52 protein-coding genes and 1 riboswitch (1 of these 53 only partly in view) are annotated in these 56,503 nt (G+C 64.7%); of the genes, 31 read left to right on the top strand and 21 right to left on the bottom strand.

Annotation, left to right across the window (positions count from 1 at the left end):
- Positions 1 to 266: 266 nt before the first annotated feature.
- From UN84_RS06370 to UN84_RS06430, 13 genes are all read left to right on the top strand, one after another.
- Positions 267 to 1,091 (top strand): TIM barrel protein, encoded by an 825-nt coding sequence (locus UN84_RS06370; RefSeq protein ID WP_046077733.1) that lies wholly within the window; start codon positions 267 to 269, stop codon positions 1,089 to 1,091.
- Between the two features lie 39 nt (positions 1,092 to 1,130).
- Complete coding sequence (locus UN84_RS06375) at positions 1,131 to 2,030, top strand: sugar phosphate isomerase/epimerase family protein (RefSeq protein ID WP_046077734.1); 900 nt, start codon at positions 1,131 to 1,133, stop codon at positions 2,028 to 2,030.
- Positions 2,031 to 2,107: 77 nt separating this feature from the next.
- Positions 2,108 to 3,118 (top strand): Gfo/Idh/MocA family protein, encoded by a 1,011-nt coding sequence (locus UN84_RS06380; RefSeq protein WP_046077735.1) that lies wholly within the window; start codon positions 2,108 to 2,110, stop codon positions 3,116 to 3,118.
- A gap of 374 nt (positions 3,119 to 3,492) precedes the next feature.
- A complete protein-coding gene (locus UN84_RS06385; RefSeq protein ID WP_046077736.1) occupies positions 3,493 to 5,433 on the top strand; it encodes a bifunctional 5-dehydro-2-deoxygluconokinase/5-dehydro-2-deoxyphosphogluconate aldolase in 1,941 nt (646 codons plus the stop codon).
- A complete protein-coding gene (iolD, locus tag UN84_RS06390) occupies positions 5,430 to 7,280 on the top strand; it encodes a 3D-(3,5/4)-trihydroxycyclohexane-1,2-dione acylhydrolase (decyclizing) (RefSeq protein ID WP_046077737.1) in 1,851 nt (616 codons plus the stop codon). The genes UN84_RS06385 and iolD overlap by 4 nt, the downstream gene beginning before the upstream one ends.
- A 55-nt stretch (positions 7,281 to 7,335) precedes the next feature.
- Positions 7,336 to 8,235: a myo-inosose-2 dehydratase gene (gene iolE, locus UN84_RS06395; protein ID WP_046077738.1), complete on the top strand. Its 900-nt coding sequence runs from the start codon at positions 7,336 to 7,338 to the stop codon at positions 8,233 to 8,235.
- A gap of 18 nt (positions 8,236 to 8,253) precedes the next feature.
- On the top strand, positions 8,254 to 9,756 hold the full coding sequence (locus UN84_RS06400; RefSeq protein ID WP_046077739.1) for a CoA-acylating methylmalonate-semialdehyde dehydrogenase: 1,503 nt from the start codon (positions 8,254 to 8,256) through the stop codon (positions 9,754 to 9,756).
- A gap of 73 nt (positions 9,757 to 9,829) precedes the next feature.
- Positions 9,830 to 10,255, top strand: a complete 426-nt coding sequence (locus UN84_RS06405) for a tautomerase family protein (protein WP_046077740.1) — start codon at positions 9,830 to 9,832, stop codon at positions 10,253 to 10,255.
- A 257-nt stretch (positions 10,256 to 10,512) separates the two neighbouring features.
- Entirely contained in the window at positions 10,513 to 12,234 is a 1,722-nt protein-coding gene (locus UN84_RS06410; RefSeq protein WP_046077741.1) for a purine-cytosine permease family protein, read from the top strand.
- 1,045 nt (positions 12,235 to 13,279) lie between these two features.
- Positions 13,280 to 14,161 (top strand): LysR family transcriptional regulator, encoded by an 882-nt coding sequence (locus UN84_RS06415; protein ID WP_082090783.1) that lies wholly within the window; start codon positions 13,280 to 13,282, stop codon positions 14,159 to 14,161.
- 26 nt (positions 14,162 to 14,187) lie between these two features.
- Positions 14,188 to 15,759 carry a BCCT family transporter gene (locus UN84_RS06420; RefSeq protein WP_082090784.1) on the top strand — a complete coding sequence of 524 codons (1,572 nt, stop codon included), beginning with the start codon at positions 14,188 to 14,190 and terminating at the stop codon, positions 15,757 to 15,759.
- A 213-nt stretch (positions 15,760 to 15,972) separates the two neighbouring features.
- Positions 15,973 to 16,854: a HalD/BesD family halogenase gene (locus UN84_RS06425; RefSeq protein ID WP_237022369.1), complete on the top strand. Its 882-nt coding sequence runs from the start codon at positions 15,973 to 15,975 to the stop codon at positions 16,852 to 16,854.
- A 3-nt stretch (positions 16,855 to 16,857) separates the two neighbouring features.
- Positions 16,858 to 18,123, top strand: a complete 1,266-nt coding sequence (locus UN84_RS06430) for a M24 family metallopeptidase (protein WP_082090786.1) — start codon at positions 16,858 to 16,860, stop codon at positions 18,121 to 18,123.
- A 201-nt stretch (positions 18,124 to 18,324) separates the two neighbouring features.
- On the opposite strand, the gene UN84_RS06435 is transcribed toward UN84_RS06430, so the two are convergent.
- Genes UN84_RS06435 through iolE (UN84_RS06450) form a run of 4 tightly spaced genes read right to left on the bottom strand, consistent with a single transcriptional unit; the run spans position 18,325 to position 22,652 of the window.
- Positions 18,325 to 19,317 (bottom strand): Gfo/Idh/MocA family protein, encoded by a 993-nt coding sequence (locus UN84_RS06435; RefSeq protein ID WP_046077745.1) that lies wholly within the window; start codon positions 19,315 to 19,317, stop codon positions 18,325 to 18,327.
- Positions 19,318 to 19,352: 35 nt separating this feature from the next.
- On the bottom strand, positions 19,353 to 20,504 hold the full coding sequence (locus UN84_RS06440) for a Gfo/Idh/MocA family protein (protein ID WP_046077746.1): 1,152 nt from the start codon (positions 20,502 to 20,504) through the stop codon (positions 19,353 to 19,355).
- A gap of 41 nt (positions 20,505 to 20,545) precedes the next feature.
- A complete protein-coding gene (locus UN84_RS06445; RefSeq protein ID WP_046077747.1) occupies positions 20,546 to 21,709 on the bottom strand; it encodes a Gfo/Idh/MocA family protein in 1,164 nt (387 codons plus the stop codon).
- Between the two features lie 25 nt (positions 21,710 to 21,734).
- Entirely contained in the window at positions 21,735 to 22,652 is a 918-nt protein-coding gene (iolE, locus tag UN84_RS06450) for a myo-inosose-2 dehydratase (RefSeq protein WP_173834973.1), read from the bottom strand.
- A gap of 74 nt (positions 22,653 to 22,726) precedes the next feature.
- On the opposite strand from iolE (UN84_RS06450), the gene UN84_RS06455 reads away from it, so the two are divergent.
- Together UN84_RS06455 and tpiA are read left to right on the top strand one after the other, a co-directional pair.
- Positions 22,727 to 23,776 (top strand): LacI family DNA-binding transcriptional regulator, encoded by a 1,050-nt coding sequence (locus tag UN84_RS06455; RefSeq protein WP_046077748.1) that lies wholly within the window; start codon positions 22,727 to 22,729, stop codon positions 23,774 to 23,776.
- Positions 23,777 to 24,637, top strand: coding sequence for a triose-phosphate isomerase (gene tpiA / locus UN84_RS06460; protein ID WP_336885267.1), 861 nt, complete (start codon positions 23,777 to 23,779; stop codon positions 24,635 to 24,637). It abuts the gene before it with no gap.
- A 15-nt stretch (positions 24,638 to 24,652) separates the two neighbouring features.
- On the opposite strand, the gene UN84_RS06465 is transcribed toward tpiA, so the two are convergent.
- Complete coding sequence (locus UN84_RS06465) at positions 24,653 to 24,958, bottom strand: hypothetical protein (RefSeq protein ID WP_046077749.1); 306 nt, start codon at positions 24,956 to 24,958, stop codon at positions 24,653 to 24,655.
- A 126-nt stretch (positions 24,959 to 25,084) separates the two neighbouring features.
- Positions 25,085 to 26,110: an NAD(P)-dependent oxidoreductase gene (locus UN84_RS06470; RefSeq protein ID WP_336885268.1), complete on the bottom strand. Its 1,026-nt coding sequence runs from the start codon at positions 26,108 to 26,110 to the stop codon at positions 25,085 to 25,087.
- A 305-nt stretch (positions 26,111 to 26,415) separates the two neighbouring features.
- Here UN84_RS06470 and UN84_RS06475 point away from each other — a divergent pair, with 305 nt between their 5' ends.
- Positions 26,416 to 28,800 carry a DNA polymerase II gene (locus UN84_RS06475; protein ID WP_046079627.1) on the top strand — a complete coding sequence of 795 codons (2,385 nt, stop codon included), beginning with the start codon at positions 26,416 to 26,418 and terminating at the stop codon, positions 28,798 to 28,800.
- 100 nt (positions 28,801 to 28,900) lie between these two features.
- Positions 28,901 to 29,338 carry a thioredoxin TrxC gene (gene trxC / locus UN84_RS06480; protein WP_046079626.1) on the top strand — a complete coding sequence of 146 codons (438 nt, stop codon included), beginning with the start codon at positions 28,901 to 28,903 and terminating at the stop codon, positions 29,336 to 29,338.
- A gap of 28 nt (positions 29,339 to 29,366) precedes the next feature.
- Here the strand turns inward: trxC and UN84_RS06485 are convergent, their stop codons facing one another.
- The 3 genes from UN84_RS06485 to UN84_RS06495 form a co-directional block, all read right to left on the bottom strand.
- Positions 29,367 to 30,368, bottom strand: a complete 1,002-nt coding sequence (locus UN84_RS06485; RefSeq protein WP_046079625.1) for a nucleoid-associated protein — start codon at positions 30,366 to 30,368, stop codon at positions 29,367 to 29,369.
- Between the two features lie 91 nt (positions 30,369 to 30,459).
- Complete coding sequence (locus tag UN84_RS06490; protein ID WP_046079624.1) at positions 30,460 to 31,221, bottom strand: ABC transporter permease; 762 nt, start codon at positions 31,219 to 31,221, stop codon at positions 30,460 to 30,462.
- Positions 31,218 to 32,159, bottom strand: coding sequence for an ABC transporter ATP-binding protein (locus UN84_RS06495; protein WP_046079623.1), 942 nt, complete (start codon positions 32,157 to 32,159; stop codon positions 31,218 to 31,220). The genes UN84_RS06490 and UN84_RS06495 overlap by 4 nt, the downstream gene beginning before the upstream one ends.
- A gap of 380 nt (positions 32,160 to 32,539) precedes the next feature.
- Between UN84_RS06495 and UN84_RS06500 the strand changes: the two genes are divergently transcribed.
- Together UN84_RS06500 and UN84_RS06505 are read left to right on the top strand one after the other, a co-directional pair.
- Positions 32,540 to 33,211 (top strand): response regulator transcription factor, encoded by a 672-nt coding sequence (locus UN84_RS06500; RefSeq protein WP_046079622.1) that lies wholly within the window; start codon positions 32,540 to 32,542, stop codon positions 33,209 to 33,211.
- Positions 33,208 to 34,536 (top strand): sensor histidine kinase, encoded by a 1,329-nt coding sequence (locus UN84_RS06505; protein WP_046079621.1) that lies wholly within the window; start codon positions 33,208 to 33,210, stop codon positions 34,534 to 34,536. The genes UN84_RS06500 and UN84_RS06505 overlap by 4 nt, the downstream gene beginning before the upstream one ends.
- Positions 34,537 to 34,586: 50 nt before the next feature.
- Here the strand turns inward: UN84_RS06505 and UN84_RS06510 are convergent, their stop codons facing one another.
- On the bottom strand, positions 34,587 to 34,865 hold the full coding sequence (locus UN84_RS06510; RefSeq protein WP_016855385.1) for a peptidylprolyl isomerase: 279 nt from the start codon (positions 34,863 to 34,865) through the stop codon (positions 34,587 to 34,589).
- Between the two features lie 124 nt (positions 34,866 to 34,989).
- On the opposite strand from UN84_RS06510, the gene UN84_RS06515 reads away from it, so the two are divergent.
- On the top strand, positions 34,990 to 35,448 hold the full coding sequence (locus UN84_RS06515; protein WP_046079620.1) for an HIT family protein: 459 nt from the start codon (positions 34,990 to 34,992) through the stop codon (positions 35,446 to 35,448).
- A gap of 16 nt (positions 35,449 to 35,464) precedes the next feature.
- On the opposite strand, the gene UN84_RS06520 is transcribed toward UN84_RS06515, so the two are convergent.
- Entirely contained in the window at positions 35,465 to 36,415 is a 951-nt protein-coding gene (locus tag UN84_RS06520) for a LysR substrate-binding domain-containing protein (protein ID WP_046079619.1), read from the bottom strand.
- A 120-nt stretch (positions 36,416 to 36,535) separates the two neighbouring features.
- Here UN84_RS06520 and UN84_RS06525 point away from each other — a divergent pair, with 120 nt between their 5' ends.
- The 4 genes from UN84_RS06525 to UN84_RS06540 all read left to right on the top strand — a co-directional run bounded on the left by UN84_RS06525 (position 36,536) and on the right by UN84_RS06540 (position 39,704).
- Positions 36,536 to 37,405: a pirin family protein gene (locus tag UN84_RS06525; protein WP_046079618.1), complete on the top strand. Its 870-nt coding sequence runs from the start codon at positions 36,536 to 36,538 to the stop codon at positions 37,403 to 37,405.
- 77 nt (positions 37,406 to 37,482) lie between these two features.
- Complete coding sequence (gene ycaC / locus UN84_RS06530; RefSeq protein WP_046079617.1) at positions 37,483 to 38,106, top strand: isochorismate family cysteine hydrolase YcaC; 624 nt, start codon at positions 37,483 to 37,485, stop codon at positions 38,104 to 38,106.
- A 59-nt stretch (positions 38,107 to 38,165) separates the two neighbouring features.
- Positions 38,166 to 39,107, top strand: a complete 942-nt coding sequence (locus UN84_RS06535; RefSeq protein WP_046079616.1) for a pirin family protein — start codon at positions 38,166 to 38,168, stop codon at positions 39,105 to 39,107.
- Between the two features lie 36 nt (positions 39,108 to 39,143).
- Positions 39,144 to 39,704, top strand: a complete 561-nt coding sequence (locus UN84_RS06540) for an antibiotic biosynthesis monooxygenase (RefSeq protein WP_046079615.1) — start codon at positions 39,144 to 39,146, stop codon at positions 39,702 to 39,704.
- 15 nt (positions 39,705 to 39,719) lie between these two features.
- Here UN84_RS06540 and UN84_RS06545 read toward each other — a convergent pair whose 3' ends face one another.
- On the bottom strand, positions 39,720 to 40,400 hold the full coding sequence (locus UN84_RS06545; protein ID WP_237022370.1) for a DUF1826 domain-containing protein: 681 nt from the start codon (positions 40,398 to 40,400) through the stop codon (positions 39,720 to 39,722).
- 142 nt (positions 40,401 to 40,542) lie between these two features.
- Between UN84_RS06545 and zigA the strand changes: the two genes are divergently transcribed.
- Positions 40,543 to 41,796 carry a zinc metallochaperone GTPase ZigA gene (gene zigA / locus UN84_RS06550; RefSeq protein ID WP_046079614.1) on the top strand — a complete coding sequence of 418 codons (1,254 nt, stop codon included), beginning with the start codon at positions 40,543 to 40,545 and terminating at the stop codon, positions 41,794 to 41,796.
- Positions 41,796 to 42,698, top strand: coding sequence for a GTP cyclohydrolase FolE2 (gene folE2, locus UN84_RS06555; RefSeq protein ID WP_046079613.1), 903 nt, complete (start codon positions 41,796 to 41,798; stop codon positions 42,696 to 42,698). The genes zigA and folE2 overlap by 1 nt, the downstream gene beginning before the upstream one ends.
- A 21-nt stretch (positions 42,699 to 42,719) precedes the next feature.
- Here the strand turns inward: folE2 and UN84_RS06560 are convergent, their stop codons facing one another.
- Positions 42,720 to 43,535, bottom strand: a complete 816-nt coding sequence (locus UN84_RS06560) for a metal ABC transporter permease (protein WP_046079612.1) — start codon at positions 43,533 to 43,535, stop codon at positions 42,720 to 42,722.
- Positions 43,535 to 44,251 carry a metal ABC transporter ATP-binding protein gene (locus UN84_RS06565; protein ID WP_046079611.1) on the bottom strand — a complete coding sequence of 239 codons (717 nt, stop codon included), beginning with the start codon at positions 44,249 to 44,251 and terminating at the stop codon, positions 43,535 to 43,537. The genes UN84_RS06560 and UN84_RS06565 overlap by 1 nt, the downstream gene beginning before the upstream one ends.
- A 118-nt stretch (positions 44,252 to 44,369) precedes the next feature.
- Between UN84_RS06565 and UN84_RS06570 the strand changes: the two genes are divergently transcribed.
- Both UN84_RS06570 and UN84_RS06575 read left to right on the top strand, forming a co-directional pair.
- Positions 44,370 to 45,365, top strand: a complete 996-nt coding sequence (locus UN84_RS06570) for a zinc ABC transporter substrate-binding protein (protein WP_046079610.1) — start codon at positions 44,370 to 44,372, stop codon at positions 45,363 to 45,365.
- Between the two features lie 217 nt (positions 45,366 to 45,582).
- Positions 45,583 to 46,053: a GFA family protein gene (locus UN84_RS06575; protein WP_046079609.1), complete on the top strand. Its 471-nt coding sequence runs from the start codon at positions 45,583 to 45,585 to the stop codon at positions 46,051 to 46,053.
- A gap of 95 nt (positions 46,054 to 46,148) precedes the next feature.
- On the opposite strand, the gene nhaD is transcribed toward UN84_RS06575, so the two are convergent.
- On the bottom strand, positions 46,149 to 47,633 hold the full coding sequence (nhaD, locus tag UN84_RS06580) for a sodium:proton antiporter NhaD (protein WP_046079608.1): 1,485 nt from the start codon (positions 47,631 to 47,633) through the stop codon (positions 46,149 to 46,151).
- Positions 47,634 to 47,938: 305 nt separating this feature from the next.
- On the opposite strand from nhaD, the gene UN84_RS06585 reads away from it, so the two are divergent.
- From UN84_RS06585 to UN84_RS06595, 3 genes are all read left to right on the top strand, one after another.
- Entirely contained in the window at positions 47,939 to 48,901 is a 963-nt protein-coding gene (locus UN84_RS06585) for a YbgA family protein (RefSeq protein WP_046079607.1), read from the top strand.
- Entirely contained in the window at positions 48,891 to 50,090 is a 1,200-nt protein-coding gene (locus tag UN84_RS06590) for a methyltransferase (RefSeq protein WP_046079606.1), read from the top strand. The genes UN84_RS06585 and UN84_RS06590 overlap by 11 nt, the downstream gene beginning before the upstream one ends.
- Before the next feature lie 97 nt (positions 50,091 to 50,187).
- A complete protein-coding gene (locus tag UN84_RS06595; protein ID WP_035599963.1) occupies positions 50,188 to 50,664 on the top strand; it encodes a GNAT family N-acetyltransferase in 477 nt (158 codons plus the stop codon).
- A 78-nt stretch (positions 50,665 to 50,742) separates the two neighbouring features.
- On the opposite strand, the gene UN84_RS06600 is transcribed toward UN84_RS06595, so the two are convergent.
- From UN84_RS06600 to UN84_RS06625, 6 genes are all read right to left on the bottom strand, one after another.
- Positions 50,743 to 51,213 (bottom strand): aminoacyl-tRNA deacylase, encoded by a 471-nt coding sequence (locus tag UN84_RS06600; protein WP_046079605.1) that lies wholly within the window; start codon positions 51,211 to 51,213, stop codon positions 50,743 to 50,745.
- Between the two features lie 121 nt (positions 51,214 to 51,334).
- Complete coding sequence (locus tag UN84_RS06605; RefSeq protein WP_046080443.1) at positions 51,335 to 51,760, bottom strand: secondary thiamine-phosphate synthase enzyme YjbQ; 426 nt, start codon at positions 51,758 to 51,760, stop codon at positions 51,335 to 51,337.
- Between the two features lie 121 nt (positions 51,761 to 51,881).
- On the bottom strand, positions 51,882 to 53,516 hold the full coding sequence (locus tag UN84_RS06610; RefSeq protein WP_082090916.1) for a methyl-accepting chemotaxis protein: 1,635 nt from the start codon (positions 53,514 to 53,516) through the stop codon (positions 51,882 to 51,884).
- Between the two features lie 235 nt (positions 53,517 to 53,751).
- On the bottom strand, positions 53,752 to 54,183 hold the full coding sequence (locus tag UN84_RS06615) for a pseudoazurin (RefSeq protein ID WP_046079604.1): 432 nt from the start codon (positions 54,181 to 54,183) through the stop codon (positions 53,752 to 53,754).
- Positions 54,184 to 54,227: 44 nt separating this feature from the next.
- Positions 54,228 to 55,229, bottom strand: coding sequence for an ABC transporter substrate-binding protein (locus UN84_RS06620; protein WP_237022371.1), 1,002 nt, complete (start codon positions 55,227 to 55,229; stop codon positions 54,228 to 54,230).
- A gap of 103 nt (positions 55,230 to 55,332) precedes the next feature.
- A riboswitch (cobalamin riboswitch) is annotated at positions 55,333 to 55,525 on the bottom strand.
- A gap of 84 nt (positions 55,526 to 55,609) precedes the next feature.
- Positions 55,610 to 56,503, bottom strand: partial view of an ABC transporter substrate-binding protein gene (locus UN84_RS06625; RefSeq protein WP_237022372.1) — the 3' portion only. Its footprint extends 240 nt past the window's final position; the window shows 894 of its 1,134 coding nt (coding positions 241-1,134); its start codon lies off the right edge, out of view — the gene reads right to left on this strand; the stop codon is at positions 55,610 to 55,612.

Raw genomic sequence — 56,503 nt, forward strand, 5'->3', positions numbered from 1 at the left:
TTTTTCCACCTGATATGAGCGGAGTGGAATGCTGCTTTGGTCGTAATTTACGCGGATTGCGACACCGCGATGAACAGTTTAACTATCTGATACTCATGGATTTATTGTTTTTCTCTCGAGGCTTTGTCTCAAGGATGGAATGTTCTGTTTGTTGATGGAGTGGAATATGTGTTCTAGCCTTCCGGAAAATGCGTCATCCCGTCCACCGGGCGTTGCCCGAACGGCGCGATGGCCGGTCAACAATGACGTCATCACTGGAGCCCGTCATGGCAAAGCAAGCCCTGAAGTTTTCGCTGAATCACATGGTGTGCCCCCGCTGGACACCCGCGCAACTGATCGAGGTCGCCGCCGAGATGGGCGTCGGTGCCGTGGAGCTGCGCAACGACGTTGGCGAGAACAGCCTGGTTGATGTAGAGCAGGCGCGTGCCGTTGGCGAACGCGCCCGGGCGCTGGGCGTCGAGATCCTGAGCCTCAATGCCCTCTATCCGTTCAACGACTGGAGCGACGAGCGAGCCGCTCAGGCTGACAAGCTGGCTCAGCTGGTTGCGGCTTGCGGTGGACGTGGCCTGGTACTGTGCCCGCTGGTCGATGGCGACTACTGTGGCTCGGAGGCCGACAAGGCGGCCGCATTCAAGCAGGCACTTACCGCGCTGGACGGCATCCTCGGCCAGTATGGTCTCAGGGGCTTCGTCGAGCCGCTGGGGTTCCCGATCTCCACCCTGCGCACCAAGCGTGCGGCGGTGACGGTGATTCGTGAGTTGGGTCTCGAGCAGCGCTTTGGCCTGGTCCACGACACCTTCCATCATCAGGGAGCCGGCGAGACAGAGTTGTTCGCCGACATGACCGGCCTGGTGCATATCTCCGGTGTCGAGGATCCGGCCATCGGCTTCGAGGAGATGCTCGACGGCGATCGCTTCCTGGTCGGCGAGGCGGATCGACTGGACAACGTCGGCCAGCTGCGCCGGCTGCTGGATGAGGGCTACGACGGCTACGTCTCGTTCGAGCCCTTCGCCGAGGCGGTGCATGCCGCGGCAGATCCGGTGGCCGAGCTGCGCCAGAGCATGGCCTTCGTGCAGGCCGGTCTGCGCTGATCCCCATTTGGAACACTCATTCATCACTCGGAGTTCGTCATGAAGATCGCCCTCGACCCTCATATGCATCGGCACCTGTCGCTGGAGGAAACCTGCCGGCTGACCGCCGAACTCGGCTACGACTACATCGAGCTGTCGCCGCGCCCCGATTTCCTGAACTGGTGGACGCGCCCCCGCGTCTATCCCGAGCGCGTGCGTTCCTTCAAGAAGGCCATGAAAGATCATGGCGTCGCCCTTGCGACCATGCAGCCGATGTACCGCTGGTCCAGTCCCTATAAGGACGAGTGGGAAATGGCCATCGATAACTGGAAGCGGGTCATCGAGATCGCCGTGGAAATGGAATGCGACACGCTGGTGTCAGAGTTCGGCCGCGGCGGCTCTGACGAGCGCTCCTTCGCCGATCGCGAAGGGCGGCATACCCCGGAGGCCTGTGAGAACGCTTTCTGGCGTTCCATGGACGTGTTGGTGCCGCTTCTCGAACGCGAGGGCCTGACCCTGAGCATCGAGCCTCACCCCGAGGACTGGGTTGAGACCATGGAGCCGGCGGTCAATATCATCAAGACGATCGATTCCCCGGCGGTCAAGGCGTCCTACATCGCGCCGCATTCCTTCTACTATGGCGACGATCTGGCCGAGACGATGCGCTCCACACAGGGTGTGCTGGCCCATGCTCGGGTAGCCGACACCTTCAATCACAAGGGCTCTTCGAGGCTTCGGTACATCGTCAATCCGCCGACCTCCAACGCTCGCGTGCACCAGCACCTGGACATCGGTGAGGGTGAAGTTGACTGGGATGTCTTCTTCAAGACCCTGCACGAGATCGGTTTCGACGGTGTGCTGTCGAGCTGCGTGTTTGCCTGGGAAGAGCGCGCCGTGGAGTCCTCGCGCTTTATGCGAGAAGAGATCCAGCGCTACGTCGACAAGTACTGGAAGCAGTGATGCCGAGTGGGCCCGGCATCATCGCCAGGCCCACTGTCCTCTCTACGAACAAGCTCAACACACTAAAGGACATCACCATGACCGTCAGAATCGGTGTCATCGGAACCGGCATGATCGGCGAGGAGCATTCCCGCCGCATTTCCCAACGCCTCACCGGCGGTGAAATCGTCGCCGTCAGCGACGTCAATGCCGACCAGGCGCGCGGCGTCGTCGATCGTCTGCGTCTCGATGCGCGGGTCTACGAGAGCGGCCTCGAGCTGATCCAGTCCGACAACGTGGATGCGGTGCTGGTCACCTCATGGGGCCCGACTCATGAAGAATACGTGCTCGCCGCCATCTCGGCCGGCAAGGCCGTGTTCTGCGAGAAGCCACTGGCCACTACCGCCGAGGGCTGTCGCCATATCATCGATGCCGAGATCGAGGCCGGAAGGCGCCTCGTCCAGGTCGGCTTCATGCGTCGCTACGACAGCGGCTACAACCTGATGAAGGATGCCATCGACGCCAACCGCCTGGGCGAGCCGCTGCTGGTGCACGCCGCCCACCGTAACCCCGACGTGCCGGAGCGCTACGTCACACCGATGGCGATCCACGACACTCTGATCCATGAGCTGGACACCTTCCGCTGGTTGCTCGACGACGACTACGCCAGCGCCCAGGTGATCTTCCCGCGCAAGACGCGCCATGCTCACAGCAAGGTGGAAGATCCGCAGATGGTCCTGCTGGAGACCGCGAAGGGCGTACGCATCGATGTCGAGGTGTTCGTCAACTGCCAGTACGGTTACGACATCCAGTGTGACGTGGTAGGCGAGGAGGGCATCGCCCACCTGCCCGAGCCGCAGAGCCTGACCTTCCGCCAGGGCGGCCAGCGCTCCAACGAGATCCTGCAGGACTGGAAGCAGCGTTTCGGTGACGCCTTCGACGTCGAACTGCAAGCGTTCATCGACGGCGTTGCCGTCGGCGAGATCGGCGGGCCGTCATCCTGGGACGGCTATGCCGCCGCCATTGCCAGCGATGCCTGCGTCAAGGCGCAGGAGAGCGGGCAGATCGAAGCGATCAACATGCCTGAGCGTCCGGCATTCTATGGCTGAGGCGGGTCCGTAACTGAGCGTCGTGAAGGTTGGCCCTGGATGTCGTCGTGACACGGTATCCAGGGCTTTTTTATGCCGTGACCGGTCCTCGTTGTGTGACTCGGGAATGAAACGTTCATTCCGAATGTGTCGGAACGCAATACCCGCTTGCGCGACCCTTCTCGTTCTTGAAAACCGCGCCAGGCCTTTGATGGCCGATGTTTCATGTTTACGGGTTACCAGGAACTATTGTTCCAACTTTGGTATTACTGGAATCTTTGTTCTATTTTGTCTAGTATCGATATGACAGCCGACGTATTACGCAACCACGGCCGCTAGAGCCCACCGACCGGTCCCATGCAGTCGGGCGCCGGCCTCAAGCAGGAATCGACTCTATGAACAATGCCAACTCCCTGGATCTGATCTGTCTCGGCCGCGTCGCCGTTGATCTCTACGCCGAGCAGATCGGCAGTCGACTGGAGGATGTCACCAGCTTCGCCAAGTACCTGGGCGGCAGCTCCGGCAACATGGCCTATGGCACCGCTCGGCTCGGCCTCAAGTCGGCGATGCTGTCGCGGGTCGGCAACGAGCAGATGGGCGGCTTCGTGCGCGAGGAACTCGAGCGTGCGGGCGTCGACGTCAGTGCCCTGCAGACCGATCCCGACCGTCACACCGGCCTGGTGCTGCTGGCGCTCAAGGATCGCGACAGCTTCCCGCTGCTGTTCTATCGCCATGACTGTGCCGATATGGCCATCGATGCCGAGGTCATCGATCCGGCCTTCATCGCCCGTGCCAAGGCGCTCGCCATCACCGGCACCCACCTGTCCACCGAGACCACCGGACGGGCCTGTCGCAAGGCGCTGGACGCCGCCGCCGAGCATGGCGTCAAGCGGGTGCTGGATATCGATTACCGCCCGGTACTGTGGGGCCTGACCACCCCCGGCGACGGCGAGACCCGTTTTATCGCCGATGAGTCGGTCACCACCGATCTGCAGCAATGGCTTGGCGACTTCGACCTGATCGTCGGCACCGAGGAGGAGTTCCACATCGCCGGCGGCAGCACCGATACCCTGGCCTCGCTGCGTGCGGTGCGCCGGGTCAGCGATGCCACTCTGGTGTGCAAGCTCGGCGCCCTGGGCTGCGTGGTCTTCGAGGGCGAGATTCCCGAGCGCATCGAGGACGGCATCCTGGTGGAGGGCGTCAAGGTCGAGGTGCTCAACGTGCTGGGCGCCGGCGATGCCTTCATGAGCGGCCTGCTCAGGGGTTGGCTGCGCGGGGAAAGCTGGGAGACCTGCGCCACTTATGCCAACGCCTGCGGCGCCCTGGTGGTGTCGCGCCACGGTTGCGCTCCGGCCATGCCCACTGAAGAAGAGCTGTTCGACTACCTGAGCCGTCGCGCTACAGTCCCACGCCCCGATCAGGATGAACGCCTCAACCACCTGCATCGGGTCACCACTCGCACGCCTGCCGACTGGCCCCAGGTCTGCGGTCTGGCCTTCGACCATCGGCGCCAGCTCACCGACATGGCGCGTGACGTCGAGGCCGACCCGGCGCGCATCCCGGTGCTCAAGCAGTTGCTGGTGCGTGCCGCCGAGGAAGGCGCCCGTCGCACCGGGCTCGACAAGCCGGCGATCCTGGTCGACGACGTCTTCGGCCAGGACGCGCTGAACGACGCCACCGGCAAGGGGTGGTGGATCGGCCGTCCGGTGGAGCTGCCGAGCTCCCGCCCGCTGCACTTCCAGCATGGCGACGACCTGGGCAGCGAACTGCGCCACTGGCCGGCGGAGCACATCATCAAGTGTCTGGTGTTCTATCACCCAGACGATCCGGTCGAGCTGCGCCTGGAGCAGGAAGCTCGCCTGCGTCAGCTCTACCAGTCGGCCTGCGCCAATCATCTGGAACTGCTGGTCGAGGTGATCCCGCCCGCTGGCAGTGAGGTCGATGACCGCACCCTGGCGCGTGCCGTGCAGCGACTCTACCACCTGGGCATCCGCCCCGACTGGTGGAAGCTGCCGGCCATGTCCGACGCGGCCTGGATAGCGGTCAGCCAGGCGATCGAGGAGCAGGATCCGCACTGCCGCGGCGTCGTGCTGCTGGGCCTGGACGCGCCGATGGACGACATGAAACGCGGCTTCGCCGCCGCCGCTCGCAACGCCCGCTGCAAGGGCTTCACCGTCGGCCGCACCCTGTTCGCCGGGCCCGGCCGCGAGTGGCTGGCCGGCACCATCGACGATGCCCAGCTGGTCGACAAGGTCGCCGGCAACTACGCCGAACTGATTGAAGAATGGCAACGGCTGCGCGCCGCCCAGCCCACTGCAGAGGAAGTCCTGTCATGAGCACCATTCGACTCACCATGGCCCAGGCCGTCATTCGCTACATGATGGCCCAGAAGGTCGAACTCGACGGCGAGATACAGCCGATGTTCGCCGGGGTATGGGGCATCTTTGGCCACGGCAACGTGGCCGGCCTGGGGGAAGCGCTCTACCACGTCCGTGAGGAACTGCCGACCTATCGCGCCCACAACGAGCAGGGCATGGCGCACGCCGCCATCGCCTACGCCAAGACGCTCAATCGCCGGCAGATGATGGCCTGCACGGCCTCGGCCGGCCCGGGCTCGACCAACATGGTCACCGCCGCCGCAGTGGCCCATGTCAACCGGCTGCCGGTGCTGTTCCTGCCAGGCGACACCTTCGCCACTCGCATGCCGGACCCGGTCCTGCAGCAGGTCGAGAACTTTCACGATCACACCCTGACCTCCAACGACTGCTTCCGGCCGGTGAGCCGCTTCTTCGATCGCATCACCCGCCCCGAGCAGCTGCTGACCTCGCTGCCCCAGGCCATGCGGGTGCTCACCGACCCGGTGGAATGCGGGCCGGTGACCCTGGCGCTGCCCCAGGACGTGCAGACGATGGCCTTCGATTTCCCGGAACACTTCTTCGACGAGACCCTCCATCGTCAGCGTCGCCAGGCCGCGGATCGCGACGAGCTGGCCGATGCCATCGCGCTGATCCGCCAGGCGAAGCAGCCGATGGTGGTCGCCGGGGGGGGGGTGCACTACTCGGGCGCGCTGGCCGAGCTCGATGCCCTGGTTTCCACCTATCACCTGCCGGTGGGCGAGACCCAGGCCGGCAAGGGCGCCCTGCCGTGGGACCACGAGCAGAACATGGGGACCATCGGCGTCACCGGTGCGGCCTCCACCAATGCCCTGGCCGCCGAGACCGATCTGATCATCGCCGTGGGCACCCGGCTGGGCGACTTCGCCTCTGGCTCGCGGGCCATGTTCAACCCACACGCCCGGTTGCTGTGCCTCAACGTGGCTTCCTTCGATGCGGTCAAGCACAAGGGCCAGGCGCTGGTCGGCGACGCCCGCCTGACGCTGCCCGAGCTCAGGGAGGGGCTGGCCGGCTGGCAGCCCGAGGGTGGCTGGATCGAGCGTGCCGCCCGGCTGCGCAGCGAATGGAACGCCCAGGTCGACATCGCCACCACCGATCGTGGCAGCGACCTGCCCAGCGACGCCGAGGTGGTCGGCGCGGTCAACCGTGCCGCCGGCGAGCGCGACATCGTCGTCTGCGCCGCCGGCGGGCTGCCGGGCGAGCTGCAGAAGCTGTGGCGCACCCGCTTCGATCGTGGCTACCACATGGAGTACGGCTACTCCTGCATGGGCTACGAGCTGGCCGGCGGGCTGGGGGCCAAGATGGCCAAGCCCGACTCCGAGGTGTTCGTGATGGTCGGTGACGGCTCCTACCTGATGCTGAACTCCGAGATCGCCACCTCGGTGATGCTGGGCCACAAGATCGTCGCGGTGGTGCTCGATAACCGCGGCTACGGCTGCATCCATCGTCTGCAGCAGTTCTGCGGCGGCCCGGGCTTCAACAACCTGCTCGACGACTGCCTGACGGCGGAGGGTGGGGCGCCCAAGACCGATTTTGCCGCTCATGCCCGGGCGCTGGGGGCACAGGCCGAGAAGGTGGGCAACATCGCCGAGCTGGAGCAGGCCCTGGCGCGCGCCAAGACCGCCGAGACCAGCTATGTGATCACCCTCGATACCGATCCATTGCTCGACACCGGCGACAGCGGCTCCTGGTGGGACGTGGCAGTGCCGGAGGTCTCCGAACGCAGCCAGGTCGAGGAGGCTCGCCGGCGCTACGAGTCTTACAAGGCCCGACAGTGGCAGAACCTTTGACACGGCGACAAGCGATATACCGACGAACCACGGGGTTCACGATTAGGAGCACATCATGAGCGTTAGACTGGGCATCAACCCCCTGACCTGGACCAACGACGACCTGCCGAGCCTGGGCGGCGACACCCCGCTCGAGGTGTGTCTCTCGGAGGGTCGAGAGGCCGGCTTCACCGGCTTCGAGCTGGGCCACAAGTTCCCGCGCACCCCGGATGCCCTGTCCCGGGTGCTGGGCGAGCACGACCTGTCGCTGGTCTCCGGCTGGTATTCCAGTCAGCTGCTGGAGCGCAGCCCGGAGGAAGAGATCGAGGCGGTCAAGGAGCATCTCGAACTGCTCAAACAGTGCGGGGCCACCGCGATGGTGTTCTGCGAGGTCTCGCGCTGCGTCCACGGCGACCAGGGCACACCGCTGACCCGCCGGCCACACCTCAGCGAGGCCGACTGGCAGCGCCTCACCGAGGGCCTGAACGTGGTCGGCGATTACCTGAAGGAGCAGGGCGTTCACCTGGCCTATCACCATCATCTGGGCACAGTGGTGGAGAGCCAGGCCGACGTGGAGCGGCTGATGGACAGCACCCGCGACTCGGTGGGCCTGCTGCTCGACTTCGGCCACCTGGTGGGTGCCGGCGGCGATCCGCTGGCGATCGCTCAGCGCTATGCGTCGCGCATCAAGCACGTGCACTGCAAGGACATGCGTTTCCCGGTGCGCGAGGCGGTGCGCAACCGCGACAAGAGCTTCCTGGACGGGGTGCTCGACGGCATGTTCACCGTGCCCGGCGACGGCGACATCGACTTCCTGCCGGCCCTCGAGCATCTGCACCAGACCGGCTATCAGGGCTGGCTGGTGGTGGAGGCCGAACAGGATCCGCAGATCGCCAATCCGCTGACCTATGCCCGCCTGGGGTGCAACAACCTGCGCTCGCTGGCCGAAGGGGCCGGTTTCACCATCGAGAAATAAGCACCAAGAGGTAACGTCATGAACCAGATTCACCACTATCTCAACGGCCGCCACGTCGACGGACGCAGCGAGCGCTTCGCACCGGTCTACAACCCCGCCACCGGCGAGCAGAGCGCCCAGGTCGCCCTGGCCTCCGCCGACGAGACCCGCGAGGCGATCGCCTCCTCCGAGGCGGCCTTCGCCGGCTGGTCGAAGCTGTCGCCGCTCAAGCGCTCGCGCATCCTGTTCAGGTTCAAGGCGCTGGTCGAGCAACACGCCGACGAGCTAGCCGCCATGATCTCCCGCGAGCACGGCAAGGTATTCTCCGACGCCAAGGGCGAGGTGACCCGCGGCCTGGAAGTGGTCGAGTTCGCCTGCGGCATCCCGCACCTGCAGAAGGGCGAGCACTCGATGAACGTCGGCACCGGCGTCGACAGCTACTCGATGATGCAGCCGCTGGGCGTATGCGCCGGCATCTCGCCGTTCAACTTCCCGGCCATGGTGCCGATGTGGATGTTCCCCATCGCTCTGGCTTGCGGCAACACCTTCGTCATGAAGCCGTCCGAGAAGGACCCGTCCACGCCGATGCGCCTGGCCGAGCTGCTCAGCGAGGCTGGCCTGCCCGACGGCGTGTTCAACGTGGTCAACGGTGACAAGGCATCGGTCGACGTGCTGCTCACCGACGAGCGCGTCCAGGCGGTGAGCTTCGTCGGCTCCACGCCGATCGCCGAATACATCTATGCCACCGCCTCGGCCCACGGCAAGCGCGTTCAGGCACTGGGCGGGGCGAAGAACCACATGGTGGTGATGCCCGACGCCGACCTCGACCAGGCGGTGAGCGCGCTGATGGGCGCGGCCTACGGCTCCGCCGGCGAGCGCTGCATGGCGATCTCGGTGGCCGTGCCGGTGGGCGAGGAGACCGCCGAGCGGCTGCGTGCCAAGCTCGTCGAGCAGCTCGAGCAGCTGCGCGTCGGCCCGGGGATCGTCGAGGGGCCCGACAACGACATGGGCCCGCTGGTCACCCGCGAGCACCTGGAGAAGGTCAAGGGCTATATCCAGACCGGGGTGGACGAGGGCGCCGAGCTGGTGGTCGACGGCCGTGAAACCGTGATCGAGGGCGCCGGCGACGGCTACTTCGTCGGTGGCACCCTGTTCGACCGCGTCACCCCGGGCATGCGCATTCACGCCGAGGAGATCTTTGGGCCGGTGCTGGCCATCGCCCGGGCGGCGAGCTTCGACGACGCCGTGGCGATGATCAACGACCACGAGTACGGCAATGGGACCGCCATCTTCACCCGCGATGGTGATGCCGCACGCCAGTACTGTGAGCAGATCCAGGTGGGCATGGTCGGCGTCAACGTGCCGATCCCGGTGCCGATGGCCTTCCACAGCTTTGGCGGCTGGAAGCGTTCGCTGTTCGGCCCGCTGCACATGCACGGCCCCGACGGCGTGCGCTTCTACACTCGCATGAAGACCATCACCCAGCGCTGGCCGAGCGGCATTCGTGAAGAGACCAACCATTTCACCATGCCGACCCTCTGACCGACGCCCGACCTCGCGTTTCACCTTCGCGCCGGGCCTCGTGCCCGGCGTTTCTTCGACAGGAGACCTTTTCATGCCCCTCGTGACCATCAGTGTGCCCGACCATCGCTCTTTTCCTTGGCGCAAGAAAGTCGCCGACCTGGTCAACGCCGCGGTGATCGAAACCCTCGACTTCCCGGCAGACGATCGCTATCAGCTCCTCCAGCCCTTGCCGGCCGAGGACATGGAGCTGCAGCAGCGCAACGGCGACGCCGTGTTTCTGCAGCTGACCATGCGCGCCGGTCGCCCGATCGAAGCCAAGCAGGCCTTCTATCGACGAGTCGTGGACGACCTGTCGAGGCTGGCCGGCATCAAGCCAGCCAATGTGATGATCGTGATTACCGAGAATAGCGACGCCGACTGGTCGTTCGGCAACGGCGTGGCGCAGTTCCTTGAGCAAGGTGATGTGCAGCAGGGATGCTTCTTCCAGCCGGTTCGGGAGGCTGGCGAGATGTCATGAGCCTCTTGCGGGGCCGTTTACGAACCGTAAATCGCGCGCCATGGAGGGCCCAGCCGGACGGCGGTGCTTCCATGGCGCGTTTTTGTGCGTGAGGGTAGCGACGTTCAAGGTCTTCGGCCCGCGGAGTAGACCAAAGTATGGAATACATGCATTGAACATTCCTTCCGTGAAATCTATATTCTGGAATCAGCGTTCCATTTTATTTCACCGGTAGCGTCCATCCGGTGGATTTTCTCCATAACAAAGGAGCGACGCACATGAGCACGCCAGCCCATTCCACGGCCGCCCAAGAGATGCCTCGATCCGACACGAGCAGTGACGGTGAATTCGAGCGACAGCGGATTCCTCCCAGTCATCAGCTCAGTGGCAAGTATTTCCTGGGCTCCTACGCCGGTGAGCACGTGGCCGGCACCGAGTTCGTCATCGGCGCCTCTCTGGTCTCGCTCGGGGTCAGCACCGGCGACCTGCTGTGGGGGCTGCTGATCGGCAACCTGCTGGCGGTGCTCTCCTGGGCCTGGGTCTGCAGCCCGGTAGCCACGCGCTCGCGCATGACCATCTACTGGTACCTGGAGCGTCTCGCAGGCAAGCACTTCTCGCTGGTCTACAACCTCCTGAACGGCCTGATCTTTGCCGTGGTTTCCGGCGCCATGATCACGGTATCGGCCTCGGCTTTCCGCGTGGTCACCAGCATTCCGCCCCAGACTGCCTGGTATCCCCAGAGCCTGAGCTTCGTGGCCCTGGTGCTGTTCGTCGGCGCCATCACGGTGTGGATGACCGTCAAGGGCTTCAAGCTGATCGCCAACTTCTCCACCGTCTGCTCGCCGTGGATGGCGACTATGTTCCTCGCTAGCGGCGTGCTCACGGTGCCGGTGCTGATGCACATGGGCGAACTGGATGGCCTCTTCACGCTGGCCGGCGTGGTCGATACCTTCGTCTGGACAGGTACCTCTCCTGACGGCACGCCCGGCATCTCCATGTGGGTGATCGCGGCCTGGGCCTGGGGGGCCAACCTGCCGATGCACCTGGGCATGAGCGACATGAGCATCCTGCGCTTCGCTCGCAAGTCCTCCTACAGCTACTTCTCCGCCGCCGGCATGTACATCGGTCACTATATGGCCTGGGTCTGTGCCGGTCTGATGGGGGCCACTGCGGCACTGCTCGCCAAGTCTCAGCTGATCGACATGGATCCGGGCGGCGTCGCCTTCAGCGTCCTCGGCGCCATGGGGCTGATTGCCGTGGTGGTGGCTGGCTGGACCACCTCGATCCCCAGCCTCTATCGTGCCGGCCTGGCCTTCCAGTCGGTCTTCCCAAAATACTCCCGCGTGCGGGTAACCGTGGCCACCGGTGTGGTCACCACCCTGATCGCCTGCTTCCCCTTCGTGTTCACCCAGTGGTTGAACGTGCTGTCCTACTTCATCATGCTGATCGCCCCGGTGGGTGCCATCATCGCCGCCGAGCACTTCCTGCTGCCGCGTCAGGGAATGCGTCCCTTCTGGCGTGAACGCCAGCGGCTGGGCAGCAACCTGCCTGCCTTCGGGGCCTGGGGCCTCGGGATTGCCGTTGGCGTCGCTCTGCTGATTGACGGCTCGCTGCATCTGTTTGCGCTGTTCATTCCCGTGTGGCTGGTGAGCTTCCTGGCCTACCCGCTGCTGTGCCGGCTGGCTGGCGTCGAGCGGGGGAGTGCGTGCGGCGCCGATCTGCACCACGCGGCCTATGGCCCCGTGCAGCCGGCCGAGGATTCCGGCACTGCGGTGGCGGAGCATGCGCCGGTCAGCATCCGCGATCCCTGGTACTTCACCGCTGTGGCCTGCCTGCTGGTCATCCTGGGGGTCGCCGGCTGGGCCTGGATCGGCGACGAGAGTGCCGTCGCACACCTTGACACCTTCCAGACCCTGATTGTGGTGCCGACGGCGCTGTATTTCGCCTCCGCGACACTGTGGATGCGCAACCGTCGCAAGCCCCGACATCACACGGCCTGATCCGCGAGACGCACGCGAAGGTCCCCGCCGTCATGGGATGGTGGGGGCCTTCTGGTCTTTAGACTGCGGATACAGTGAGAAGGGGCCTCCTGCTCGTTCGAGCCCTGCCTCTCTCACATAGAAACTCGATAGGGTAGAAACCAGTGTTCTGGTCGGCCATGGAGATGTCCCTGCTGTTACCAATGGCATAGCCCAGTGCTTGCAGAGTAATGAGGCCGAGCCGAATGCCTGCCTTCATGAGCATGCGCATACACTGAGGCTCCACGGGCGGCACCGGTAGCCGTCAATCCCCGGCTGGGTGATGAGAAGGAGTCGGTGTGCTCTTACGCTTCCTCCTCCGGATAGCACCACCTCCCCGACGATCAGGTCAGCGCGAGGGTGACGTACCGGTGATTTCCTCGCCAACTGCCGTACCAATGATCACGGCCACCACCAGGGCAATGTAGCTGGCATCGGATGCCTGCACGGAACCTGGCTTTCCGATGATGGAGTAATTGCTGAAGCAGGCTCGCTCGGTGCCCAGCACTCCCAGGCCACGGCCCCCACCAGTGTTCGCGAATTCGACGTGAGGCTAGCCATGCTGACGAAGTTAGTCAGTATTAGCAGAGTCAGAACCGCGAGTCCCGACTGCCAGGTCACCAATGCCAGCGGCGCAGTTTCAGCGGCGACAGGAGCCGTTGGGCATTGACGAATGACACTCCTTGGCTCAGCGTCACGGCCAGCATGCACAAGCCCCGGCCAACGCCATGTCATCGGAGCCTTCCCAGGGACGAGCACTCAGTGCGATACCGATGAAGCCCAGTACAACACCAACCGCTATCTGTGCGGCCGGGCGGTCCTGACGCAGGAACAGGAAGGAACAGAGGGCCTTCCATGCCACGGGCAGTTTGCGAATAATTCTTAGCATTCTGCTGCCGCCTCATGCTCATAGGATAGCGCACCTCTATCATCCATAAAAAAATCATGCGTGTTTTACAGAAAATCTAATTTGATAGTTCTGCATAACATCCATAAAGTTATTCCATCATCGTAACCAAGAGTTTTTATGCTTGATATAAAATATTACATTCTCATAGAAGCCATATATAAGCATGGAACGCTACAATCTGCTGCTGCTGCATTAGGGTTAACACAACCAGCAGTAACGCACCGCATACGGGAAATGGAACGCCGGCTAGCAATATCAATTTTTGAGAAAAGAGGTCGAAAAATCCAATTGACCCCGGCGGGGGTTAGGCTTCTGGAAACAGCACAAGATATTATTCCAAAGATTAGAGAAGCCGAAGGTGAAGCGGCACTATTGGCCCGTTCCGGCACAACATCACTTAAATGGGGCGTAGATGCGTACGATACAGTTAGTGATATTCTGTGCGAACAACACCGCTCTGGAGTGATACCGCTAGAACTTTATCGATTTTCAAGTGCTGCATTGACGACAGCGTTGCTAGATAAACAGATTGATCTGGCTTTGCTGACAGCCCCCCCGGAGCAGCAAGGGATCAATAGCATCTTCTTGTTTGAAGATGAATTGATGGCAGTTCTCCCTGCAACTCACCATCTGGCAGAAAAAGACTTCATTACTGCAGCAGAAATTGCTGCTGAGACATATCTCACATATAGCGCCACTCGTGAACCTGGTTTTGAGTTTGATCTGTTTTTGCAGCCTAACAACCAGTCTCCAAATAATATACATATAATTGAGTCCGTTCAAACGATACTAAGTGTAATCGCTGATACTCAAAATGGTGTTAGCATCCTGTCTTCCTGGGCTATAAAGTCAGGTAAGAATCAGGAGGGGCTAAAAATTCTACCTCTTGACGGGGATCCTATAAATATAAGGTGGTACTTGACATGCCGCGACAATGATCTCGTCAATGAAAGATTTGGTGAAGTCAAGAAAATATTTGGCATTATATCCAATAAATAATAGCTGTGTAATATAAAGGAGAAACAGTGAAAGCTTCCCTGCGCTCATACACCTTCTACCCTTCTCTTCTAGTTCTTGGGTCATTCACAGTTCTGGCGCTTATAAGTGACGACTTGCTGTTAAGCGTTACGCAGAATATTCATGAGTGGCTTATGTCTAACTTTGGATGGCTTTATGCTTTGTCGGCATTCGTGCTTGTCATCCTGGCATTCTTGTTGTTTTTTTCGCCACTGGCAAAACTACGTATCGGCGGCGATTCAGCCACGCCACTACTGACGCGCTGGAAATGGTGTTCAATAACACTATGTAGTTCCATTGCCATCGGTTTGCTGTTCTTTGCTGCAGCAGAGCCTATATTTTTTATACTAACACCGCCGTCATCAACTAGCATCGAAGCCATGTCGAAAGATAGCGCGTTATTCGGCCTTTCATCTCTATTCATGCACTGGTCTTTCACTACTTATGCTATATATGCAATTCCGGCTCTGATTTTTGCTATTGCTCACTACAACCTGAAGATGCCTTTCAGTATTTCATCAGCAATGAATGCCGCACTTCCGATAAAGATGACGTCTACCGTGCGTCAGGCTATCGATTCGATTGCATTGATTGCATTGGTGGCGGGGATGGTAGCCTCTTTGGGAACAGGAGCCATGATGCTCGGTGGCGGCATCCAACGCCTGTTTAGTGTTGAGGTTTCACCGACTATGGTTGGGATGCTCTGCGTACTGGTCATGGCTGCATCTGCCATCTCGGCTGCCTCCGGGTTATTGAAAGGTATCACGTTCCTTTCCAGCTGGAATGCTCGCGCGTTGATGTGTCTAGCATTTTTTATATTGGCTATTGGGCCGAGCTCCTATATTGCCAATTCTGGCGTAGATGCGCTTGGCCACTATTTATCCAACTTTGTTTCAGAAAGTCTGAACACTGGAACAGTAGTAGAAGATAGTTGGGCACGCGACTGGACGCTATTCTTTTGGGCTAACTGGTTCGCCTGGGCACCGATCACTGCAATGTTCTTAGGGAAAATTTCACGTGGCTATACAGTTCGTGAGTTTCTGATTTTTAACTTTGTTGTTCCATCCGTTTTTGTCATAGCTTGGTGCTCAGTATTTGGTGGGTTCTCAATCAATGTCGAAATGGCGACTCAATTGCTTAGTCAGACATTGACCCAGGATGGCCCCGGGGATGTCATTTGGGTAATGTTGGAGCAGCTTCCCGGTAGTACTGTTGTAATGGCTGTGTTTATGGTCATTGCAGTTATCTCCTATATAACTGCTGCTGACTCCGCTATTGATGCAATTTCGGGGATCTGTGCTACTAGCAGCTTGAAAAGTGAAGTCAACTCGTCTCCTTATTACATTAAGTTGCTATGGGGCGGCGTGATCGCAGTCATCGCACTTACTTTGACGAGTACAGGTGGTCTTGATGGCCTCAAGATGATTTCTACGATCGGCGGTTTCTTAGGAATGGTCATAGTATGTTTTTGTGCCTCTTCGCTCATCAGGATGGCTCTTGCTTACAATGGGCGAGATGGGAGTTTAAAGTTCTCAGGGGATAAAAATTCCATCGGCGCACAGGAAGTCGCCAATCACTAAAATCAAACAATGTAGTGTGGGGCTGGCACTCATAATAAGTGATGTGATGTGCCAGCCTGATAAAGCGTGATTATTGAATATGGTGCACAAAGCTGATGGAATTTTGATGGTATAAAAGCTCCATTTTCTTTTCGACGAATTTTTCATTTTTTTAACGCCTCAGCTGGCTATATGCTGGTCATTCCTTGAATTTGACAGGATGGAGAAAGCATCGTGAGTCATAAAGACGTTGTCGTTGATCAAGCACGAGATGTCGACACCTTGAGCGAACTCATTAATTTAGACTCTTACCCGCTTCATGAACCGGATTCGACTGCATATCGAGAATGTGTAGCACGCATCCGTACCCAGCTCGCTGAGGATGGTTGTGCACATTTTGCTAAATTTATTCGAAGCGACAAGGTAGAGCAATTAAGAATAGAGAGTGAAGCATTAGCACCTCAGGCTCACTACCATAGTAACCAAGTCAATCCTTACGCTACGGAAGATGATGCATCTTATCCTGAAGATCATCCTGTGCGACGTTTTCAGTCCTTCAGTAATGGCTTCGTAGCAAAGGATCTGATCGGTGAAGACTCGTTGGTGCAACGGCTTTACAGGAACAAGATCTTTCAGACGTTCATCGCTGATTGTTTGGAAGAAAATAAAATCTACGAATATGCGGATCCAATAGCAGGCCTGGTCATCAATGTGATGCCAGAAAATACAACGCTGCCTTGGCATTTCGATACCAATGAGTTCATCGTAAGCCTGATGACTCGTCGCCCCGAGCAGGGAGGTGACTTCGAGTATTGCCCTAACATTCGCACCCCTGGAAACGAAAACTTCGAGGAGGTGAAGGAAGTTCTGGATGGTGACCATAGGAAAGTCAAGTCGCTAACGTTGAACACTGGTGATCTTCAGCTCTTCAAAGGTCGCTACTCTATGCATCGAGTCGCTCCTGCAAAAGGACAGCGCCTGTGCACCCTGCTTGGTTACGCCAAGGAACCTGGCATGATTGGCCGTGTGAAGCGTACCAAGGATGTTTATGGGCGTGTCACGCAAGCTCATGTTGACGCCGAAAAAGATCGTCGCAACGATGAATTGGTGGGGTGAATAATGACCAGTGTTGATAAGAAAGTAGCACACCGATCTGATGAGTTTCGCTATGGAACTTACGATTTTAAAAAAAATGTGATTAATAAGGAGCTGGAAAATCGGGTGGCTTTGTATCGACTCCACCGATTGCGCGAACAGTTGCACTTGCATGAGCTGAATGCAGTGGTTTTATTCGACCCGATTAATATTCGCTATGCTTGTGGTGTTCGTAACATGCAGGTTTATTCACAGCGTAATCCGGCTAGATACCTTATCGTGCCCGCTGATGGCCCGGTTGCGCTGTTTGAGTACCGGTCTTGCCGCCACTTGGCCGAGGGTATGCCCACGCTTGATGAAATCTATGGCGCGAGTCCCATCATGCCACTTCATAGTGGTCATCACTCGGGCAGGCATGTCGAGTCTTTTCTAGGCGAGCTATCCGACATCCTAGAGCGTTCTGCTTCAAAGGGAAAACGCATTGGCATCGAAGGCGCGCCCACCGAAGTAATCAGTGCCCTTATTGAACAAGGGTATGAGCTTTCGGATGCTTCTCGGCCGATTGAAATCGCCAAGTCTATAAAGAGTATCGATGAACTAACCTTGATCGCCAAGTCTGTCGAGCTTACCGAGCAAGCGATGGCCACTATGGAGGAGGCGATCGTTCCCGGGATTACGGAAAATGCTTTATGGTCAATATTCCAGCAAAAGGTTATTGAAACCGGTGGGGAGTACTTGGAAACGCGTTTGCTTAGCTCCGGTGATAGAACCAATCCGTGGTTTCAAGAGACTTCAAGTAAAAAGCTGGCTCCTGGCGAACTGATTGCTTTTGATACTGATGCCGTCGGAGTATATGGATACTACACTGACTTTTCCCGAACCTTTTTTTCAGGAGGAGGCCTAGAGCCGACAGATAAACAAAAAGAGCTATATAAACTTTCTCAAGATGAGATTGAGACGAATATCGAGCTCATGAAGCCAGGGATGTCGTTCCGCGAGTATTCAGAAAATGCTTGGAAAATTCCTGATGGATATCAGGAGAATCGTTATTTGGCGGTGGTGCACGGCTGTGGTATGACAGGTGAATGGCCAATCATTTCTCATAATATGGATTGGGAAGCGGTTGGCTATGACGGTGTCATTCAGCCTGGCATGACGCTGTGTGTGGAATCCTACGTTGGTCATCGTGACGGAAAAGAAGGCGTCAAGCTCGAAGAGCAGGTGCTTGTAACTGAAACGGGCATACGTCGGTTGTCAACTTATGGCTATAGCAACGTGCTTCTCGCATAGGCTGTAAAGTAATGGTTACCACCTGACGCATGCTGCTTGGGATTTCTAAAATCACACAGTGCTTACGCCGTTTTCTAGGCTCCTTCTTCGCTGACTTGGGGAACCCTTTCTTGAACGCGGCATAGGACGTCATCCACTTCATGTTGCGCCCTTGGTGGGGGCGTTCTACGCCCCCGACTGTGTTCATCAGGCCAGTGTTGGTTAGCGCCAGTCGAGCCTCACCGGCGCCCGGGTCTCCAGCGAGCGGGTCGCGGCATCGGCGATGCGCTGGGCGCGCAGTGCGGCCTCGTGGTCGGGATAGTCACTCGTTTCGTCGTGCAGGACTCGAACGAAGGTGTCCAGCGCGGTCTGGAAGGTTGGTGCGATGCGCTCGAACCAGCCGGCATGTAGGCCGTCGTCCTGCTGGCGGTCGCCCTTGAACAGCGACAGATGGCGATGGGGCTGGCGCCGGGATTCGGCCATGCCCTCGGCGCCGAATACCTCGAGGCGCTCGTCGTAGCCATAGCCGGTTCGACGGGTGCAGTCGAGCTGGGCGAGGGCGCCGGAGCCCATGCGCAGCGTGACCACCGAGGTATCCACGTCGCCGATCTTGGCGATGCGAGGATCGCTCAAGGCGGCCCCCATGGCCTGGACCTCCACCGGTACGTCGTCGGTCAGCCAGCACAGGAGGTCGAAGAAGTGGATGGCCTGGTCGCGCATCTGGCCGCCGGAGACCTCGAGGTAGGACAGTGGCGGCGTGTCCTGGGAGCGACAGGTCATCTGCACCAGCTCGGTACTGCCCAGCTCGCCGGCGGCGACGGCCTGGCGCAAGGCGTCATGGCTGGCATCGAAGCGTCGGGTGAAGCTCATCATCATGGGTACCCCGGCGCGGCGAACGGCGTCCACCGCCGCCTCGGCGCATCGGGTGTCGAGGTGGATGGGCTTCTCGCAGAAGATGGCCTTGCCGGCCGCGGCGGCGCGTTCGACGTAGTCGGCATGGGTATCCGTGGAGGAAGCGATCACCACGGCGTCGACGTCCGAGGCGAACACCTCATCGACGCTGGCGGAGCGGGCGCCGAAGCGCTCGGCCACCTCGACGGCGCGCGCCGGGTCGGCGTCGGCCACCAGGGCGAAGTCGATGCGGGGATGATCGGCCAGGTGGCGGGCGTGGACGGTGCCGATGAAGCCGGCACCGATCAGGGCAAAGCGTTTCATGGGCTAGGCCTTTCCTGGAATGGGATGATGAGGCATCAGACGTGGGTCCAGCGACCCTGCTGTCGATGGGAGTCGCCGACGGCCTGGACGAAGCGAATGCCCAGCAGGCCGTCGTGGCTGGTCGGTAGCGGCAGGTCGTCGAAGCGTGTCTGGCCGGACTCGCGATGGCGGTCGATGGCCTCGGCCACGTCGCCGTAGAGGTTGGCGAAGGACTCGATGAAGCCCTCAGGATGGCCGAGCCCGACCCGGGTCAGACGCGCCTGGGCCTCGCTCTGTCCGTCGTGGCCCTGGACCAGCATCTCGCGGCGGCCGCCGGGGTGATTGATCGTCAGGTAGTGCGGGTCCATCTGTTGCCACTCCAGCGAGGCCTTGCTCCCGAATACGCGAATGCGCAGGCCATGCTCATGGCCGGTGGCGGCCATGCTGGCCCAGAGGGTGCCGCGGGCGCCGTTGGACAGGCGGACCTGGACCTGGGCGTCGTCGAAGACGCGGCGTTCCGGTACGCAGGTCTGCATCTCCGCCGAGACCTCGGTGACCTCGAGGCCGCTGACGAAGCGCAGCAGCTGATGGGCATGGGTGCCCAGGTCGAACACCAGGCTGGCTTCCCCCGACTGCGCCGGGTCGAGGCGCCAGGCGGCCTGCTTGTTGTCGGGGGCGAGCTCCACTGCGTCGGCCGCCCAGCCCGAGGCATGCTCGACCATCACGATACGCGGCTCGCCGAGGACGCCGTCGCGGATCAGCCGGGCGGCCTCACGCACCATGGCGTAGGCGCTGTAGTTGTGGGTCAGGGTGAATACCCGCCCGCTGGCGGTGGCCAGCTCGTGCAGTGCCCGAGCCTGATCCAGGTCACCGGTCATCGGCTTGTCGCAGACCACGTGGATGCCGGCCTCGAGGAAGGCCCTGGCCACCGGATAATGGCTGTCGTTGGGGGTGACGATGGCCACCACCTCGATGCCGCCCTCGCGGGCGGCCTCCTCGCGCGCCATCTGCGCGTAGTCCTGGTAGACCCGGTCCTCGGCGACGCCGAGCTCGGTGGCGGCCTGCCGAGACTTCTCCGGCGATCGCGAGAAGGCGCCGGCCACCAGCGCGTAGCGGTTGTCCAGGCGCATGCCCATGCGGTGGGCCTTGGCGATGCCGGCGCCGGGCCCGCCGCCCACCATGCCGATACGAATCCTGTCGTTGCTCATGCTTGGCTCCTTTACATGGCGCCGGTGGCGCCTGGTCGATATCAGACGCGCACCCACTGGCCGCTATAGGCGGACTCGTCCATGGCGGTGATGATGCGCTGGTTGGCGCGGCCGAAGGCGAAGTTGGGATAGCAGTCGTCCCGCTCGGCGATGCCCCGGATCAGGTCGTGGATCTCGATGACCTTGATGTCGAAGAAGCCCAGACCGCCGCCGCCGAAGTCGAAGCCGAAGAAGCCGCCGTACTGCGGCACCTGAGAGCCGGCCAGCAGCGTCTTGAAGCCACGGTCGCGCTTGTCATCGTTGAAGCGGAATACCTGCAGCTCGTTGAAGCGTTCACCGTCCATGTACAGGGTTCCCTCGGTGCCCGAGACCTCCCAATAGACGCCGAATACCCGGCCGGCGGCGACGCGCGAGCTCTCGATCACCCCGGCGGCCCCGGAGGCGAACTTGACCAGCGACTGGGTCTGATCGTCGTTCTCCACTCGGCGCCGTTCGGCGTCGGCCTCGACCCGGCTGGCATAGCCGGCATCGCTGGAGGGCACCGGGCGCTCGGTGATCTGGGTCTGGGCCTGACAGTTCACCTCGTCGATATCGCCCATCAGGAACTGGGCCACGCTGATCACGTGGGCGCCGAGGTCGCCCAGCGCCCCGGTGCCGGCGCCTTCCCGGGAGCAGCGCCAGGACCAGGGCAGCTCGGGGTCGTTGAAGAAGCCCTGGTCGAAGGTGCCGCGAAAGCGGATCGGGCGGCCGATCTCGCCGGCCTCGATCAGCTGCTTGGCCAGCAGCGCCGCCGGCGTCTTGATGTTGTTAAAGGCCACCATGGTCTTCACCCCGGCGCGCTCGGCCGCTTCCTGCATCTCGCGGGCCTGGTCGTCGTCCATGGCCAGCGGTTTCTCGCAGTAGACGTGCTTGCCGTGCTCGATGGCGGTCATGGCCATCTCGTGGTGCAGGGCGTTGGGGGAAGTGATGTCGACGACATCCACCTCGGGATCGGCCACCAGGGTCCGCCAGTCGCCGTAGGCCTTCTCGAAGCCCAGGCGTGAGCGGGCGGCCCCGGCCACCTCGTCGCCCTGGTCGGCGATGGCGTAGAGCCGCGGCGCCAGCGGCAGGTCGCGGTAGAGCATCCGGGCGCGATGGTAGGCATCGGCATGGGCCTGGCCCATGAAACCGCTGCCGATCAGCCCGATATTGAGGGTGCGGGGCATGTCGTTGTCTCCTGGTGGCTCGGTGTTAACGGGACAGTAGGGTGGCGAGGTGGTCGTGGGCCCGGGTCGCCATCTCGCGGGGCGGCGCCAGGGTCGGGTCCTGCTCGGCCTCGACGACCAGCCAGCCCCGATAGTCGGTCGAGGTGGCGAAGTCGAGCAGCGGGGCGAAGTCCAGATAGCCGTCGCCGGGGACGGTGAACATGCCGTCGCGTACGCCGCGGTTGAAACTGCGGTCGTCCCGGCGAACCTCGGTCATGACGTCGTGGCGGATGTCCTTGAGGTGCAGGTGATTGATGCGCGAGCCGTGGCGCTGGAGCAGGGCCGCCGGTTTGCCGCCGCCGGCGACGATATGGCCGCTGTCGAACAGCAGGCCCACCGCCTCGCCGGTATGGGCCATCAGGGCATCGATCTCGCGCTCGTTCTCGACGAGCATCATCAGGTGGGCGTGATAGGCGAGCTCGAGGCCGTGACGCTGACGCAGCCCCTCGGCGAAGCGCGTCAGGCGTTCGCCGTAGGCCGGCCAGTCGGCCTCGCCCAGGGCCGGGGTGCGGGACAGCGGTGCGTCCAGCGGTGCCGAGCCTGGCATGCGACCGCACTCGCCGTAGACCATCACTTGGGCGCCGCAGGCGGCGAGCAGTTCGGCGTGGTCGGCGACGGCGTCGAGCTCGGCCTCGGCGTCGCGTTCGGCGACGAAACCGGAGTACCAGCCGCTGGCAAGGGCCAGGTCATACTCCGCGAGCAGCGGCTTCAGTACGGCGGCCTCGCGGGGAAACTTGCGCCCCATCTCGACCCCTTGATAGCCACACTCGGCGGCTTCGCGCAGGAAGGTCTCCACCGGAGTCTGGTCGCCGAACTCCTCGATGACGTCGTTGGTCCAGCCCAGCGGGTTGATGCCGAGCCTCAGGCCTTGGGGCATCAGTAGCTCTGCAGTGTTGGTGGCCATGTCGGGATCTCGCGGTTGTTTTTTGATAGATCTGTGATAGATTGATAGAAATCATCATGTGCGAGCGAATATCCATGTATGACAAGCCATCGTCGACCCCTACGATGGTCGATGTTGCCAGGGCAGCCGGTGTCGGTGTGGCCACCGTCGATCGGGTCTTCAGCGGTCGGGCAAGGGTCCGGAAGGCAACCGCCGACAAGGTATTGAGAGCTGCTAAATCATTGGGTTATGAGAGAAGTAGTGAAGAAGGTGGTGAGCTATCCGGTGCCGGCCCGGCGACTGTGCGGCGTCTGGGTTTCCTGCTGCAGAAGCGGACCTCGCCGGTCTATAGAGTCCTCGCCGAATCCTTGATAGAGGCCGCCCGGCGCTATCACGGAACGCGGGTGACGGTCACCATCGACTACTGCGATACCCTGGATCCGGATCAGGTCGCTTCCGCGCTGGTGCGCCTGGGGCGGCAGGTCGAGGCGATCGGGGTGGTGGCCACCGATCATCCCGAGGTGGCCCAGGCCGTTGCCGGCCTGCACCGGCAGGGCGTGCCGGTCTTTGCGCTGCTCTCCGAACTGTCCGTTGACGCCCTCAGCGCGGGCTTCGTGGGCCAGGACGGACGCAAGATGGGGCGCAGTGCGGCCTGGGCCATGAGTCGCATGACGCGTCCGGGCGCGGTGGGGATCATCACCGGCAGCCATCGCTACGTCTGCCAGGAGCTCTACGAGATAGGCTTTCGTGGCTACTTCCGCGAGAAAGCCCCGGCGTTCCGCGTGGTGGAGCCGATCTTCAGCCAGGAGGATCCCGATCAAGCCGCTCGCGCGACTCGTGAGCTGCTGGAGGCCGAGCCCGAGCTGCGTGGCCTCTACGTAGCGGGCGGCGGCATCGAGGGCGTGGTCGAGACGCTGCGAGAGCGATCCCGCCAGGATCTGCTTGTGGTCGGTCATGACCTGACCGCCACGACCCGGGCAGCATTGGTAGATGGCACTTTGGACATGTTGCTGTCGATGCCGCGTCGCGAGTTGGCCGAGAGGGCGGTATCGGCCATGGTGGAGTCGTTGATGGCGCCTCAGCTCGATACATTGCCTAGGCGAGTGATCCTGCCGATCGATATATTTACGCCCGAAAGCGTGTGAGTGGATCTTTTTTGCGAATTTTTAAATGCATCACGATATTACAATGTTGATTTGCCGGCCCTGCCGGCTATTGGGAAGATCATAAAATTGGAGTTTTTGATGAGAAAAACAATGGTGGTTGGCAACTGGAAGATGAACGGTAGTCGCCAGAATAATGAGGCCTTGTTGGAGGCATTGATCCCCTATTTTGATAGCCTTAATATCTTGGAGGTGGGAGTCGCGATTTGTCCGCCGTTGCCTTACTTGGAGCAGGTGGGAAAGCGTTTGCAGGGGACAAATATTTCTCTTGGCGCCCAGACCCTAAACGCGCATGAGGCCGGTCCGCATACTGGAGAAGTCTGTGCCGAGATGTTGACTGATCTTGGGTGTCAATGTGTATTGATTGGCCACTCGGAGCGTCGAAGCTTGTATGGTGAATCTGATGCTGTGGTAACGGCAAAGTTCGAGACCGCGAAAGCCAATGGACTCATGCCTATCCTATGTGTGGGCGAAACGTTGGAAGAGCGACATCAAGGTGAGACCGAATCAGTCGTGGCAAGACAGCTGCGAGCGGTGATCAACACCTTGGGTATCGAGGTTTTTGAGGGAAGCGCTATCGCATATGAGCCGGTGTGGGCCATCGGCACTGGCGAGACTGCGACGCCCGCGCAAGCTCAGGCCGTACATGCCTATATTCGTGGCATACTCGCCGAACAATCTCCAGATATTGCGAATGATCTTTCGCTACTCTACGGCGGCAGCGTCAAAGTTGACAACGCGTCTGAACTTTTTGCCCAGTCAGATGTTGATGGTGGTTTGATTGGAGGGGCTTCTTTGAATGCCAATGCCTTTGCCCAGATTTGTCTTGCCGCTGCTATTTGATGTATTCATTTGGCGCTACAAGGAAGCGTCTTGATCGATTGTTCTGACCTTACATGAGTCCCTATCAATACGCTCAAGCGCTTGCTCTATGATGTCATCTAGGCTATCGACATCGCGCAGCGCTACGGCCGTATCCAGGGCCGCCTCGGCCCGGGCGATGGCGAGCTGGAAGCCGTCGCCGCGATAGCGCTGATAGTCGCCCTCGTGGCGCTCGGCGAGGCCCGTCAGGGTCGTCTCGAGCACTCGGTGGAGGCGTGGGCCCTCTTCGAGGCGGCGCGAGTCGATGATGTCTCTGGTGATGACGGCGAGGCGTGTGGCCATGGGGGCTCTTGAGGACGGCGGTCATGCCTCAGGATAGATTCTCGAGGCTATTTTTCAATGTAATAGCCTCATATGGCTATATCTGGGCGCCTCACGCCTCACGCCTCACGCCTCACGCCTCACGCCTCACGCCTCGCCCGAGCCCGGCGAGCGATAGGCCTCGACCAGGGTGGCCGGATCCGCCTCGCCGTGCCCGCGAGCGGCATGACCGCGCATCAGCTGGGCGGCCAGGGCGCTCATCGGCGTGGCGCTGGTGGCGCGGCCGCTCTGGGCCACCGCCATGTCCAGGTCCTTGAGCAGGGTGCGCAGGTGCCAGGGCGGGGCGGCGAAGTCGCGCTCGGCCATGCGCGGGGCGAGGATGCGAAACGGCCTGGAGTCGGCGAAGCCGCCGGCCAGCGCCTCGGTCAGCCGGGTGGCGTCCACGCCGCTGGCTTCCGCCAGGGCGACCGTCTCGGCGATCACCGCCGCCTGGCAGCCGACGATCATCTGGTTGCAGACCTTGGTCACCTGGCCGCTGCCAACCGGCCCCATGTGGGTCACCCGAGCGGCTAGCGGGGCGAGCACCGGGCGCAGCGCGTCGACGTCCGCGTCGGCGCCGCCGCACATCACCGCCAGCTCGCCGGCCTCGGCGCCGGCCACGCCGCCGGAGACCGGGGCATCGACCCAGGCGACGCTGCAGGCGTCCGCGAGCCGCGCGGCCATGTCGCGCGTGGCGTCGGGGTCGCTGCTGGAGAGATCGAGCAGGCGCTGGCCGGGGCGCACGTGGGCAGCCACGCCGTCCTCGCCGAACACCACGGCCTCGACCACGGCGGTGTTGGCCAGGCACAGCAGGATGACGTCCGAGGCCGCGACCAGCTCGCCGATCGAGCCGGCCACGCGAGCACCGGCCTCGGCCACGCCGGCGGTCTTGTCCGGCGAGCGGTTCCAGGCCGTGACATCGAAGCCGGCCGCCAGCAGACGACGGGTCATGGGGTCGCCCATCAGGCCGATGCCGATGAAGCCGAGGCGGGGAGAGGACATGGCGATGCTCCGGTGGGAATGAAGAGAAGCATCAGAATGCGCGATGGAAGGGATTTCCATCAAGTGCCGCCGGGCGTCGCGACCGGCGTCCGGTGCTCCGAAGTGACGCATCGCATCCATTAGGCGGTTCATGATGGTGCGCCGCAGCGTGGCCGTTCCACGCGGTCTCGTTCCGACACGGCGCTATATTTTATTATTTAATTGATTTTAAAGAGCTATTTATTTTTTGGCCTGTACATTGCTTTGATATGGGTGTCGGCGGTCGGAGCCTTTCCTGTCTGGGCTTTGCTCCGATTGTCTGCCGGTCGTCATTGCGTCGCAGTGAGACGACCGACCCGACGAGTGAGCTGGCGTGCTCCAACTGGCCTCCCTTCGGGGAGGCTTTTTTTATGTCCGTGACCCGTGAGTGTCTTGCCGCCGCGATATGATGGAGCCTCATGGGCAAGCGAGGAGCGACGGTAGTGGTGCGGCAGGGGTTCATCCTGACTCGAGATTGGCAGGAGACGTCCGAAGGCCCCCAGGCCGAGTTCTGGCTGGCGACCGACGAGGGGCCGCTGCGCGTGCGCGTGCCGCCGCGGCCGTCGGTGGCCTTTATCCCGGTGGAGCAGTGCCGACACGCCGAGGCCGTGCTGCATGGCGAGCGCGACGTCGAGCTGCGCTCCCTGGCGCTGCGCGACTTTCATCGACGCCCCGTGCTGGGACTCTACTGTCGGCCGCATCACCGCCTGACGGCCCTGGAACGGCGCCTGACGCACGCCGGCGTGGAGGTCTACGAGGCCGATATCCGGCCGCCGGAACGCTATCTGATGGAGCGTTTCATCACCGCGCCGGTGAGCGTCGAGGGAGAGCCCGACGGCGCGGGCGGCTTGATGGCGACGCGGCTCAGGCCGGCGCCGGACTATCGTCCACGACTCAAGGTGGTGTCGCTGGACATCGAGACCAGCGGGAGCGGCGAGCTGTATTCCATTGCCCTGGAAAGCGGGGAAGAACGCCGGGTACTGATGCTGGGCCCGCCCAACGGTGTGGCCGATGGGCTCGATTTCTCCCTCGAATACTGCGATAGCCGCTCGGACCTGCTGGAGCGGCTCAACCGATGGTTCGCCGAGCACGACCCGGATGCCATCATCGGCTGGAATCTCGTGCAGTTCGACCTGCGCATCCTCCACGAACATGCGCGGCGGCTCGGCGTTGCCCTGCGACTGGGGCGCGGCGGTGCCGTGATGGAGTGGCGTGCCCATGGCCATCAGGCCAATCGTTTCGTCGCCTCGGCGGCGGGGCGGCTGATCATCGACGGCATCGAGGCACTGCGCTCGGCCACCTGGCACTTCTCTTCCTTTTCCCTGGAGCACGTGGCCCAGGCGCTGCTGGGCGAGGGCAAGGCCATCGACAACCCCTACCAGCGGCTGGATGACATCCTGCGCATGTTCGCCGAGGACAAGCCGGCGCTGGCGCGCTACAACCTCAAGGACTGCGAGCTGGTGACGCGGATCTTCGCCGAGACCGAGCTACTCGGCTTTCTGCTGGAGCGGGCCACGGTGACCGGGCTGTCCGCCGACCGCAGCGGCGGGTCGGTGGCGGCCTTCACCCATCTCTACCTGCCTCGCCTGCACCGCCTGGGATTCGTGGCGCCGAATCTCGGCGAGGCAGAAGCCGCCGAGAGCCCCGGCGGCTTCGTGATGGATTCCCGCCCCGGCCTCTACGACTCGGTGCTGGTGCTGGACTTCAAGAGCCTGTATCCCTCGATCATCCGCAGCTTCCTGATCGACCCGGCGGGCCTGGTGGAGGGGCTCGCCGATCCCGCGGACGCGGCCTCGGTGCCGGGGTTTCGCGGAGCCCGCTTCTCGCGGACTCAGCACGCGCTGCCGGCTATCGTGGCGCGGGTCTGGGAAGGGCGCGAGGCCGCCAAGCGCGCGGGCAACGCGCCGCTTTCCCAGGCGTTGAAGATCATCATGAACAGCTTCTATGGCGTGCTGGGATCGAAGGGCTGCCGCTTCTTCGATTCACGCCTGGCCTCGTCGATCACCATGCGCGGGCACGAGATCATGCGACGCACGCGCGAGCTGGTCGAGGCCGAAGGCTATACCGTCATCTACGGCGACACCGACTCCACCTTCGTGTGGCTCGGCCGCGAGCATCCCGAGCAGCAGGCGGAGGCGATCGGCCGGCGCCTGGTGGCACACGTCAATGCCTGGTGGCGTGACCACCTGGCCCGGGAACATGGCCTCGCGAGCGCGCTGGAGCTGCAGTTCGAGACCCATTACCGACGCTTTCTGATGCCGACCATTCGCGGGGCCGAAGCGGGCAGCAAGAAACGCTATGCCGGACTGGTGCGCGACGCGTCCGGGGACGAGCGGATGGTCTTCAAGGGGTTGGAGAGCGTGCGCAGCGACTGGACGGACCTGGCCAAGGACTTCCAGCAGGAGCTCTATCAGCGCATCTTCAACGGCGACCCCTATCGGGATTTCATCCGCGACTATGTGCGTCGCACCCTGGCCGGCGACTTCGATGATCGGCTGGTGTATCGCAAGCGGCTGCGTCGTTCCCTGGACGACTATCGGCGCAACGTGCCGCCCCATGTGCGGGCGGCGCGGCTCGCCGACGAGGCCAGCGACCGGCTCGGTCGGCCGCGCCGTTATCAGCACGGCGGATGGATTCGCTACGTGATGACGGTGGCGGGGCCGGAGCCGCTGGAACAGCAGTGTTCGGCCATCGACACCGATCACTACCTGACCCGTCAGCTGCAGCCGGTGGCGGATGCCATCCTGCCGTTCGTGGGAGACGACTTCGCGACCCTGATCGACCGTCAGCTCGGGCTGTTCTGAGCCCGACTCTCTTCGCCGTGTCCGATCGTCGCGGCGCGCTTGATGGCGCCGGCATCAGGCGACATAGTTTCTCGGGTCTTCCCCCCTCTGGAGTCCCATCATGTCCGATGCCCTGCTGCTGGGCTGTGCCCACTGTCATGCCATGAACCGGGTTCGCCCCGATCGCTTGTCCGCCGGCCCGCGCTGCGGCAAGTGCCAACAGCCGATGTTCACCGGTGAGCCGCTGACGTTGACCGGTGCCAACTTCGCGTCGCTGGTGGCGCGCAGTTCGCTGCCGGTGGTGGTCGATTTCTGGGCCAGCTGGTGCGGCCCGTGCAAGGCGATGGCGCCGATCTTCGCCGAGGCGGCCCGCGAACTGGAGCCGCGTCTGCGCTTCGCCAAGCTGGACACCGAGGCCGAGCAGGGCCTGGCCGGCCGCTTTGGCATCCGCAGCATCCCGACGCTGATCCTGTTCAAGCAAGGCCAGGAGGCGGCCCGCCAGCCGGGGCTGCTGCAGGGGCCGCAGCTGCGCCAGTGGCTGGCGGCGCAGCTGGGCTGAGAGACGTTGACGCTCGGGGCGGCTGGGGTCAGTCGCCCTGGCGCTGCTTGAGCTGGTCGCGCAGCCCGTTCGGCACCTTCTTGATGATCAGCCGGTCGCCGTCCTCGTCGTACTCCACGGCGGCGCCCAGCAGGTGGGAGTCGAAGCTGATCGAGACGCCGGCGGCGCGGCCGGTGAAGCGCCGGAACTGGTTGAGGGTGCGCTTGTCCGGCGGGATCTCGGGGTTCAGCCCGTAGTCGCTGTTGCGGATGTGTTCATAGAAGGCCTTGGGCCGCTCCTCGTCGACCAGCTCGGAGAGGTCCTCGAGGGTGATGGGCTCGCCGAGCTTGGCCTGGTCGCTGGCGTAGTCGACCAGGGCGTCGGTCTTCTCGCGGCTGGCTTCTTCCGGCAGGTCCTCGTTCTCGACGAAGTCGCTGAAGGCCTTGAGCAGGGTGCGGGTCTCCTCGCCGGCGTCGCGCTGCTCGCGGGCGCCCAGCGCCTCGGCGAAGGCCTCGGACAGCTTCTTGCCGCCGCGGTCGCGGGTCCAGGAGAGATACGGATGCGAGGCCGAGCCGTTCTGCCACTGGTTGACGTCGAGGCGCGCGGCCAGCGTCATCTGGGCCAGATTGAGCTGGCGGGCGGGCACCACGCCGAGGGCATCGTCGATGCCGAAGCCGTCGCGGTGATGCAGCAGCGCGAGAATCAGGTAGCGGGCCTCGCCCTGGCGATGGTCGACGACCAGCAGGTGGCCGCCCACGGGCAGGTGGTCGTCGACCAGTGGCACGATCTGTTCGGCCAGCGCCCGGGTCAGGCTGGGGAAGTCGCGCTCGCCGTCGAGGAAGGCGCTCAGCGCTGTGGGAAAGGCGGCCGGTTCGTCGTCGGCGAAGCGGCCCCAGTTCTTGGCCTTGCCGTGATAGGCGTCGTTGAGCCCCGAGACCAGGTCGTCGAGGGCCGTGGAAGCCGCGAGCGGGGCCTCGGCGGGCATCAGGCGGGCCGGGGTCTCGCCGTCGCCCTTGTCGATGCGGTGGATGATGCTGTGCAGGATCGGCATGGGGACCTCCCTCGGCCTCGGTGATCGGGGCTGGCGATGATACCCGCCGCGGCGCGGCGGCGATAGCGCGCCGGGTATCCTGGCGGGACGGTCAGGGCTTGAGCCGGTAGCCGCTGCGGAAGATCCAGCTGACCACGGCGAGCGCCACCGCCAGGAAAAGCCCGATCACCGCCAGGCTGGCCCAGATGCTGACGTCGCCCAGGCCGTAGAAGCTCCAGCGGAAGCCGCTGACCAGATAGACCACCGGGTTGGCCAGCGTCACCGCCTGCCACAGTGGCGGCAGCATGTCGATGGAATAGAAGGTGCCACCGAGGAAGGTCAGCGGGGTGATCACCAGCAGCGGCACCAGCTGCAGCTTCTCGAAGCCGTCGGCCCAGATGCCGATGATGAAGCCGAGCAGGCTGAAGGTCAGGGCGGTGAGCACCAGGAACAGCAGCATCACCAGCGGGTGGGCGATGGTGAAGGGCACGAACAGGCTCGCGGTGCCGAGCACGATCAGCCCCAGGATCACCGATTTGGTGGCCGCCGCGCCGACGAAGCCCAGCACCACCTCGAAGTAGGAGACCGGCGCCGAGAGGATCTCGTAGATCGAGCCCGAGAAGCGCGGGAAGAAGATGCCGAAGGAAGCGTTGGAGACGCTCTGGGTCAGCAGCATCAGCATGATCAGCCCGGGCACGATGAAGGCGCCGTAGCTGACGCCCTCGACCTCGCTGATGCGGGTGCCGATGGCGGCGCCGAAGACCACGAAGTAGAGCGAGGTGGAGATCACCGGCGAGACGATGCTCTGCAACACGGTGCGCAGGCTGCGCGACATCTCGGCCACGTAGAGGGTCTTCACGGATTCGAGGTTCATGCGTCCTCCCTGACGAGGCTGACGAAGATGTCCTCCAGCGAGCTCTGTCGGGTGTGGAGGTCCTTGAAGCGGATGCCGGCGGCGTCCAGATCGGCGAGCAGCTCGGCGATGCCGCTCGAGTCGTCGCCGTCGGTGCGGCCGTCGTAGGTGTAGATCAGTGCCTGGCCGTCCTCGGCGATCTCCAGGCCATGTGCGTCCAGTTCCCCGGGCAGGCGCTCGAGGGGCTCGTGGAGCTGCAGGGTCAGCTCCTTGCGGCCGAGCTTTCGCATCAGCTCGCGCTTGTCCTCGACCAGCACCAGCTCGCCTGAGCGGATCACGCCGATGCGGTCGGCCATCTCCTCGGCCTCCTCGATGTAGTGGGTGGTGAGGATGATGGTCACGCCGCTGTCGCGCAGCTGGCGCACGACCTCCCACATGTCGCGGCGCAGCGCCACGTCGACGCCGGCGGTGGGCTCGTCGAGGAACAGGATCTGAGGCTCGTGAGCCAGCGCCTTGGCGATCAGCACCCGGCGCTTCATGCCGCCGGATAGCGTGATCAGGCGATTGCGGCGCTTGTCCCACAGCGACAGCGATTTCAGCACCCGCTCGATGTGGGCCGGATCCTTCGGCTTGCCGAACAGCCCGCGGCTGAAGCTCACCGTGTCCCACACCGTGGAGAAGGCCTCGCTGGTCAGCTCCTGGGGCACCAGGCCGATCAGCTGGCGCGCCTGGCGATAGTCAATGACATTGTCGTGACCGGCCACCAGCACGCGACCCGCGGAGGCGTTGACCAGCCCGCAGATCACGCTGATCAGGGTGGTCTTGCCGGCGCCGTTGGGGCCGAGCAGGGCGAAGATCTCGCCGCGTCGGATCTCGAGGTCCACCCCCTTGAGGGCCTCGAAGCCGCTGTCGTAGGTCTTCGACAGCGCCTCGACGCGGATCACGCTTTGTTCACTCACCTTCCCGTACCTCCCTGGCTGTTCGGATCCTGCCGCTGGCCTGCCGGCGACACCCCTCGTCGAGTCGGCGTCTCTGAGGCCATACCTTAACGCTTCCCTAACCCCTTCGGGTACAAGCTGCCTGGGTCTCACTGAGGCGATATTCCCTGTTCTTCTTCAAACCGCCCGTACCGGGCGGTTTTTTTATGGTCCCGGTCGTCGCCGGGCGTGGTGCTTGTCTCCCATCGCCGCCGCCATGGTTCCGGGCGTCGAGGGGGGCCGGGCGTCGTCGTCGGTCGACTCGGTCGCGCCGGGTTGTGGCATCATATTCTGCTCATTTTCCTGAACCCATGCCGGGGCATGCTGCGACGGCACGGGCGTGAATCGAGCGAGGAGAGCCGATGCTGAGCGTGCTGCTGATCGAGGACGACATCGACCTGGCCGAGACGCTGATCGACTATCTGGCGCTCGAGGGCATGCGTTGCGACCACGCCGCCAACGGCGTGGCGGGCCTCGAGCTGGTCGAGCGCCAGCCGCCCGACCTGGTGCTGCTCGACCTGCACCTGCCGCGGCTGGACGGCCTGCGGGTCTGCGAGCGCCTGCGCGAGGCCGGGCGCGACATCCCGGTGCTGATGCTCACCGCCCGTGATGCCCTGGACGACAAGCTGGCCGGCTTCGCGGCCGGCACCGACGACTATCTGGTCAAGCCCTTCGAGCTGCGCGAGCTGGCGGCGCGGGTCCATGCCTTGGCCAGGCGCCGCAGCGGCCAGTCCCAGCGCCTCGGCTGTGCCGACCTGGAGATGCACCTGGGGGAGCGACGTGTCACGCGTGCGGGGCGGCCGATCCATCTCTCGCCCACCGGCTGGCGGCTGCTCGAGGCGCTGCTGCGAGCCTCGCCGAACGTGGTGTCGCGCGCGGCGCTGGAGACCACGCTGTGGGGCGAGGACGTGCCCGACAGCAACAGCCTCAAGGTCCATCTCTATCACCTGCGCCAGGCCGTGGACGTGCCTTTCGAGTTCCCCCTCGTGCAGACCGTGCCCGGCCATGGCGTGGCGCTGAGGCCCGCGACGTGAGGCGACCCGATACCCTCAAGGGGCAGCTGATCCTGGGCGGATTGGTGGTAGGCCTGCTGCTGGCGGTCGGCTACTCCGTGCTCAGCGCCCACTACTTCCTGCGCGGCATGGACAACATGACGCGGGCGCACATGGCCCGGGTCGCCGACGACGTCGCCGGCCGGCAGGGCGGCGCGTTACCGGAAGACCTGCGCAAGGTGGCCGGCTACCATCTGAGCGGTGACTGGCAGGCCATGCCCGAGGCCGTCCGACGTGTCTTCCGCGATGCGCCCGGCGAGCCCGGGCGGCTCTACAAGCAGGACGACGGCAACGGGCTCCAGCGGCCGCAGACCTTCTATGTCGCCATGCGCCATCCGACCCCTGAGGGATCGCTGTTCGTGGCCGACGTGATCGCCTCGTCGCCTCCCGCCATCTCGCCGGCCAACGAGTCGCTGAACAGCCTGATGACGCTGCTCGGGCTGGGAATGATCATCGCCGTGGGGCTGCTGGGTGCACTGCTGTGGTGGCTGCGCCACGTCTCACGCCCGGTGAATGCCCTGGGCGACTGGGCACGCGGCCTAGATGCGCAGCGCCTGGCCGAGCCGACGCCGGATTTCGGCTATCCCGAGCTCAACGAGCTGGCCGGCCTGCTGCGCGAGAGCCTGTGCTCGGCCCATGAGGGCCTGGCGCGAGAGCAGCGCTTCCTGGCCCATGCCAGCCACGAGCTGCGTACGCCGATCACCGTGCTGCGCCACAATCTCGAGCTGCTGCGGCGCTTCCAGCAGGCGCATGACGAGACCTGGAGCCCGCGTCATCGCCAGGTATTCGCGCGCATGGAGCGGGCCGGTACCACCATGAAGCACCTGACCGAGACCCTGCTGTGGCTGAGCCGTGAGGAGGGCCTTGCGCCCCCTGGCGTCCGCGTCGATCTCGAGGCCTTGCTCGATGCCCAGGTCGCCGAGCTGCGCTACCTGCTGCGCGACAAGGCGGTCGACGTCGAGCTCGATACCGCGCCGTGTCACCTGACCCTGCCGGAGGCGCCGACCCGGATCGTGCTGGGCAATCTGATTCGCAACGCCTTCGTGCATACCTGGGAGGGGCGGGTGGTGATCCGCCAGCGCGGCTCGGAAGTGCGCATCGACAACTACCAGGCGTCACCGAAGACGGCCGAGGCCGATGAGGCGCCGGGCGAGGTCGGCTTCGGCCTGGGGCTGCGGCTCACCGCGCAGCTGACGCAGCGGCTGGGCTGGCCCTACGAGAACCTGCCCGAGGCGACGGGCCATCGCGTGCGGGTGGTGTTCGACGCGCGTGACGCCGGGCCGATGGCCGAGCAGGGCGTGTCATGAAAAAGGCCGCGTCGGTATCCGACGCGGCCCTTGTCTACCTCTGCAGCCACTCAGCCGCGGCTGGTGACTTCCAGCAGGTGGTAGCCGAACTGGGTCTTCACCGGGCCCTGGACCTGGTTCAGGTCGGCGGAGAACACCACCTTGTCGAACTCGGGCACCATCTGGCCCGGACCGAAGCTGCCGAGCTCGCCGCCCTGGCGGCCGGACGGGCACTGGGAGTGTTCACGGGCGACCTCGGCGAAGTCGCGGCCGCCTTCGATCTCGGCCTTGAGGGCCAGGCACTGTTCTTCGCTGGGCACGAGGATATGGCGAGCGGTGGCCTGAGTCATGGGAATCTCCTTCGCGGATGGGATAGGCTCTGAACGAGCGGGGAGAATAGCATGCCGCCGGCGCCGAGGAACCGTTGCGGCCGGCGTTTTCCGGCGCGTCGTCGTCAACAGGGAGGCATCGAACGTGAGCTGCATCTTCTGCGAGATCGTCGCCGGCCGGGCGCCGTGCCATGTCATCTGGGAGGACGAGGCACACCTGGCGTTTCTGTCCATCTTCCCCAATACGCCGGGCTTTTCGGTCGTCATTCCCAAGGCCCACCACCCCAGCTACGCCTTCGACCAGCCGGACGAGGTGTTGACCGGACTGATGCTGGCCACCAAGCGGGTCGCGCGGCTGCTGGATGCCTCGCTCGAGGGCGTCGCCCGCACCGGCATGTTCTTCGAGGGCTATGGCGTCGATCACCTGCACGCCAAGCTGTTTCCCATGCACGGCACCGGCAGTGACTCGGCCTTCCAGCCCGTGGAGTCACGGGTCGACAAGTACTTCGACCGCTACGAGGGATATCTCTCGTCCCACGATTACCGACGCGCCGACGATAGTGCGCTGGCCGAACTGGCCGCGCATATCCGCGCGTTTGGCTGAGCCGACAAGGCTGGCATCAGGGCGTCCGGTTCTGCCGCCCGTCGTTCAGCTCGGGGAAGCGATTCGTCACGTCTTGCGTGGCGATATTGGCATCGAGAAAGTCCAGCAGGGCCCGCACCGAGGGCAGCAGCCCGCGCCGTGAGGGGAAAACCGCGTGGAGAATGCCGCCGCGCGGCGCCCAGCCCGGCAGCACGTCGATCAGCCGACCATCGGCCAGGTCGCAGCCGCCGACCAGCAGTGCCAGCTTGACCACGCCCATGCCCGCCAGGGTCGCCTCGTGCAACGTCTCGGCACTGTCGGTCACCAGGCGCGGGCGGTGCTGGATCCGGGCGCTCGCCCCGTCCGGGCCGACCAGGTCCCAGCAGTGCTGCCCGGCGTACTGCTCGAAGTCCAGGCTCGGCAGGCGGGGCAGGTCGGCGGGCACCCTCGGCCGGGGATGGGTCTCGAACAGCTCGGGGGCGGCCATCAGCCGCTGAGGACTCTGGGCCAGGACCTTCATGGTCAGGTCGCTGTCCTCCAGCGGCGGGAAGCGAACGCGGATAGCCAGGTCGAAGCCCTCCTTGACCACGTCGACGCGTCGGCTGGTGGCCTCCACCTGGACGTTGACCTTGGGACACTGGGCCATGAAGCGTACCAGCAGCGGCGTGATCAGGTAGTGCAGCACGCTGGGGGAGCAGCTGAGGCGCACGTTGCCCTGGGGTTCCGCGCGATGGCGCTCGATCAGCTCGTCGGCGGCTTCGGCCTCCACCAGCATGGCCAGGCAGTGCCGGTAGTAGGCCTGGCCCAGTTCGGTCACCGAGAAGTGGCGTGTGGAGCGGTTCACCAGGCGCGTTCCCAGGCGTTCTTCCAGCTGAGCGATGCGTCGGCTCAGCTTCGACTTGGGAATGCCCAGGGCGCGGCCCGCGGGCGCGAATCCCGCGTGGTCCACCACCTGGACGAAGTAGTAGAGGTCATTGAGGTCTCGCATTCTATCGTCCTGTATGGGGAACGCAGTGTGTGGATTCTACCACCTAGCCGATCCAGCGTTCCTCTCATAGGCTTTCTGCAACGGGGCCAGCGTGCCCTCCCTGCCAGCAGGAGCCTGACGATGAAGCAGATCCAAGCCATATACGGTGCCCCCCACGGTCACTGGGTCGGCGACGGCTTCCCGGTACGTTCCCTGTTCACCTACGACCGCATGGGCGCCGAGCATCTCAGCCCTTTCCTGATGCTGGATCACGCCGGTCCCCATACCTTCAAGCCGGCCCGAAAACCACGGGGCGTGGGGCAGCATCCGCACCGTGGCTTCGAGACGGTGACCCTGGTCTACGAAGGAGAGCTGGAGCACCGTGATTCCACCGGCAGCGGCGGCAGGATCGGTGAGGGAGACGTGCAATGGATGACCGCCGGGGCCGGCATCGTTCACGAGGAGTTCCACTCTCGAGCCTTCACCGAGCGGGGTGGTCGTCTGGAAATGGTGCAGCTGTGGGTCAACCTGCCGGCTGATGACAAGGAGACTCCGGCCGCCTATCAGACGCTACTCAATGCGGATATTCCCATCGTGTCGTTAGACGACAATGCAGGCCATGTGCGGGTCGTGGCAGGAAGCTATCTTGGACACGAGGGACCGGCTCGCACCTTTACGCCGATCAATCTGTGGGACGTGCGTCTCGCTTCGGGCGGGGACGCGGTGCTGCCGGTGCCGGACGGTCATACCACTCTGCTGGCGGTGCTGGAGGGCACCGTCCAGGTCAATGGCGAGACCATCGTGCGCGATGAGGCCGTGGTGGCCTTCGAGCGTCGCGGCCAGGAGTTGTACCTGGAGGCCAACAACGACGCCAAGCTGCTGCTGCTCAGCGGCGAGCCCATCGACGAACCGGTGGCTGGATATGGCCCCTTCGTGATGAACCGTGAAGAGGAGCTCCAGCAAGCTTTCGTCGACTTCCAGAACGGGAAGTACGGCGCCTTGAACGGCTAGCGGGCGGATATCCGCTGGCGTTCGTCCCCGGTGGCCAAGGCCACCGGATTTCCCCCTGATGCAAAAGGAGAGCGATCATGTCCTTCACCTATAACCGCCTGGACAAGGATGACGTGGCGCTGCTGATGGTCGACCACCAGGCCGGCCTGCTGTCCCTGGTGCGTGACTTCAGCCCGGATGACTTCAAGAACAACGTTCTGGCGCTGGCTGACATCGCCAAGTTCTTCGACATTCCCACCATCCTCACTACCAGCTTCGAGGATGGCCCCAACGGGCCCATGGTGCCGGAGCTCAAGGAGGCGTTTCCGGATGCGCCGTACTTCGCGCGCCCCGGCCAGATCAATGCCTGGGACAACGAGGACTTCGTCGCCGCGGTCAAGGCCACCGGCAAGAAGCAGCTGCTGATCGCCGGCGTGGTCACCGAGGTCTGTGTGGCCTTTCCGGCGCTGTCCGCCCTGGAGGAAGGCTTCGAGGTGTTCGTGGTCACCGATGCGTCGGGCACCTTCAACCCGATCACCCGTGACGCCGCCTGGAATCGCATGTCCCAGGCCGGCGCCCAGCTGATGACCTGGTTCGCCGTCGGTGGCGAGCTGCATCGCGACTGGCGCAACGACATCGAAGGCTTCGGCGGCTTGCTGGCCGGTCATCTGCCGGCCTACTCGAACCTGATGCAGAGCTATGCTCAGCAGGCACGCAGCTGAGTCGTGCGGCTCGGCCTCGGGGCCGAGCCGTTCCGCTATCCACGCAGGAGAGACCGCCCATGAGCAGCCTGATCCAGGATCCTGAACCGCAGTCCTCGCTCGACTGCCCGATCGTCGACGGCAAGCGCCAGGTCCAGCACGTGCCGCCGCGGACCGCGGACGTCGGCGGCATTCCGGTCAACCGGGTGCTGCCGTCTCGCCATCGTCGCCTGGTGGGCGCCTGGTGCTTCCTCGACCATGCCGGACCCAGCGTCTTCAAGGGGGATGCCCGCGGACTGCGGGTCGGCCCTCATCCGCATATCGGCCTGCAGACCTTCACCTGGATGATCGAGGGCGAGGTGCTGCACCGGGACAGCCTCGGCAACCAACAGGTGATCCGCCCCGGCCAGGTCAACCTGATGACCGCCGGCCGCGGCATCAGCCACACCGAGGAATCGGTGCCCGGCGAGACGCATCTGCATGCCGCCCAGCTGTGGATCGCCCTGCCCGAGGCCGATCGGCGCACCGATCCGCGCTTCGATCACTATCCCGATCTGCCGGGCTGGGAAGCGCAGGGCGTCGCCTTCACGCTGCTCATTGGCGAGTTCGCCGGACGCCGCGCGCCGACGCTGGCCTTTTCCGAACTGGTCGGACTGGACCTTGCCAGCCGAGAGGCGAATACCGTCGAACTCCCGTTGCGTGAGGACTTCGAGTACGGCGTGCTGTCCCTGGAAGGCGAGATCGACATCGAGGGCGAGGCGTTCGCGGCCAATGAGCTGGCCTACCTGGGGCGTGGGCGCGACGCCGTCACCCTGACGCTGCCCGCCGACGGCCGAGCCATTCTGATCGGCGGCGAGCCGCTGGGCGAGGAGATCCTGATCTGGTGGAACTTCGTCGGCCACGGCAAGGCCGAGATCGCCGAGGCCCAGCGCGACTGGGAGGCCGGCAGCGAGCGTTTCGGCAGCATTCCCGACTACGATGGTGAGCGGCTGATGCCGCCGCTGCTGCCCTGGAAGGCCTGATTGGCCCCGTGTCACTCTTCAGTAGAAGGCAGTCCCATGACCGAGACCACGTCGGGCGCTAGCGTCACCATTCGCATTCAGCATCGCGTGCGGCCGGAGGCGAGAGATCACTACGAGGGCTGGCTGCGTCGCATCATCGAAGTGGCCGGGCGATACTGCGGTCATCAGGGCGTGCACGTGCTGAGGCCTACGGCGGATGGCTGCGACTACGAGATCGCGGTGCGTTTCGCTTCCGAGGAGCAAGCCGATCACTGGCGACACTCGGACGAGCGTCGCCGGCTGCTTGACGAGATCCTGCCCTCCCTGCAGCGCAAGGAAACGGTCGAGATCCACAGCGGTATCGACTACTGGTTCACGCCGTCGACCTCGAAGGCCAAGCAGCCGGTGCGCTGGAAGCAGTGGCTGGTGACCACTGCCGTGATCTGGCCGCTCACCATGCTGGTGCCGCTGTTCTGGCAGCCGCTGTTTGCCGTTCAGCCGGTGCTCGCTACCTGGGGAATACGGCATGGCCTCATCGCGGCCACCGTCGTGGCACTGGTGATCTACGTGGTCATGCCGCGTGTCGTGCGTCTGGTGGCGCGTTGGATGTTCGAATAGGCCCTCTTATCCGCCTCAACCGGGATCGATGGTCAGCAGCAGCCGCGGCTGACCCTCCGCCAGGGCCGGGCTGCGGTGCACCAGGCCGTGCGACTCGTTGCCGATCCAGCCGCTGCCCTTGAGCAGCGCCACATCGCCGGACTCCAGCCGGCGGATGGCGCCGTCGTCGCGCACGATCTCCGGCTTGGCGGCGCTCGGTGCCCCGAGTCCGGCGCGATTCACCACCGCTTCGGGCAACCATTCGCTGCCCGGGCCCAGATAGGTCGTGATCATCCTCACCGGCAGATTGTCGCAGTGGAAGCGCGGGCACATGGGCGCGTCCATCAGCCTCAGCCGCAGGCCCACCGTGTCGGTGTCGAACAGGAAGGCCATGGCCTCGGCCAGGATCACGACATCCTCCACCAGGGCGACGGACGCCGCGGGCGCGGCCAGGGTCTCGAACAGCGCGGTGCGCAGCTCGACGCCGGGCGCACCGCGCCAGTTGAACGACAGCGGACGCCCGGCTTCCACCTGGGCCAGGGCACCGGCCAGCAGGTCGCTGCCGACCGGGCGACGCATCACGGCCAGCGTGATGGCGTCCTCGAAGATGCGCGGCAGTACCTTGATGCCGCCGCCTTCCGCCCAGTGAGGCGTCGAGAGCGGACGTGGTGCCGAGGCGGCGAAGTCGGGGCAGGGCAGGGGCGTGGGGTGCGGCATGGAAGTCTCCGTCATGAGGCGGTTAGCGGGCTTGGGCGTCTTGCCAATTTGTTACGTTATAACGTATCTTTTCTGCCCTTGAAAGCCACGCTCTCTCGAGGGCGGGCGATGACCGTGACCAACAGGCAACAAGGAGAGACCGATGAGTGAACCTCATCCCCTGCCCGTGACCGTGCTGTCCGGGTTTCTCGGCGCCGGCAAGACGACCCTGCTCAACCATATCCTGGCCAATCGCGAGGGGCGTCGGGTGGCGGTCATCGTCAACGACATGAGCGAGGTCAACATCGACGCGGCCCTGCTGCGGCAGGACGAGGGCAACGGCGGTCCCGTCCCCGACGTCGCGGTCAACCGCGCCGAGCAGCGCCTGGTCGAGATGAGCAACGGCTGCATCTGCTGCACGCTGCGCGAGGATCTGCTGATCGAGGTGGCCCGCCTGGCCCGCGAGGGACGCTTCGACCAGCTGGTCATCGAGTCCACGGGCATCTCCGAGCCGCTGCCGGTGGCCGAAACCTTCACCTTCGAGGACGACAACGGCGAGAGCCTGTCGCGGCTGGCGCGCCTGGATACCCTGGTCACCGTGGTCGACGGTGCCAACTTCCTCACCCAGTATCGTGAGGCCCGGTCGTTGACCGAGGCCGGAGAGAGCCTGGGCGAGGACGACGAGCGCAACGTCGCTGACCTGCTGGTCGACCAGATCGAGTTCTGCGACGTGCTGCTGATCAGCAAGGCCGATCTGATCGACGAGCGCCAGCGCGCCGAGCTCGAGGCGGTGCTGCGAAGCCTCAATCCCGAGGCGCGGATCCTGGCCATGGCCCAGGGGGCGGTCCCGTTGGAGGAGGTGCTGGATACCGGCCGCTTCAGCTTCGAGCGGGCCCAGCGGGCACCGGGCTGGCTCAGGGAGATGCGCGGCGAGCACGTGCCGGAGACCGAGGAATACGGCATCGCCAGCTTCACCTACCGGGCGCGGCGGCCTTTCCATCCGCAGAAGTTCTTCGAGCTGCTGCACGCCGACTGGTTCGGCGAGCGGCTGCTGCGCTCCAAGGGCTTCTTCTGGCTGGCCTCGCGCCCGCGCCTCGCCGGGCAGTGGAGCCAGGCCGGCGGCGTCGCCCACTACGGCTTCGCGGGCCTGTTCTGGAAGGCCGTGCCCGAGGTCGACTGGCCGACGGATCCCGGCTATCTCGAGGCGATCGAGCAGGTCTGGGAGGAGCCCTTCGGCGACATGCGCCAGGAGCTGGTGTTCATCGGCCAGGGCATGGACGAGGCGCGCATGCGCGAGGCCCTGGACGGCTGCCTGCTCGATGACGAGACCCTGCTGGCCGGGCACGAGTTCTGGCGCGCGCTGCCCGATCCCTTCGCCGATTTCGCGCCCGCCGAGCTCGATGCCGAGGAGGCCTGATGACAACGCCGCTGATGGATATCGCCGACGGCGCCGCCGATCAGCCGGGGCGGCTGTCCTGGGTCGGCATGGAGGGCATCGATCTGCCGCTGACCCTGGCGGGTCGGCCGGTCCAGGCGCGCGCTCATGCCGGCGTCAGCCTGGACGCCGCCGAGGCGCGAGGCATTCACATGTCCCGGCTCTATCTGGCCCTCGAGCGTCTGGTCGACCGGGAGATCACCCCCGGGCGGCTTCAGGAGGTGCTGGCACACTTCCTCGACAGCCATCATGACCTCTCGCGCGAGGCCTTCCTCGACCTGGAGGGCGAGGCCATGCTGCGCCGACCGGCGCTGGTCAGCCCGCTGGCGGGGTGGAAGGCTTATCCCTTCGCGCTGCGCGGCCGGCTCGGGCCCGACGGCTTCGCGCTGCGGCTGTCGCTCGAGATCGGCTATTCCTCGACCTGCCCCTGCTCGGCGGGGCTGGCGCGACAGCTGATCCAGGAGCGGTTCGACTGCGACTTCGAGGACGAGACGGCGCTCGACCACGAGGCGGTGCGCCGCTGGCTCGGCGGCGAGCAGGGCATCGTCGCCACGCCGCACAGCCAGCGCAGCCGCGCGCATCTCGAGCTGCGCCTCGATGGCGGGCTCGAGGCCCTGCCGGTGGTCGAGGTCATCGAACGGGCGGAAGCCAGCCTCGGCACCGCGCTGCAGACGGCGGTCAAGCGCGTCGACGAGCAGGCCTTCGCTCTGGCCAACGGCCAGAACCTGATGTTCTGCGAGGACGCCGCCCGGCGCCTGGATCGGACCCTGCGCGAGCAGCCCGGCGTGGCCGGCTTTCGTCTGCGGGTGGTGCACGCCGAGAGCCTGCATGCCCACGACGCCGTGGCGCGCAGCCAGTGGAACTGGCCCGAGGCCGAGGGCTGAGGTCCTCCCCGGGGTGCGGGCCTAGTGGTCGGACCGTGCCGACCGGGAGCGGAAGCGACACGCACTGGCCAGGCTCGCGCACAGGAACAGCAGCGTGGTCACGCAGACGATGGTGGGGCCGGTAGGGGTGTCGAAGCGATAGGCGGCCATGAGGCCGCCGTTGGCCGAGAAGATGCCGACCGCCGCCGCGGCCATCGCCATCCGCTCCGGCGTGCGGCTGAACGGCCGGGCGGTGGCCGCGGGGATGACCAGCAGCGCGGCGATCAGCAGCACGCCCACCACCTTGATGGCGACGGCCACCACCAGTGCCAGTGACAGCGTCAGCACCAGCTGCTCGCGCTTCGGGTCCATCCCGGCGGCATGGGCGAGGTCCGGGTTCAGGGTCGAGGTCAGCAGCGCCGGCCAGCGCCAGCTCAGCAGTCCCAGCACCATCAGCGCGCCGCCCCAGATGATGGCGAGATCCTGACGGCTCACGGCGAGGATGTCGCCGACCAGATAGCCCATCAGGTCGATGCGCACGCCGGAGACGAAGGACACCGCCACCAGCCCGAAGGCCAGTGCCGCATGGGCAGTGACGCCGAGCAGCGTATCCATGGCATAGCCCCGGCCACTCAGCAGCGACACGGCCAGCGCCATCAGCAGCGAGACCGCCAGCACCCCGGCGAACAGGGAGGTGGACAGGACCAGGGAAAGGGCGACGCCGAGGATGGCCGCGTGGGCGGTGGCATCGCCGAAATAGGCCATGCGCCGCCACACCACGAAGCAGCCGAGCGGTGCGGCCGCCAGGGCGACGCCGGTGCCGCCCAGCGCGGCGCGAACGAGGAAGTCATCGAGCATCAGGAAAGCGCCTCCTCGGGCGCGTGATCGTGGCGATAGAAGGCGACGGCATCGCGTTCGTCGACGCCGAGCAGATCGCGATAGGCCGATGAGCCGGCCACCGTGTCGGGAGGTCCCTGGCAGCAGATCCGCCCGTTCAGGCACACCACGCGGTCCGACGCACGCATGACCACATGCAGCTCATGGCTGACCATCAGTACCCCGCAGCCCAGCTCCCGTTTCACCCGCGCGAGCTGGCGGTAGAACTCCGCGGTGCCGCGGTGATCGAGTCCCTGATTGGCCTCGTCGAGGATCAGCAGGTCCGGAGAGGTCAGCAGAGCCCGAGCCAGCAGCACGCGCTGGAACTGACCACCCGACAGGCCGCTCATCTGCCTGTCGGCAAGCCCGGCCGCATCGGCCCGTTCCAGCGCGCGCCGCACGGCGTCGTTGGAGTGGCGCCGGGGTAGGGCCATGAAGCGCGACACGGTCATGGGCAGGGTGGGATCGATGTGCAGGCGCTGCGGCACGTAGCCGATGGTCAGCGAGGCGTCGTGGGATACCCGACCCCGGCTCGGTGCCAGGGCGCCGATGATCACGCGTAGCAGCGTGGTCTTGCCGGACCCGTTCGGCCCGACGATGGTGACGATCTCGTTCCTTTCCAGGGACAGGTCGATGCCGTCCAGGATGGTATGGCCACGTCGGGTGACGCCGACGTCGCTCAGGCTCAGTAGGGGCATGGCGGCTCCATCAGGTCGTCGTTGCTCCGCCAGGGGCAGCCTCGACAGGGGACTTGCTAAAAACGTTATGATATAACATTTTATTCGTGACCTGAAAGAGACCTGAAAGGAGATCCCCATGCCCCTGAATCGCCGTCCCTGGCTTCTCTCGTTGCTGGCCGTCCCGGGCTTCGCGGCCGCCGATGTTCCCCGCGTCGCGGTGGACATTCCGCCCGTCCAGTCGCTGGTCGCCCAGGTCATGGGCGATCTCGGCACGCCGATGCCGGTCATCCAGCCCGGTGCGTCACCTCACGGCTATTCCATGCGCCCTTCGGAGGCCGCGACGCTGGACCGGGCCGACGTGGTGTTCTGGGTCGGCGATGCGTTGACGCCCTGGCTGGCGAAATCGCTGAGCACCCTGGCCGCCGACGCGACCACGATCGAGCTGCTCGATGCGCCGGGGCTGGTCCGTCATGACTTTCGCCAGGGGGCGACCTTCGCCGCCCATGACCACGGCGAGGATCATGCTCACGACCACGACCACGACCACGACCACGACCACGACCACGACCACGATGAGGCCCATCATGAGGCCGGACATCATCACCATCACGAGGGGCTGGATCCCCATGCCTGGCTGGATCCCCGCAATGCCCAGGCGTGGTTGACGCTCATGGCTGATACCCTGGCCGAGGCGGACCCTGAACACGCCGAGACCTATCATGACAACGCCCGCGCGGCTCGGGCGAGCCTGGATGACCTGATCGACGACGTGCAGCGGCGCCTGGAGGAAGCCGGTGAGCCGCGATTCATCGTCTTTCATGATGCCTATCAGTACTTCGAACGCCGCTTCGGGGTGCCGGCGGCCGGGGCGATCTCGCTGGGAGATGCCTCCGACCCGAGCCCGGCCCGGATCCAGCGGGTGCAGGACCAGGTCTCGGCGCTCGATGTTCGGTGCGTGTTTACCGAGCCGCAGTTCAATGCCGATCTGGTGCAGAGCGTGTTCGGCGACATGCCCGTCGACACCGCGATGAGGATCGATCCCCTGGGCGTGGGCCACGAGCCCGGCCCCGGTCTCTATGCCGGGGTCATCGAGGATTTGGCCGATGGTCTGTCGCGGTGTGCGGCGCCCTGAACATCGTCTCCGGGCGGTGAGAAGCAGTATGGACCGTGGATGGTCGTCCTATCGATACCGCGAGGCATAGCAAGCGACACGGCGTCGGCTGACGTCGGGAACCCATCGGCCGGGCATGCCCGGTCGATGGCCGTTTCAGGCGTCATCTTCGATCAGGTGTCGACTAGTCTGGAGGGCAGGGTTGAATGCCAGAGCTGAATGCCAAAGGAGCGACACCATGCAACTCGAGGGTTCCTGTCACTGCGGGGCGATCCACTTCCGCGTGGAAGCGCCGCACCCCTATCCGTTCAATCGCTGCTACTGCTCGATCTGCCGCAAGACCGCGGGCGGCGGCGGCTATGCGATCAATCTCGGGGCCCTGGCCGAGACGCTCAAGGTCGAGGGCGCCGAGCACGAGACCATCTATCAGGCGGTGACCGATGGCCAGGCGAGCCCCGGCGAGCGTCACTTCTGCTCGCGATGCGGCAGCGCGCTGTGGGTGTTCGATCCGCGTTGGCCCGAGCTCGTCCATCCCTTCGCCTCGGCGATCGACTCCGAGCTGCCGGTGCCGCCCGAACGCGTTCATCTGATGCTGGGCAGCAAGGCCAGCTGGGTGGACGTCGAGGCCGGCCCCGACGATCGCTGCTTCGACGGCTATCCGGACGAGAGCCTGGCCGACTGGCACCGGCGACTGGGGCTGGAGGAATAAGCCTGGCGCGCTAGCCATCGACCGAAACGGCACGCGGCGGGCCGAGGCCCGCCGCGCGATGAGACGTCTCAGGCCCGAACGGGCCGAGGCGCTGTTCAGTGGAAGACGTTGAAGCTGTCGGCGTTGATCCACAGGTGCATCAGCACGCTGGCCACGTAGCCCAGGGCGATGACCGGCGCCCAGCGCATGTGGGCGGCGAAGGTGTAGATGCCGCGGGCCTGTCCCATCAGTGCCACGCCGGCGGCGGAGCCCACCGAGAGCAGGCTGCCGCCCACGCCGGCGGTCAGGGTGATCAGCAGCCAGTTGCCCATCGACATGTCCGGATCCATGGAGATCACCGCGAACATCACCGGGATGTTGTCGACCACCGCCGAGATCACGCCCAGCACCACGTTGGCCAGTGTCGGATCCCAGCCGGCATAGAGCGTTTCGGAGAGCAGGCCCAGGTAGCCCATGAAGCCGAGGCCGCCGACGCTCATCACCACGCCGTAGAAGAACAGCAGGGTATCCCATTCCGAGCGGGCGATTCGGGTAAAGACGTCGAACGGCACCACGCTGCCCAGCGCCTCGAGCTTGCGCCAGTCGCCGCGCTGGCTGTAGCGGGTGCGCTTGCGCTCCAGCGAGCGCGGCAGGCTGCGGCGCAGGTAGTAGCCGAAGAACTGCAGGAAGCCGAGACCGGTCATCATGCCCAGCGCCGGCGGCAGGTGCAGCACCGTGTGGCACAGCACCGAGATCACCACGGTCAGCAGGAACAGGCAGACGATGCGCCGCGCGCCGCGCTTGAGCCAGATGTGCTCCTCGAGGGCGCCGGGCTTCTTGTTCTGGATGAACAGGCTCATGATGATCGCCGGCACCAGGTAGTTGACCAGCGACGGCCCCAGCAGCTCGAAGAATTCCTGGAACTCGACCAGCTTGGCCTGCCAGACCATCAGCGTGGTGATGTCGCCGAAGGGGCTGAAGGCGCCGCCGGCGTTGGAGGCCACCACGATGTTGACGCAGCACAGGCTGATGAAGCGCTTGTCGCCCTCGGCCACCTTGAGCACCACCGCGCACATCAGCATGGCGGTGGTCAGGTTGTTGGCCACGGTAGAGATCCAGAAGGCCAGCAGGCCGGTGATCCAGTACAGGGCGCGATAGCTGAAGCCCTTCTCGACCATCCAGGCGCGCAGCTTGTCGAACACGCGGCGCTCCTCCATGGCGTTGACGTAGGTCATCGCCACCAGCAGGAACAGCAGCAGTTCGGTGTATTCCAGCAGGGTGGCCTTGAAGGCGTGCTCGGCCGCATCCGGCAGGCCTTCCTGGACGTAGACCCAGCCGATCAACGTCCAGATAAGGCCCGCCGCGACCAGCACGGGCTTCGACTTGCGCATGTGCAGCTTTTCCTCGGCCATGACCAGCGCATAGGCGAGGATGAACAGCGTGACGGCGACGAAGCCGCTCAGCGTATAGGTCAGATCCAGCTCACCGGCGCCGGCGGCCAGTACCTGAGGGCTGAACAGCAGCAGTGCCGCGAGCACGAGAAAACCTGGCCACCGGGCGTGTTGCCGGGGCCAGTATTGCGGTCGACATCTTGTCGGCATGGCGAATGCATCCTGGGATTGGAGGGGGAGGGGGAAAAAACGCGCGCAATTCTACTACAGGGGCCGTTTTATCACTATGCGTGGCCGACCCTCATAGCGTGCTAATGGTGTCGACTTTCGGCTAATGCGACGCGTCGCGCAACGGGGCGGCCCCACGGGTGGGCGACAGCCTGGCGCGCCAGGCTTAAGGAAGGCTTAACGGCGTGAGATTCAGGGCATCCCGGCCGCACTCGCGAGGCGAGGAGCGCGGCGTTATCCTGTGCGCATTCACCTTTGCATCCCCGCCAGGGCCAAGGAGGCTCGTCATGACGTCGCATCCGCAAGAGGGCATTCCGGTCGGTATCAGCGCCTGCCTGACCGGCCAGGAAGTGCGCTACAACGGTGGCCACAAGCGGTCCCGCTACTGCCTGCAGGTGCTCGCGGAGCGCTTCGCGTTCGAGCCTTTCTGCCCGGAGCTGGCCGCCGGCCTGGGCGTGCCCCGGGAACCGATTCGCCTGGTCGGCAAGGTCGGCGAGACGCCGCGGGTCAAGGGCAGCGTCGATGCCTCGCTTGACGTCACCGAGCGTCTGGAGGAGGTCAGCGAGTCCTTCATCGAGGCGCATCGTCACCTGCGCGGCTTCGTGCTGATGAAGGGCTCGCCGACCTGCGGGCTCGAACGGGTCAAGGTCTATCACCCCAATGGCATGCCCAGCCACGCCGACTCCGGCGCCTTCGTGCGTGCCATGCGTCGCGACTATCCGGAGCTGCCGCTGGAGGAAGAGGCGCGGCTCAACGATCCGGTGCTGCGCGAGAACTTCATCACCCGGGTCTATGCCCTGGACGATTGGAAGCGCAACGTAGAGCCCGAGCCCAGCCGTCATGCCCTGATCCAGTTTCACAGCCGCCAGAAGTTTCTGCTGATGGCCCATCGGGTCGAGACCTATCGTGAGCTGGGGCGCTATCTGGGCGAGGCCCATGACGTGCCGGTGGAAGAGGCCGCGTTTCACTATCTGCGACGCTTCATGGAGGCGCTGTCGCGGCCGGCCACGCGCAAGTCCCACACCAATGCGCTCATGCACGTGATGGGCTATCTCAAGCGCGCGCTGGACGGCGACACCCGCCAGGATCTGCTGGCCGCGGTGGAGGAATATCGCCTCCAGCAGGTGCCGCTGGCAGTGCCCATGCGGCTGCTCAATCACTATATCCAGCGCCACGGATCCGACTACATCCGCGCTCAGTCCTACCTCCACCCGCATCCCTACGAACTCGGCCTGCGCAATGCCATCTGAGCCGGCCCTCGAGACACGCTTCCACGCGCTGACCGAGCGGCTGGCCGAATGGCAGGCGCTATGGCGGCCGCTGCCCTTCCAGCACCGTGGCGTGCCCTGGGGCGAGCGTGCTCCGGGGCTTGCCGAGGCGCTGCTGGCACTGTCCGACGACGAGGCCGAGCGCCTCCAGGCCAGGCCCTTCGACGCTTCGCCGCTGGCGGCATGGTTGCCGGTCGATGTGCTGGCCGAGGCGGTCGACCTGCCGGATCTGGTTTCTGGCGAAGAGGCGCTGCCGGCGAGCTGGGGCGAGGGTATCGGCGCGCGCAAGTGGCGTCAGATCCAGGCCTTCGCCGGCTGCGTGGCATCGGGCGACGACGAGTCGCTGCTGGAATGGTGCGCCGGCAAGGGCCACCTGTCGCGGACCCTGGCCCGGCGCGATGGCCGTCCGGTCACCGGCCTGGAGTGGCAGGCGTCGCTGTGCGAAGCGGGGCAGGTCCTGGCCGAGCGCCAGGGTCAGCCGGTGACACTTTACCGCCAGGACGTGCTGGCCGAAGGCGCCGGCGACTGGCTGGCGCCGGGCCGGCGCGTGGCGGCGCTGCACGCCTGCGGCGACCTGCACGCCCGGCTGCTCGAGCTGGCCGTCGAGCGCGGCGCGGCGGTGACGCTGGCGCCCTGCTGCTATCACCGCACCGAGGCCGTCGACTACCGTGCGCTGTCGAATCGGGGCAGGGCACTGATGGCCGAGCACGGCTTGACGCTATCGCGTGAGGACCTGGCCATGGCGGTGCAGGAGACGGTCACGGCACCGCAGGGCGTGCGGCGTCATCGTCGGCGTGCCAACGCCTGGCGGTTGGGCTTCGACCGCCTGCAGCGTGAGGTGCGTGGCCGAGATGAGTACCTTCCCGTGCCCAGTTGCGCCTATGGCAGGCTTCCCGGCGACTTCGCCGGCTTCTGCCGCTGGGCGGCCGAGAACAAAGGTGTCACACTGCCCAAGGAGGTAGACTGGGCCCCCTTCGAGACCGCCGGCTGGCGGCGCCAGGCCGAGGTGGAGCGTCTCGAACTGGTGCGCCATCTGTTTCGTCGGCCGCTCGAGGTCTGGTTGGTACTGGACCGAGCCTGGCGACTGGTCGAGGCCGGCTATCGGGTGCGCCTCGGTACCTTCTGCGAACGCGAACTGACGCCACGCAATCTGCTGCTCGAGACGCGCTGAGCCGTCGCGCCTCGGGCGTGTACAACGATAACGACATCGACCCGCCATGAAGAACATCGCGCCCGACAAGACAGACAAGACCGACAAGGAAGTGCTCATGTCCGATTCCCCCTGCCTGATCCGCCCGCTCCAGATGAGCGACAAGCCGGAATGGGCACGCCTGTGGCAGGACTACCTGGCCTTCTATGACACCGAGCTTCCCGAGGCCGTCTACGATCACACCTTCGAGCGGCTGCTGGCCGTCGGCGAGAGTGAGCCCGGGTGTTTCGTGGTGGACGTGCGAGAGGCCGACGGGCAGGAGACGCCGGCCCTCGCGGGGCTCGTCCACTACCTCTATCACGCGCACTGCTGGAAGCTGGGGCCGGTCTGCTACCTGCAGGACCTGTTCGTCGATCCCCGCTATCGCGGCAAGGGGCTGGGGCGCCGGCTGATCGAGCGCGTCCATGGCCAGGCCGGTGAGGACGGCGTCACGGACATCTACTGGATGACCCAGGAGTTCAACGAGCCGGCGCGCCGTCTCTACGACCGGGTCGGGGCACTGACACCCTTCATCAAGTACGTGCGCAGCGCCTGAGCGAGCACCGTTTCGAGCCCACATGAATCGGCCACGCCCCAAGGGGCGTGGCCGATTGTCGTGTCGCGTGACGGCGACTCAGTGGGGTCGACTGAAGGCGCCGTGCCGGCTGCCGGTCATCAGGCGCTCGAACTCGTTGCCGCTCATGTGCACCAGCGTCTCGTGGTCGCCGGCATCGAAGTAGATATCGGGCTGGTGGCGAAGCTGGTCATCGAGATAGACCTTCAGGCCATAGGCCTGGCCCACGGCGATGGTCGCGCCGGGGTCACAGTCGTCGAACTCGCGCTGGATCTCCTCCTCGGAAGCCAGTTCGAAGTGCTCATGGAACAGCTGTGAGAGTTTCTGCAGGTCCGCATCCCGGGTGCTGGGCACCACGGCGACGCGATATCCCTGGTCGCCGTGCAGCATGACGGCCTTGGCCATCTGGTGGCCGCCGACGTGGGACATCTCGGCGATGCGGCTGGTGGAAACCGCGTGTGGGTGAGTGACCTCCTCGTAGTCGATGTCGCAGGCGCGGAGGTACTCCCTGATCGTCATCGGCATGGCCATGACGGGCTCTCCTTCGGCCTCGCGGGCCGAACCATCGATTGCCGCGCCTCCCTGCCTGGCAGGCGTGTCTTCCTGACTTCAAGCATAGTCCGTCGCGTCTGGATCATCCCACGGAGGGCGGCTAACGGGTGCGGCCGTTGAGGGTGGCGATGATGCGCCGGCTTCCACCGTGGTCGCGGTGTTCGCCGAGATAGAGCCCCTGCCAGGTCCCCAGCGCCAGTCGACCGTCGCGTACCGCCAGGGTCAGCTGGGTGCCGAGCAGGCTGGCGGCGACGTGGGCGGGCATGTCGTCCGGCCCCTCGATGGTATGCCTGAAATAGGGCAGATCGTCCGGTACCAGGTCGCGCAGGAAGGCGTCCAGGTCGTGGCGCACGTCCGGATCGGCGTTCTCGTTGAGGGTCAGCGAGGCCGAGGTGTGCAGCAGCTGCAGATGCAGCAGACCGACGTCGAGCTCGGCCAGCGCCGGCAGCTGACGGGCGATCTCGTCGGTGATCAGGTGAAAGCCTCGGGCGCGAGGGGCAAGGCGGATCTCGTGCTGGTCCCAGATCATGGCGGTCTCCCCTTGGATGGCGAAAGGGCGGTCAGCATAGGCGAGACGCCTCCGCCATGATACCCGGGGAGAGCGCCGGTCACCGCCGTGAGGCTGGCGGCGGTGACCGGCGTGGCCGTCAGGCGTTCTCGGGAACGCGGAAGCCGACCACGGCCTGGTAGAGCCCGTTGGCCTGCCCCTCGAGGGAGCCGGCGGCCCCTGCCGCCTGCTGCACCAGGGCGGCGTTCTGCTGAGTGACCTGATCCATCTGGGTCACCGCCTGGTTGACCTGCTCGATGCCCGCCGACTGTTCCTGAGAGGCGGCGGAGATCTCGGCCATCAGGTCGTTGACGCGCTGTGCGCTGGTGCGGATCTCGCCCATCGCGCGGTCGGCCTGGTCGACCAGTTCGGCGCCGTCGTTGACGTGGCCCACCGAGCCTTCGATCAGCGTCTTGATCTCGCTGGCCGCCTCGGCGCTGCGGCTGGCGAGATTGCGCACCTCGCTGGCCACCACCGCGAAACCGCGGCCCTGTTCGCCGGCACGGGCGGCCTCCACGGAGGCGTTGAGGGCCAGCAGGTTGGTCTGGAAGGCGATGTCGTCGATCATCGAGATGATGTCGGCCACCTTGCGCGAGCTGTCGCGGATCTCGCCCATGGTGGTGACCACGCGGCCGATCACGTCCTGACCCTTTTCCACCGAGCTGGTGGTCTCGTCCGAGAGGGTATTGGCCTGGGTGGCGTTGTCGGCGTTCTGGCGCACGGTGGCGGTCAGCTCCTCCATGCTGGAGGCGGTTTCCGCCAGCGAGGCGGCCTGCTGCTCGGTGCGCGATGACAGGTCGTTGTTGCCGCTGGCGATCTCGCTGGCGCCCTGGTCGATGGCTTCCCCGGCCTGGCGGATGCGGGTGATCGTGGCGGCGAGCTCGAGTCGCATGCGCTCGATGGCATACATCAGACTGTGGCGGTCGTCATCGCGCAGGGGAGTGGCGTGCGTCAGGTCGCCCTCGGCGATGCGCTCCACGACGCGCTCGGCCTCGCTCGGCTCGCCGCCCAGGGTGCGATACACGCTGCGGATGAGCACCAGGAAGGCGGCGGTCAGGAAGCCGCCGGCAATCAGCAGCACCAGGGCATACTGGCCCAGCTTGCCGAGGAAGGCCGCCTGGATGTCGTGGGTGTAGACGCCGGCGGCGATGTTCCAGCCCCAGGGCGCGAAGCGCTCGACGTAGCTCAGCTTGGGAAACAGCGTATCGCTGCTGGCGTCGCGTGAGGCGTAGGGCAGGTAGCCGCCGCCGTCGCGGGCGAGAGCCGCCAGCTCGCGGTACACCCCGACCCCGTTGGGGTCCTCGTAGGACGACATGTTCGTACCCGGATCACGGCGAGGGTGATAGATCAGGCGCGAATCCGCGTCGAAGACGAAGACGTAGTTGTCCCGGGCGTCGCCGAAGCGGATCGCATCCAGCGCTGCGTAGGCCCGTGTCTTCGCCTCATCCTCGCTCAGCTCGCCGGTCTCGACCCGTGTCGCGTAGCCTTCGAGCAGGGTATCCACCATGCCGATGGTGTTGGAAAGGGAATGCTGGCGTTCCTCGAACATCGTGGTCCGGCTCTGCCAGGCCATGCTGATCACGATGCCGATCATCACCAGCCACATCAGTCCCAGCGTCAGCCACAGCTTGCGCTTGAGGGGCCATGGCCGGTGTGCCTGGGAGGTGCGGGCGCCCTGCGATACGGCGGGGGCCTGGCTCGCGTCGAGGCGAGCGCTTGTGGTCAAACTCGTCATGGAGCTTTCTTATCCTGCGATAATCATTGATAGGAAGAGGGGCGGTTATTGGACGTGTTATGACCAGGCATTATCGGCCTCGGCCCGCCGGGCTTTAGCGCGGCCAGAGGTTTGCCCCGTCGATCCTGGGCATGACGGGGAGGGAGGAGAGGGAAATAGAGGGAAGGGGAAGAGAGGAGAGTAAAGCCGCGACGGCGCGCATACGCCGTCGCGGGGAAGGCCCGGCACCTGGCGGTCAGATGTCCGTAACGCGTCGTGAGAGGATGTCGAGGAAGCGCTGTCGCGCGGTGGCCGGGAGTGCCTCGGGCAGGTCGGCCTCGGTCGCCGGCCGGTCGCCGACCTGGATCAACATGACCATGCCCATGGTGTAGTGCGGCGAGCACTTGATCCCCCAGATGCCTTCGGCCTCCAGTGTGACCTCGATGGCTTCGTCGATATTGCCGATGAAGGCCTGGCCGCCTTCGGGCACCATGCCGTCGATGGTCGCCGCGTTGTGCCCCGGGGCGGCGTCGACGAACGTCACAGTGTCGCCGGGTTGCACGTGCAGGTAGCCGGGCTCGAAGGGCATCGGCCCGGTGGCGTTGCGGTTCAGCATCTTCACGGTGTGCGTCTCGGCTATCGCGGAGAGGGGCAGCAGGCTCAGCAGCAGGATCAGGCGTTTCAGCATGGTATCGCTCGATATCGTGGTGGATCGGTGGCGCGGGCGGCGGTTCACGGCGAGAGCTCGAAGTCGGCCAGTCGGTCGGTCAGTCGCTCCAGGGCGAAGATCGCCCGGATCGAGGGATCCATGGCATGGGCATCGATCTCGACGATGCGGTCGTTGCGCACGGCCGGCATTTCACGGGTGACCGGGTCCGTGTCGAGGAACTCACGCTTGACGGTGATATCGTCGGCTGGAAGGCGACGTCTATCCATCCGCGCCGCGGCGATGAAGGAGGGATGGCCGCGGGCGATGGTCTCCCAGCCGACGGTGGGCCATTCCTCCTCGGAGGCGATGACGTTGGTGATGCCGAGCGTGGCCATCATCCAGCCCGGCACGCCGTTGGCCCCGGCGACGTAGGGGGCGATGGCCAGGTCGGCGGAGGAGTACCAGAACACGCCGCGGATATCCTTCGGCAGCGCCATTGCCCGAGCCCGCTCCTTGGCGGCCTCCTCGCGTGCGCGAAGATCGGCGATCACCTCGTCGCCGCGCGCCGAGACGTCGAAGATCCTGGCCAGCGTCGCGATGCCGTCATAGATTAGCTCGGGGTCGAACGGGGTCGTGCGGGTGCCGTCGAGGCTGTTCCGATTGTGCTTGCCGACACAGTCGGTCGGCATGACCCAGCTGGGAATGGCGATGTCATCGAACATCTCGGGGGTGCCGACGGCGCCCTGGGGGCCGATCATCCACTGGTAGGCCGTCACCACCAGGTCCGGGTGCTGGCCGACCACGCTTTCATAGCTCGGCGCATTGTTCGACAGCCGCGTCACGTCGGCATCGACCTCGGTGAAGCGGTCGAGTACGGGGTTGACCCATAGTGCCGTGCCAACGACCTTCTCGGAAAGGCCCAGCAGGTAGAGGATCTCGGTGGTGGCCTGGCCGACGCTGACGACCCGTTCGGGCGGCCGTTCGACGGTGATTTCGTGGCCGCAGCTCGATAGCGTGAGGGGATAGTCGGTGGCGGCCAGGGCCGTCTGCCCCAGGCAAAGGCTCGCGGCGATTGCCGTGGTCATTCTCAACATCATGTACATTCCCGTGCATGATGAGCGGACGACCGGGGCGTCCACCAGGCGGACCATCCCCCTGGTGCGGGTACCGCCCAAGCCGACCCGCTCGGTTAGTCGATAGGGGTCGGCAGGTCTCCTGACTGACGGGTCATCGCTAGCTCACCTTCCCGAACGCTGCGTTCAGTGGCGTCATCGAGCCTCGCTAACCGCCTACAGTTGCGGGGGCAGTTCCGTTTCGCGCGGGTATCGCGACGGATTCCCTCTTAGGTTCCCTGAGGAACACCGACCCGGCCAGTCTAGAGCGCGGAGGTGCACGACGCCATCTTCCTTCCAGGGCGGCGCTGCAGCCTTCGTGACCGATGCGGCGTTCGTGCCCGCGGAGTGCGCTAGTCGTCCGTCGGCGGCTCGGCCGTCAGCGCCGCGCGGAAGAGCTCGCCGATGCGCGTCCGGCTTCTGGCGTACCAGGCTTCGTCCTTGATCACCGCGCCGCCGGCGTTGAGCGGATGGGTGGGCAGGTGCAAACGCATGTCGATGCCGCTGTCGGCATGGGTGGTGACCCCCTGTATGGCGCTGTGGCGTGACGGGCCGTAGGGAATGTAGCGCGTCAGTGCCGCCTGGCGCTCGCTGGCGGTGGCGAAGCGGATGAAGCGCCGTGCCGCCTCGGGGTGAGGGGCGTGGCGCGGGATCGCCCACACCTCGTGCTCCTGGACCTGGCCGTCCCAGAGGATGGCGATCGGCGCGTCGCGATGGGCCATGGCATCGAAGAAGCGCCCGTTGTAGCCCGAGGCCATGGCCACTTCGCCGTCGAGCAGCAGCTCGACCGGCGTGCTGCCGGTCTCCCACCAGCGCAGTTCCTCGAGCCCCGCCAGCCGGGCGAAGGCCAGCGACAGGCCGCGGCGGGTGCTGAGCAGCCGGTACAGCTCCTCGCGGGGCACGCCGTAGGACAGCAGGGCCCATTCGAGATTGACCGAGGGCGTGCGCTGCAGCGCCCGAGGGCCGGGGAAACGATGCTGGTCGAACAGGTCGGCGATCTCGGTGGGGCGCCGGCCGGGGAAGGCGTCGGTGCGGTAGGCGACCACGGTGGCGAACACCGAGTGGGTCAGGCTGCAGTCGCCGAAGGCGCCGTCGATGAAGTCGCGCTCGACGGGCGTGCCGTCCGGCGCCGGGGCGGCGAGATCGGCCGGCAGGGGTTCGAGCAGCCCCGCCTCGCAGGCCGCCATGGCCTCGCTGCGGGTCATGTCGATGACGTCCCAGGGCACGTTCTGCTCGGCCACCGCGCG

This window comes from Halomonas sp. HG01 (genome assembly GCF_000968715.2).
Taxonomy (GTDB): domain Bacteria; phylum Pseudomonadota; class Gammaproteobacteria; order Pseudomonadales; family Halomonadaceae; genus Halomonas; species Halomonas halophila.

What these genes read in the sequence shown, in the direction of transcription:
- UN84_RS06535 (WP_046079616.1), top strand. Translation starts at nt 38,166, where the DNA reads ATGAGCAGCCTGATCCAGGATCCTGAACCGCAGTCCTCGCTCGACTGC.
- UN84_RS06465 (WP_046077749.1), bottom strand. Translation starts at nt 24,958, where the DNA reads ATGGCCACACGCCTCGCCGTCATCACCAGAGACATCATCGACTCGCGC.
- trxC (WP_046079626.1), top strand. Translation starts at nt 28,901, where the DNA reads ATGTCCGATGCCCTGCTGCTGGGCTGTGCCCACTGTCATGCCATGAAC.
- UN84_RS06440 (WP_046077746.1), bottom strand. Translation starts at nt 20,504, where the DNA reads ATGAGCAACGACAGGATTCGTATCGGCATGGTGGGCGGCGGGCCCGGC.
- UN84_RS06415 (WP_082090783.1), top strand. Translation starts at nt 13,280, where the DNA reads ATGCTTGATATAAAATATTACATTCTCATAGAAGCCATATATAAGCAT.
- nhaD (WP_046079608.1), bottom strand. Translation starts at nt 47,633, where the DNA reads ATGCCGACAAGATGTCGACCGCAATACTGGCCCCGGCAACACGCCCGG.
- UN84_RS06590 (WP_046079606.1), top strand. Translation starts at nt 48,891, where the DNA reads ATGCCATCTGAGCCGGCCCTCGAGACACGCTTCCACGCGCTGACCGAG.
- UN84_RS06560 (WP_046079612.1), bottom strand. Translation starts at nt 43,535, where the DNA reads ATGCTCGATGACTTCCTCGTTCGCGCCGCGCTGGGCGGCACCGGCGTC.
- UN84_RS06455 (WP_046077748.1), top strand. Translation starts at nt 22,727, where the DNA reads ATGTATGACAAGCCATCGTCGACCCCTACGATGGTCGATGTTGCCAGG.
- UN84_RS06435 (WP_046077745.1), bottom strand. Translation starts at nt 19,317, where the DNA reads ATGAAACGCTTTGCCCTGATCGGTGCCGGCTTCATCGGCACCGTCCAC.
- UN84_RS06525 (WP_046079618.1), top strand. Translation starts at nt 36,536, where the DNA reads ATGAAGCAGATCCAAGCCATATACGGTGCCCCCCACGGTCACTGGGTC.
- UN84_RS06600 (WP_046079605.1), bottom strand. Translation starts at nt 51,213, where the DNA reads ATGGCCATGCCGATGACGATCAGGGAGTACCTCCGCGCCTGCGACATC.
- UN84_RS06575 (WP_046079609.1), top strand. Translation starts at nt 45,583, where the DNA reads ATGCAACTCGAGGGTTCCTGTCACTGCGGGGCGATCCACTTCCGCGTG.
- UN84_RS06490 (WP_046079624.1), bottom strand. Translation starts at nt 31,221, where the DNA reads ATGAACCTCGAATCCGTGAAGACCCTCTACGTGGCCGAGATGTCGCGC.
- UN84_RS06540 (WP_046079615.1), top strand. Translation starts at nt 39,144, where the DNA reads ATGACCGAGACCACGTCGGGCGCTAGCGTCACCATTCGCATTCAGCAT.
- UN84_RS06485 (WP_046079625.1), bottom strand. Translation starts at nt 30,368, where the DNA reads ATGCCGATCCTGCACAGCATCATCCACCGCATCGACAAGGGCGACGGC.
- UN84_RS06500 (WP_046079622.1), top strand. Translation starts at nt 32,540, where the DNA reads ATGCTGAGCGTGCTGCTGATCGAGGACGACATCGACCTGGCCGAGACG.
- ycaC (WP_046079617.1), top strand. Translation starts at nt 37,483, where the DNA reads ATGTCCTTCACCTATAACCGCCTGGACAAGGATGACGTGGCGCTGCTG.
- UN84_RS06620 (WP_237022371.1), bottom strand. Translation starts at nt 55,229, where the DNA reads ATGACCACGGCAATCGCCGCGAGCCTTTGCCTGGGGCAGACGGCCCTG.
- UN84_RS06585 (WP_046079607.1), top strand. Translation starts at nt 47,939, where the DNA reads ATGACGTCGCATCCGCAAGAGGGCATTCCGGTCGGTATCAGCGCCTGC.
- UN84_RS06610 (WP_082090916.1), bottom strand. Translation starts at nt 53,516, where the DNA reads ATGACGAGTTTGACCACAAGCGCTCGCCTCGACGCGAGCCAGGCCCCC.
- UN84_RS06615 (WP_046079604.1), bottom strand. Translation starts at nt 54,183, where the DNA reads ATGCTGAAACGCCTGATCCTGCTGCTGAGCCTGCTGCCCCTCTCCGCG.
- UN84_RS06570 (WP_046079610.1), top strand. Translation starts at nt 44,370, where the DNA reads ATGCCCCTGAATCGCCGTCCCTGGCTTCTCTCGTTGCTGGCCGTCCCG.
- UN84_RS06370 (WP_046077733.1), top strand. Translation starts at nt 267, where the DNA reads ATGGCAAAGCAAGCCCTGAAGTTTTCGCTGAATCACATGGTGTGCCCC.
- UN84_RS06405 (WP_046077740.1), top strand. Translation starts at nt 9,830, where the DNA reads ATGCCCCTCGTGACCATCAGTGTGCCCGACCATCGCTCTTTTCCTTGG.
- UN84_RS06410 (WP_046077741.1), top strand. Translation starts at nt 10,513, where the DNA reads ATGAGCACGCCAGCCCATTCCACGGCCGCCCAAGAGATGCCTCGATCC.
- UN84_RS06385 (WP_046077736.1), top strand. Translation starts at nt 3,493, where the DNA reads ATGAACAATGCCAACTCCCTGGATCTGATCTGTCTCGGCCGCGTCGCC.
- UN84_RS06400 (WP_046077739.1), top strand. Translation starts at nt 8,254, where the DNA reads ATGAACCAGATTCACCACTATCTCAACGGCCGCCACGTCGACGGACGC.
- UN84_RS06475 (WP_046079627.1), top strand. Translation starts at nt 26,416, where the DNA reads ATGGGCAAGCGAGGAGCGACGGTAGTGGTGCGGCAGGGGTTCATCCTG.
- zigA (WP_046079614.1), top strand. Translation starts at nt 40,543, where the DNA reads ATGAGTGAACCTCATCCCCTGCCCGTGACCGTGCTGTCCGGGTTTCTC.
- UN84_RS06565 (WP_046079611.1), bottom strand. Translation starts at nt 44,251, where the DNA reads ATGCCCCTACTGAGCCTGAGCGACGTCGGCGTCACCCGACGTGGCCAT.
- UN84_RS06545 (WP_237022370.1), bottom strand. Translation starts at nt 40,400, where the DNA reads ATGCCGCACCCCACGCCCCTGCCCTGCCCCGACTTCGCCGCCTCGGCA.
- iolD (WP_046077737.1), top strand. Translation starts at nt 5,430, where the DNA reads ATGAGCACCATTCGACTCACCATGGCCCAGGCCGTCATTCGCTACATG.
- UN84_RS06445 (WP_046077747.1), bottom strand. Translation starts at nt 21,709, where the DNA reads ATGCCCCGCACCCTCAATATCGGGCTGATCGGCAGCGGTTTCATGGGC.
- UN84_RS06520 (WP_046079619.1), bottom strand. Translation starts at nt 36,415, where the DNA reads ATGCGAGACCTCAATGACCTCTACTACTTCGTCCAGGTGGTGGACCAC.
- UN84_RS06430 (WP_082090786.1), top strand. Translation starts at nt 16,858, where the DNA reads ATGACCAGTGTTGATAAGAAAGTAGCACACCGATCTGATGAGTTTCGC.
- UN84_RS06510 (WP_016855385.1), bottom strand. Translation starts at nt 34,865, where the DNA reads ATGACTCAGGCCACCGCTCGCCATATCCTCGTGCCCAGCGAAGAACAG.
- iolE (WP_173834973.1), bottom strand. Translation starts at nt 22,652, where the DNA reads ATGGCCACCAACACTGCAGAGCTACTGATGCCCCAAGGCCTGAGGCTC.
- UN84_RS06380 (WP_046077735.1), top strand. Translation starts at nt 2,108, where the DNA reads ATGACCGTCAGAATCGGTGTCATCGGAACCGGCATGATCGGCGAGGAG.
- folE2 (WP_046079613.1), top strand. Translation starts at nt 41,796, where the DNA reads ATGACAACGCCGCTGATGGATATCGCCGACGGCGCCGCCGATCAGCCG.
- UN84_RS06595 (WP_035599963.1), top strand. Translation starts at nt 50,188, where the DNA reads ATGTCCGATTCCCCCTGCCTGATCCGCCCGCTCCAGATGAGCGACAAG.
- UN84_RS06470 (WP_336885268.1), bottom strand. Translation starts at nt 26,110, where the DNA reads ATGAACCGCCTAATGGATGCGATGCGTCACTTCGGAGCACCGGACGCC.
- UN84_RS06375 (WP_046077734.1), top strand. Translation starts at nt 1,131, where the DNA reads ATGAAGATCGCCCTCGACCCTCATATGCATCGGCACCTGTCGCTGGAG.
- iolE (WP_046077738.1), top strand. Translation starts at nt 7,336, where the DNA reads ATGAGCGTTAGACTGGGCATCAACCCCCTGACCTGGACCAACGACGAC.